The 55,510-nt window shown below is 43.1% G+C and carries 50 protein-coding genes and 1 pseudogene; 41 read left to right on the top strand and 10 right to left on the bottom strand.

Features of this window, described 5'->3' with window-relative positions; genetic code table 11:
* Positions 1 to 265: 265 nt before the first annotated feature.
* Complete coding sequence (gene fucO / locus NXH67_RS05015) at positions 266 to 1,414, bottom strand: lactaldehyde reductase (RefSeq protein WP_272796652.1); 1,149 nt, start codon at positions 1,412 to 1,414, stop codon at positions 266 to 268.
* Between the two features lie 264 nt (positions 1,415 to 1,678).
* Here fucO and NXH67_RS05010 point away from each other — a divergent pair, with 264 nt between their 5' ends.
* Both NXH67_RS05010 and NXH67_RS05005 read left to right on the top strand, forming a co-directional pair.
* Entirely contained in the window at positions 1,679 to 2,398 is a 720-nt protein-coding gene (locus NXH67_RS05010) for a hypothetical protein (RefSeq protein WP_272796651.1), read from the top strand.
* 86 nt (positions 2,399 to 2,484) lie between these two features.
* Positions 2,485 to 3,006 carry a cysteine hydrolase family protein gene (locus NXH67_RS05005; protein ID WP_026668711.1) on the top strand — a complete coding sequence of 174 codons (522 nt, stop codon included), beginning with the start codon at positions 2,485 to 2,487 and terminating at the stop codon, positions 3,004 to 3,006.
* 17 nt (positions 3,007 to 3,023) lie between these two features.
* Here NXH67_RS05005 and NXH67_RS05000 read toward each other — a convergent pair whose 3' ends face one another.
* The 3 genes from NXH67_RS05000 to NXH67_RS04990 form a co-directional block, all read right to left on the bottom strand.
* Positions 3,024 to 3,893, bottom strand: coding sequence for a Uma2 family endonuclease (locus NXH67_RS05000; RefSeq protein WP_272796650.1), 870 nt, complete (start codon positions 3,891 to 3,893; stop codon positions 3,024 to 3,026).
* Between the two features lie 179 nt (positions 3,894 to 4,072).
* A complete protein-coding gene (locus NXH67_RS04995) occupies positions 4,073 to 5,413 on the bottom strand; it encodes a histidine-type phosphatase (RefSeq protein WP_272796649.1) in 1,341 nt (446 codons plus the stop codon).
* Positions 5,414 to 5,572: 159 nt separating this feature from the next.
* Positions 5,573 to 6,751: a hypothetical protein gene (locus NXH67_RS04990; RefSeq protein WP_272796648.1), complete on the bottom strand. Its 1,179-nt coding sequence runs from the start codon at positions 6,749 to 6,751 to the stop codon at positions 5,573 to 5,575.
* 185 nt (positions 6,752 to 6,936) lie between these two features.
* Between NXH67_RS04990 and NXH67_RS04985 the strand changes: the two genes are divergently transcribed.
* The 6 genes from NXH67_RS04985 to NXH67_RS04960 all read left to right on the top strand — a co-directional run bounded on the left by NXH67_RS04985 (position 6,937) and on the right by NXH67_RS04960 (position 13,876).
* A complete protein-coding gene (locus tag NXH67_RS04985; RefSeq protein WP_272796647.1) occupies positions 6,937 to 8,238 on the top strand; it encodes a hypothetical protein in 1,302 nt (433 codons plus the stop codon).
* Between the two features lie 229 nt (positions 8,239 to 8,467).
* Positions 8,468 to 8,995, top strand: coding sequence for a sugar transferase (locus tag NXH67_RS04980; RefSeq protein WP_272796646.1), 528 nt, complete (start codon positions 8,468 to 8,470; stop codon positions 8,993 to 8,995).
* Positions 8,996 to 9,173: 178 nt separating this feature from the next.
* Positions 9,174 to 11,645: a glycoside hydrolase family 2 TIM barrel-domain containing protein gene (locus NXH67_RS04975; RefSeq protein ID WP_272796645.1), complete on the top strand. Its 2,472-nt coding sequence runs from the start codon at positions 9,174 to 9,176 to the stop codon at positions 11,643 to 11,645.
* A 117-nt stretch (positions 11,646 to 11,762) separates the two neighbouring features.
* Positions 11,763 to 13,067 carry an ATP-binding protein gene (locus tag NXH67_RS04970; protein ID WP_272796644.1) on the top strand — a complete coding sequence of 435 codons (1,305 nt, stop codon included), beginning with the start codon at positions 11,763 to 11,765 and terminating at the stop codon, positions 13,065 to 13,067.
* A gap of 187 nt (positions 13,068 to 13,254) precedes the next feature.
* Entirely contained in the window at positions 13,255 to 13,575 is a 321-nt protein-coding gene (locus NXH67_RS04965) for a rhodanese-like domain-containing protein (RefSeq protein WP_022778684.1), read from the top strand.
* Between the two features lie 58 nt (positions 13,576 to 13,633).
* Positions 13,634 to 13,876, top strand: coding sequence for a phosphoribosyltransferase family protein (locus NXH67_RS04960; protein ID WP_272796643.1), 243 nt, complete (start codon positions 13,634 to 13,636; stop codon positions 13,874 to 13,876).
* A 247-nt stretch (positions 13,877 to 14,123) separates the two neighbouring features.
* Here NXH67_RS04960 and NXH67_RS04955 read toward each other — a convergent pair whose 3' ends face one another.
* On the bottom strand, positions 14,124 to 14,618 hold the full coding sequence (locus NXH67_RS04955) for a DUF6884 domain-containing protein (RefSeq protein ID WP_272796641.1): 495 nt from the start codon (positions 14,616 to 14,618) through the stop codon (positions 14,124 to 14,126).
* Between the two features lie 98 nt (positions 14,619 to 14,716).
* The gene (locus NXH67_RS04950; RefSeq protein ID WP_272796640.1) at positions 14,717 to 14,857 is read right to left on the bottom strand and encodes a hypothetical protein; all 141 of its coding nucleotides are present in this window, start codon (positions 14,855 to 14,857) and stop codon (positions 14,717 to 14,719) included.
* 539 nt (positions 14,858 to 15,396) lie between these two features.
* Here NXH67_RS04950 and NXH67_RS04945 point away from each other — a divergent pair.
* The 15 genes from NXH67_RS04945 (at position 15,397) to NXH67_RS04875 (ending at position 30,308) form a co-directional block, all read left to right on the top strand.
* Positions 15,397 to 16,137 carry a sugar transferase gene (locus tag NXH67_RS04945; protein ID WP_272796639.1) on the top strand — a complete coding sequence of 247 codons (741 nt, stop codon included), beginning with the start codon at positions 15,397 to 15,399 and terminating at the stop codon, positions 16,135 to 16,137.
* Positions 16,138 to 16,162: 25 nt separating this feature from the next.
* A complete protein-coding gene (locus NXH67_RS04940; RefSeq protein ID WP_272796638.1) occupies positions 16,163 to 17,098 on the top strand; it encodes a glycosyltransferase family 8 protein in 936 nt (311 codons plus the stop codon).
* A 44-nt stretch (positions 17,099 to 17,142) separates the two neighbouring features.
* Positions 17,143 to 18,258, top strand: a complete 1,116-nt coding sequence (locus NXH67_RS04935) for a glycosyltransferase (RefSeq protein ID WP_272796637.1) — start codon at positions 17,143 to 17,145, stop codon at positions 18,256 to 18,258.
* On the top strand, positions 18,252 to 19,274 hold the full coding sequence (locus NXH67_RS04930; RefSeq protein WP_272796636.1) for a glycosyltransferase family 8 protein: 1,023 nt from the start codon (positions 18,252 to 18,254) through the stop codon (positions 19,272 to 19,274). The genes NXH67_RS04935 and NXH67_RS04930 overlap by 7 nt, the downstream gene beginning before the upstream one ends.
* On the top strand, positions 19,271 to 20,227 hold the full coding sequence (locus tag NXH67_RS04925) for an alpha-1,2-fucosyltransferase (RefSeq protein WP_272796635.1): 957 nt from the start codon (positions 19,271 to 19,273) through the stop codon (positions 20,225 to 20,227). The genes NXH67_RS04930 and NXH67_RS04925 overlap by 4 nt, the downstream gene beginning before the upstream one ends.
* Positions 20,224 to 21,138: a class I SAM-dependent methyltransferase gene (locus NXH67_RS04920; RefSeq protein WP_272796634.1), complete on the top strand. Its 915-nt coding sequence runs from the start codon at positions 20,224 to 20,226 to the stop codon at positions 21,136 to 21,138. Before NXH67_RS04925 ends, NXH67_RS04920 begins: the two co-directional genes overlap by 4 nt.
* Before the next feature lie 29 nt (positions 21,139 to 21,167).
* Positions 21,168 to 21,830 carry a CatB-related O-acetyltransferase gene (locus NXH67_RS04915; protein WP_272796633.1) on the top strand — a complete coding sequence of 221 codons (663 nt, stop codon included), beginning with the start codon at positions 21,168 to 21,170 and terminating at the stop codon, positions 21,828 to 21,830.
* Positions 21,823 to 23,325 (top strand): hypothetical protein, encoded by a 1,503-nt coding sequence (locus tag NXH67_RS04910; protein WP_272796632.1) that lies wholly within the window; start codon positions 21,823 to 21,825, stop codon positions 23,323 to 23,325. The genes NXH67_RS04915 and NXH67_RS04910 overlap by 8 nt, the downstream gene beginning before the upstream one ends.
* Positions 23,282 to 24,724 carry a lipopolysaccharide biosynthesis protein gene (locus NXH67_RS04905; protein WP_272796631.1) on the top strand — a complete coding sequence of 481 codons (1,443 nt, stop codon included), beginning with the start codon at positions 23,282 to 23,284 and terminating at the stop codon, positions 24,722 to 24,724. The genes NXH67_RS04910 and NXH67_RS04905 overlap by 44 nt, the downstream gene beginning before the upstream one ends.
* Positions 24,724 to 25,956, top strand: coding sequence for an O-antigen ligase family protein (locus NXH67_RS04900; RefSeq protein WP_272796630.1), 1,233 nt, complete (start codon positions 24,724 to 24,726; stop codon positions 25,954 to 25,956). Before NXH67_RS04905 ends, NXH67_RS04900 begins: the two co-directional genes overlap by 1 nt.
* Positions 25,957 to 26,013: 57 nt before the next feature.
* A complete protein-coding gene (locus NXH67_RS04895; protein ID WP_272796629.1) occupies positions 26,014 to 26,961 on the top strand; it encodes a UDP-glucuronic acid decarboxylase family protein in 948 nt (315 codons plus the stop codon).
* Positions 26,962 to 27,495: 534 nt separating this feature from the next.
* Positions 27,496 to 28,863, top strand: a complete 1,368-nt coding sequence (locus NXH67_RS04890) for an MFS transporter (RefSeq protein ID WP_272796628.1) — start codon at positions 27,496 to 27,498, stop codon at positions 28,861 to 28,863.
* A 188-nt stretch (positions 28,864 to 29,051) separates the two neighbouring features.
* Positions 29,052 to 29,390: a HigA family addiction module antitoxin gene (locus NXH67_RS04885; RefSeq protein WP_272796627.1), complete on the top strand. Its 339-nt coding sequence runs from the start codon at positions 29,052 to 29,054 to the stop codon at positions 29,388 to 29,390.
* A 34-nt stretch (positions 29,391 to 29,424) separates the two neighbouring features.
* Positions 29,425 to 29,577, top strand: coding sequence for a hypothetical protein (locus NXH67_RS04880; RefSeq protein ID WP_022778699.1), 153 nt, complete (start codon positions 29,425 to 29,427; stop codon positions 29,575 to 29,577).
* Between the two features lie 2 nt (positions 29,578 to 29,579).
* Positions 29,580 to 30,308: a hypothetical protein gene (locus NXH67_RS04875; RefSeq protein ID WP_272796626.1), complete on the top strand. Its 729-nt coding sequence runs from the start codon at positions 29,580 to 29,582 to the stop codon at positions 30,306 to 30,308.
* 106 nt (positions 30,309 to 30,414) lie between these two features.
* Here NXH67_RS04875 and NXH67_RS04870 read toward each other — a convergent pair whose 3' ends face one another.
* Positions 30,415 to 34,302: a leucine-rich repeat protein gene (locus tag NXH67_RS04870; protein WP_272796625.1), complete on the bottom strand. Its 3,888-nt coding sequence runs from the start codon at positions 34,300 to 34,302 to the stop codon at positions 30,415 to 30,417.
* 146 nt (positions 34,303 to 34,448) lie between these two features.
* Here NXH67_RS04870 and NXH67_RS04865 point away from each other — a divergent pair, with 146 nt between their 5' ends.
* Positions 34,449 to 35,504 (top strand): N-acetylmuramoyl-L-alanine amidase family protein, encoded by a 1,056-nt coding sequence (locus NXH67_RS04865; RefSeq protein ID WP_272796624.1) that lies wholly within the window; start codon positions 34,449 to 34,451, stop codon positions 35,502 to 35,504.
* Between the two features lie 20 nt (positions 35,505 to 35,524).
* Positions 35,525 to 36,316: a DUF7402 domain-containing protein gene (locus tag NXH67_RS04860; protein WP_272796623.1), complete on the top strand. Its 792-nt coding sequence runs from the start codon at positions 35,525 to 35,527 to the stop codon at positions 36,314 to 36,316.
* Between the two features lie 20 nt (positions 36,317 to 36,336).
* Here the strand turns inward: NXH67_RS04860 and NXH67_RS04855 are convergent, their stop codons facing one another.
* Together NXH67_RS04855 and NXH67_RS04850 are read right to left on the bottom strand one after the other, a co-directional pair.
* Positions 36,337 to 37,134 carry a hypothetical protein gene (locus NXH67_RS04855; RefSeq protein WP_272796621.1) on the bottom strand — a complete coding sequence of 266 codons (798 nt, stop codon included), beginning with the start codon at positions 37,132 to 37,134 and terminating at the stop codon, positions 36,337 to 36,339.
* Positions 37,121 to 37,930 (bottom strand): hypothetical protein, encoded by an 810-nt coding sequence (locus NXH67_RS04850; RefSeq protein WP_272796620.1) that lies wholly within the window; start codon positions 37,928 to 37,930, stop codon positions 37,121 to 37,123. Before NXH67_RS04850 ends, NXH67_RS04855 begins: the two co-directional genes overlap by 14 nt.
* Positions 37,931 to 38,046: 116 nt before the next feature.
* On the opposite strand from NXH67_RS04850, the pseudogene NXH67_RS04845 reads away from it, so the two are divergent.
* From NXH67_RS04845 to NXH67_RS04825, 5 genes and pseudogenes are all read left to right on the top strand, one after another.
* A pseudogene (locus NXH67_RS04845) lies at positions 38,047 to 38,238 on the top strand (hypothetical protein); the annotation flags it as partial.
* A 111-nt stretch (positions 38,239 to 38,349) separates the two neighbouring features.
* Complete coding sequence (gene rbr, locus NXH67_RS04840) at positions 38,350 to 38,913, top strand: rubrerythrin (RefSeq protein ID WP_272796619.1); 564 nt, start codon at positions 38,350 to 38,352, stop codon at positions 38,911 to 38,913.
* Positions 38,914 to 38,954: 41 nt separating this feature from the next.
* Entirely contained in the window at positions 38,955 to 39,584 is a 630-nt protein-coding gene (locus NXH67_RS04835) for a flavin reductase (RefSeq protein WP_272796654.1), read from the top strand.
* Positions 39,585 to 39,682: 98 nt separating this feature from the next.
* Positions 39,683 to 39,859 (top strand): hypothetical protein, encoded by a 177-nt coding sequence (locus tag NXH67_RS04830; protein ID WP_022778710.1) that lies wholly within the window; start codon positions 39,683 to 39,685, stop codon positions 39,857 to 39,859.
* A 213-nt stretch (positions 39,860 to 40,072) separates the two neighbouring features.
* The gene (locus tag NXH67_RS04825) at positions 40,073 to 40,492 is read left to right on the top strand and encodes an HIT family protein (protein ID WP_022778711.1); all 420 of its coding nucleotides are present in this window, start codon (positions 40,073 to 40,075) and stop codon (positions 40,490 to 40,492) included.
* 3 nt (positions 40,493 to 40,495) lie between these two features.
* Here the strand turns inward: NXH67_RS04825 and NXH67_RS04820 are convergent, their stop codons facing one another.
* Positions 40,496 to 41,266, bottom strand: a complete 771-nt coding sequence (locus tag NXH67_RS04820) for an HD domain-containing protein (RefSeq protein WP_272796617.1) — start codon at positions 41,264 to 41,266, stop codon at positions 40,496 to 40,498.
* Between the two features lie 190 nt (positions 41,267 to 41,456).
* Between NXH67_RS04820 and NXH67_RS04815 the strand changes: the two genes are divergently transcribed.
* From NXH67_RS04815 to NXH67_RS04765, 11 genes are all read left to right on the top strand, one after another.
* Positions 41,457 to 42,929, top strand: coding sequence for a methyl-accepting chemotaxis protein (locus NXH67_RS04815; RefSeq protein ID WP_022778713.1), 1,473 nt, complete (start codon positions 41,457 to 41,459; stop codon positions 42,927 to 42,929).
* 157 nt (positions 42,930 to 43,086) lie between these two features.
* Entirely contained in the window at positions 43,087 to 44,532 is a 1,446-nt protein-coding gene (locus NXH67_RS04810) for an MATE family efflux transporter (protein ID WP_272796615.1), read from the top strand.
* A gap of 1 nt (position 44,533) precedes the next feature.
* A complete protein-coding gene (locus NXH67_RS04805; RefSeq protein WP_272796613.1) occupies positions 44,534 to 45,502 on the top strand; it encodes a TIGR01212 family radical SAM protein in 969 nt (322 codons plus the stop codon).
* Complete coding sequence (locus tag NXH67_RS04800) at positions 45,477 to 46,493, top strand: ComEC/Rec2 family competence protein (protein ID WP_272796653.1); 1,017 nt, start codon at positions 45,477 to 45,479, stop codon at positions 46,491 to 46,493. Before NXH67_RS04805 ends, NXH67_RS04800 begins: the two co-directional genes overlap by 26 nt.
* Positions 46,494 to 47,062: 569 nt before the next feature.
* Positions 47,063 to 48,403, top strand: coding sequence for a replication-associated recombination protein A (locus NXH67_RS04795; protein ID WP_022780039.1), 1,341 nt, complete (start codon positions 47,063 to 47,065; stop codon positions 48,401 to 48,403).
* Between the two features lie 95 nt (positions 48,404 to 48,498).
* The gene (locus NXH67_RS04790; protein ID WP_272796612.1) at positions 48,499 to 50,247 is read left to right on the top strand and encodes a DUF5722 domain-containing protein; all 1,749 of its coding nucleotides are present in this window, start codon (positions 48,499 to 48,501) and stop codon (positions 50,245 to 50,247) included.
* A gap of 15 nt (positions 50,248 to 50,262) precedes the next feature.
* Positions 50,263 to 51,423, top strand: a complete 1,161-nt coding sequence (locus NXH67_RS04785; protein WP_022780041.1) for an NAD(P)-dependent malic enzyme — start codon at positions 50,263 to 50,265, stop codon at positions 51,421 to 51,423.
* A gap of 68 nt (positions 51,424 to 51,491) precedes the next feature.
* Positions 51,492 to 52,010: a DUF4364 family protein gene (locus tag NXH67_RS04780; RefSeq protein WP_022780042.1), complete on the top strand. Its 519-nt coding sequence runs from the start codon at positions 51,492 to 51,494 to the stop codon at positions 52,008 to 52,010.
* 225 nt (positions 52,011 to 52,235) lie between these two features.
* Positions 52,236 to 53,333 (top strand): putative glycoside hydrolase, encoded by a 1,098-nt coding sequence (locus tag NXH67_RS04775; protein ID WP_272796611.1) that lies wholly within the window; start codon positions 52,236 to 52,238, stop codon positions 53,331 to 53,333.
* A 209-nt stretch (positions 53,334 to 53,542) separates the two neighbouring features.
* Positions 53,543 to 54,322, top strand: a complete 780-nt coding sequence (locus tag NXH67_RS04770) for a GNAT family N-acetyltransferase (protein WP_272796610.1) — start codon at positions 53,543 to 53,545, stop codon at positions 54,320 to 54,322.
* 153 nt (positions 54,323 to 54,475) lie between these two features.
* Entirely contained in the window at positions 54,476 to 55,180 is a 705-nt protein-coding gene (locus NXH67_RS04765) for an SGNH/GDSL hydrolase family protein (protein ID WP_022780045.1), read from the top strand.
* Positions 55,181 to 55,510: the final 330 nt, after the last annotated feature.

The raw sequence follows: 55,510 nt of genomic DNA, 5'->3' as shown, positions 1-55,510 counted from the left end.
TTCTCGCAATTCTACAAATATTCGGAAACCGCTAATTTACTGCGTAAATTGCTAATTCCTCATATTTGTTTGGGCCATAAAGTCAAAATGCTTAACATGCCAGCATGTACGCATTTATGACTTTTGGCACCTATATCATATCAATACTGATTATAGTTGAACTATGCTCCATGGTGCAAGTGTCATATATCTGCAAAAAACCGTCGGAAGCAGATACAATGTGCCTCCGACGGTCTATTGTTTCTTATGAAGTTCTATCTGGTCATCATGCCATCAGCATTCTGAACATCTCGATAACCTGCTCCTTGGTTGCTTCTCTCGGATTGCCGGGATAGCATGCATCGTTCAGGGCATCGGTTGCCAGCTGATCAAGATCCTCTTCCTTGATCTTCTCAAGGGTCTTCGGAATACCAACGTCCTCAGACAGCTTCTTGACTGCAGCGATGGCTGCGTCGCGGTACTCTTCCTGGGACATGTCGTCTACGCCCTTAACGCCCATTGCTCTTGCTACTTCGCGAAGTCTTTCGCCGGTGTACTCTCTGTTGAATTCCATGGAGATTGGAAGGAACATCGCACAAGCTACGCCGTGAGGAGTGTCATAGTGAGCTGAAAGAGTGTGAGCCATAGCGTGGTCAATTCCAAGTCCTACGTTGGAGAAGCCCATACCTGCGATGTACTGGCCAAGAGCCATTCCTTCGCGGCCTTCCTTTTTGTTGTCAACAGCCTCACGAAGATTCTGTGAGATAAGACGGATAGCCTCAAGATGGAACATATCTGTCATCTCCCAGGCAGCTCTTGTGGTGTAACCCTCAATGGCATGTGTAAGAGCATCCATACCTGTGGCGGCTGTGAGACCCTTTGGCATTGAAGCCATCATTTCGGGATCAACAACAGCAACGATAGGCATGTCGTGAGTATCTACGCACACGAACTTTCTCTCTTTTTCAACGTCGGTGATAACGTAGTTGATGGTAACCTCTGCAGCGGTTCCTGCTGTTGTGGGAACTGCAATGATTGGAACGCAGGGGTTCTTGGTGGGTGCAACGCCCTCAAGGGAGCGAACATCTGCAAATTCAGGATTGGTGATTATGATACCGATGGCCTTGGAGGTATCCATTGAGGATCCGCCGCCTACGGCTACGATGCAGTCAGCACCGGACTTTTTGAAGGCTTCTACGCCGTTTTTAACATTTTCGATTGTTGGATTGGGCTTGATGTCTGAGTAGATCTCAAAAGGAATGCCTGCCTTCTCCAGAAGATCTGTAACCTTCCCCGTTACGCCAAACTTGATAAGATCGGGATCTGAAGCCACGAAGGCCTTCTTGAAACCGCGAGACCAGATCTCATTTGTGATCTCATTGATAGCGCCAGCCCCATGATAAGATGTGCCGTTAAGTGAAATTCTGTTTGCCATATACCTGTCCTCCATAATACTTTTGCTGATGGATGTCCATCGTTAATACCTTCGGAATTAATTATATCATTAAAGAAAATGCCGGACAGTTAGATTTTGGCTGAATTCCGTGCAAAAACGACCGTGGAAAATCAACCTTGAAATATCATATAAAATTGGATAGTATCAATGTTACGAGGCAAAAAAGTCTTAATAGGATTACGAAGTAACGGATTTGGAAAGGAAGCGGAATTACAGATGAACAGCTCGCTTGACTTTTTGAATATGATAAAGAACGGGGACACGACAAGTAGGAAGGTGCCTGTAAGAGAGACTGCAACTAATGCAAGGAGTGTGCAACAGACAGCGAGTACATCACCGGTAAGGGAATCATCTCAGGGTAAGGACATCAAAGCAAGTTCCAAAAAGGCAGAGATGAAAAGCGTACATGGCGGAACAATCGCAGTCATCGACACCGAGACTAACTGGCGTGATGAGGTGATGTCCATTGGAATTGTTCTGGCGGATGAGAAGAGCTTTGAACTAAAGGATAAGAGATATTATATCTTCGAGCCGGAGGTTATGATCGGAGGTTATTTCAGCAGCGTTGTTCATATGAGGGGACTTCCCGAGATCGCGTGCTCAAGGCGTGAAGCTATGGAAGGGGTAAAAGAGTACCTTCATAGCAACAACGTCACCAGGATCCTGGCCTATAACGCCAAGTTCGACCTGGGGCATCTGCCGGAGCTGGCTGGTTTCGAGTGGTTCGATATCATGAGGCTGGCGGCTTATAAGCAGTATAATTCAGCGATTCCGGATTCACTTCCCTGCTGTAAGTCCGGAAGGCTCAAGACAGGCTACGGTGTGGAACCAATCATGAGGCTGTTAACCGGGGAGAGCGGCTACTGTGAAGTGCATAACGCAGTCATAGATGCCGTAGATGAGCTTAAGATAGCAAGGCTTCTTGGCCATGGCATGGAAGTATATGAATGTGCAAGGCTATAGAATGCCAGGCAAATAATATAGGTATCATACTCATATAATAATGAGAATATAACAGAATAATACATTCAGGAGGAATGAAAGAAGTTATGAGGAAATTACTTGTAGTAGTAGACATGCAGAAGGACTTTGTTGACGGAGCACTTGGAAGCGCAGAGGCAGTAGCCATCGTACCCGGCGTTGTTGCCAAGATAGCTGAATATGCTCCCGAGAACATTTTTGTGACAAGAGATACACATCAGCCCGATTACATGAACACTCAGGAGGGACATAACCTCCCCGTTGAGCACTGCATCGAAGGCACAGAGGGTTGGGAGCTGGACAAAAAAGTTGCCGAGGCGGTGAAGGGTGCAACCTTCGTAAATAAGCCCACCTTCGGCAGTACAGATCTTGTTAAGATAATCAGCGATATTGCAGCAAAAGAGGAGATTGAGATCGAACTCATCGGACTCTGCACAGATATCTGCGTAGTATCCAATGCACTTCTTTTAAAGGCCTTCATGCCTGAAGTTCCGATCAGTGTAGATTCTGCTTGCTGCGCAGGCGTAACTCCTAAGAAGCATGCAGCTGCTCTTGAGACCATGAGATCCTGCCAGATCGCAGTTAAGTAATATTATATGCGATAGAGTTATTCACCGAATTCATCTATGGATTCGGAGATCTCATCCAGGCTGATCTTAAGTTTACCATCGAATATTGCAACCGGTGCCTCTCCCTTAAGGGGGAGGATCACCGGAACAAAATCTTCATCCATGAAATTGTAGGTTATAAGTATTCTTTTCTTTGGATCTACGATCCAGTATTCTCTGACACCGGCCTCCAAATATTTGGAGAGCTTGATGGTCATGTCTTTTTTCCTTGTAGATACAGACAGAATCTCAACCAGAAAATCAGGAGCGCCATAGACGCCAAAACCCTTGATCTTGCTGCGGTCGCATATTACCAGAACGTCGGGTTGAACCATGGTCTTATCATCGCAGTCTATCTGTACATCCACCGGAGCAGAAAATGCTTTGCAGTTACCCTTGTTCTTTTTGATATAGTCAGCTATGGCTGAGTGAATTATATAGGATATGTCCTGATGAACTATCCTCGGGGCGGTCATGTCATAGAACACACCGTCTATAAGTTCAACACGCTGCTCATCCGGCAGGGCATAGTAATCCTCCAGGGTGAACTCCCCCTGACGTTTGGATGGATTGCCATACTTGATTCCATCTGGATTAGCAGATGCAGTGATAGAGCCTGTGTTATATTTAGGGGTATCTTCGCATACTAAGTTTTCACCAGTACCATATTCATAGGCCTTACCGCGGTAAGAATCCTCGTTTGCTCCAAGGACCTTTTCCAGGGCATTCAGAGTGGCCTTCCTAGGGGACTTGGTTACTCCTGTGAGAATCTTCTGTATTGTAATGGCCGGAACTCCGGTATATTCCGACAGCTGAGAATAGCTGTAGCCGCGGTTTTCTTTTACTTCACGCATCTGCTTGATGGTCATGGCAATTCCTCCGGGATTGTGTACGATGGCGTATGAATATATTATGGCATCGCATGATACAACGTGATCAATATATATTCACATCTTAATATATATAATTATATCTTATTACATCTTATTATATATAATTATATATTTCTGCCTCATCTCGTCAAGAGGAATTCCATATAATTCAGGAATCAGGCGGCTTTCTCAACATATTTCTGATACAGGCTCTCATAGGAGTCCATTGAATCAATAAAGAGCTTTTTCAGATCTTCGTCGAATAAGAGTCCATCTGCGTTCTGACTGATTCCATCAAAGCTCAGGTGGTATATGCTCGGTGAATTATTTATGTTAAGAAGGGGCATCTCCCGGAGCTGCTCAGGTGACTGATATACAAGATCCACAGACCAGAAGTCCTCACCGTTTTTACTCCAGCGGGAAAAGACAAGTTTGCAGCCGATGGGAGTCTTTTTTTCAACGGCATCGGGAAGGGCATAGTCCGAGACGCCAAGGGCAGCCAGTACGCTTCCTACGTTGGAATCGTGACCACACAGGAAGGAGAAGACTCTGCCATCTGTCTCCATCTCGGAGTAGAGCTCGTTTATAAGGGGATAGGCCACATTATCGGCCACCATGGGAGCGGTGAAGAGAACGTCGCCGTAGACGTCTTTGATCTCAGAGATTTTTTTCCAATCTTCCAATGATAGATCATTGCCAAAGCCAGCCTTAACGGGATCTTTCTCCTCATAATACTGCAGTACAAGGGCGTCGCTTACGGAGCAGGCGGTCTTAAGAGATCCGCTGACGGAGGGTTCGGCTCCTTCTTTAATGGAAAAAACTGCGTCGTTCGGAGTAAAGGCTGTCACCTCGCCATTTTGCCAAGCCGCTGAGTCTTCAAGGTCTATCACATCAGAGAGAAGCTCATAATTGTCTGCAAGGTCTGTCATGTCTTTTTCATAGCACTCGTAGATCTGCGCTATGGCGTCCTGTTCGTATTCATCGGTGCTGAAGGTGAGCTGCGGATTGAAAACGGGATCCATCTTGTCGAACTCCACGTGATGCTCAACTTCAAGGCCTGCTGTTGGGAACATGCCCGAGGTAAAATACTGGGCTGTTGCAATGGTCCTTTGCTTGGAATTGGCATAGATTCTGACAGCACCGTTTTCAGGATGATAGTTCTCCGGGATAAGCTCCTCGGATTCCAGCCATTTTCTGAAATACTGTCCCATTTCAGTCTCAAGAACGCCGCCGCGAAGGGATAACTCACTTGGTGCGGAGGACCACTCGAACCACTCATGGGGCGTGATCTTGCCAAGAAGGGAATCGCCGCCGCTTAAGGGCGAGCGGATGTTGTGACGGCTAAGGACTACAACCTGCTCAAGAGTGTAGCCGTCATAGGATATGTTATAGGAGGCAGTGGCCGCAGCAGGAGCAGATTCCGATTGAGGGAGCTCTGCCGCGGGACTGTTTAAGCTTGTTGCTGATGTGCCTGCGGTGAGGGCCAAAAGCAGCGCCATTGATATTATTCTTTTCATGATTGGTGAACCTCCGTTGGCTATTTTTGTTCCAGTTCAATTGTACTATAATGCGTTAATTGACAATCTTAAAATAGTATAAAGCTGTTGTGAATTAAAAAATCGAGTAAAAAAGTGACAGGCACTTTGCTCTACTAAAGTGCCTGTCACTTTATTGATTTACTCTACTACAGTGAATTCTATTGCTTTCTTGTTTTCTCTTTCGGCGAGGAGCTTGTCGAATTCTTCCTGGCCGCCTGTATAATCAGTGGTTGGAGCATCGAAAGTGTTTTCTTCTCTGGTAAATCCTGAGAACTCGTTTGTTCCGGTGTCTACACCGTCTGAAATGGAATCCTTCATCATGAGTCCGCCAAAATCAGCTGAGATGAAGTAGGTCTCATAGCTGTGGCTGGAGCCTGAATAGAGGATACCGTCCTCAACTCTTAAGGGATAGGATGAACCTGCTCCTGTAACAACTGAAAGCTGTGATACTTTGCCATCAAGGATACCATAAATAGAAGCTTCATAGGCTGTGTGGTCAGCTTCAAATACGAGATCGGTTACCGCAAGAAGCTTTTCCTCGCTTCCGTACAGCTCGATGTATGCATAGCCCTGACCGGGTGTTAATGCAGCGATGACATCATCATAGGAGTCAAAAGAGGTCTTGCCTGACTGTTCCTGAACAAAGTCGCTGGGCATATCTGCAAAAGCCTCATTTTCTTCGTTGTACATCTGCTCTGCAACGGCCTGGATATCGAAACCGTCAAGGTCGGCTGCTGCAACTGAAAGTGAATAAGCAATTCCAATCTCAATATCATACCAGGTGATCATGTCAACATATCCGGTTTCGTTGATTGCGCGATAGGTCTTGCCGGGCATATGTCCTTCGCCCCAGTTTGCAAGAGTAGCATCCTCAGGTCCCACTGTCCATTCAACATAATTGCCGGCGATATCAGCGTCCTCAGCAGCTCCCTGCTGTGCTCTTGCAGTGAACTCCCGGTCATCCAGCTTAAAGCTTAACTGAACAAGAGGTCCTACGCTTTTTTCGGGATCGCCGAGATCCTCGCACTTAAGCCATTCTACGTCAGTAGCTCCTTCAGGTGCCTTGAAGAGCCTTGTGCACAGTTCCTTCGCTTCATCCTCTGTGATGGTTACCCAGGGGTTAGCCAGTCCTACTTCCTGCTCTGTCTCTGCTGAATCTGCCGCAGCAGCGTTAGCATCTTCCGGTGCTGCTTCTTCCTGAGTAGCTTCGGACTCAGTAGCTTCCTGCAAGGCCGTACCATCACCTGCACCGCACCCTGCGATAACTCCTGCAGTAAGTGCCAGCGCAGTACATAAAACAACAATTCTCTTTTTCATAATTGATTCCTCCTCATAAATTATGAATTCCTTTTATGCCTCATCTAAAATGCTACTATATTTTGTGGTACGTAAATCTTAAATAACTATTAAATCGTTTAAGTTGTGGAGAGTTGCGAAAACATATATAATATCTTCCACTTGCATTTCAGTTTAACTGGAAATACCCAAAGGAGATTTACAAATTGAAAGCATACATGGATGCGCCGGAAGATAAAGAATCGGTAGAGTTTGAAGTCAGTGAAAAGGACGAGGTGGTCGCCTTCGAAGTTAAGGATGCGGAGGACGGCAGCCACGTAAGTGGCTTTGATACACACAGAGCGCTCAAAGAGCGATTCATCCTTGATGAAGAGAACGATAGTGTAAAAAAGGAATACATCGGTGAGGACCTCGATCCCGATATCAGAGAGGAGCTGGCAGAAGAAGAGGAAGCTGAGAAGATCGCAAGCATTCGGTCAGGCGATTTTTACGACGGCGTCCGCAAAAAATCTGTTGTCAGATATATTATGTATACGCTGATCGCTGCTTGTATGTCATTCATCTTCCTGGCGGGAATCTATTCGATACTGGATCTTACAGGCAAGGCGGATAGTACTCACAAATATACCGAAGTTTCTAAAGTTTTGGCGCCCTACGAAGTCAGCTACCACATCCTCAAAAGCGACGGCACTTCACCCAAACTCTCCGCTGAAGGCGGCGTTATCTATAATTCAGAGGGAAAAAGCGTAAGAGTCTGCGGCGAGGACGACACGGGAGTGCTCTTTATGCCCTACTCCTGGGACAATTACATGGCAGTTCTGAATGACGGCGTTTTATCAATCTACGGCCCTGAGCTCGACAGCTACGTTGTCGCTGAGGGAGTTGTCGATGCATATGAGGCAAACTGCGATATTTTTTACCTCAAGAAAGATGGAAGTCTCTACCTCTATGATCCCATGTTCGGGAAGGTATATCTGGCGGATGAAAACATAACTCAGCTGTATTGTAACAGAGACTTCAGAAATACCAATTATATCTATGCCAAAAAGGTCGAAGGCAGCAAAACCAAGCTTGTTCGCCTGGACACTCTGTATAAAGAATATGCAACCATAGCAAAGGGCAATGTCTATCCTCAGTTTGTTTCCGCCGGCAATGACCGTATCTTTTTCAGTACCAAAGAAAATGGCGGCATGCTCTACGTTTACGGCAGATATTCCGAGAGTAAGCAAAGAGCCTGCGGTTTTCTCGACGCTTCCATAGTGGTTTCAAGCAAAAAAGGTGATGTCATCCTGATTCGGGACAATTCCACCGGAGATGTGTACCTGTGGAAGGACAGCAATTATTATCATGGCTATGAAGATATGCGGCTTGTGTGCAAAGGCGGAAGTGATGTGAAGGTTATTTTTGCAACTGATTCTTCGGTGGCAATTTCTTATGTGAATGATGCGGGGAAGCATAGGGTTACGATATCGCAGTATGAGTATGATGATAGGCTGGTGGAGGGGTGAGATTCTGTAAAATAAGTTATTTGTTTATCCTTTTTTAATTGGTTTAATGGTCGCATTATTGATAAAATATTATTGCGTACTTGTAATATAAAGGGGGATTGTACGCCTGGGGATGTTTCTTGATTTCAAGAAAATATAAACGTTATAACGACTAAAACTATAAATAAATTGCAAAATATGCCGATGTATTAATTAGATACGCAATCAGAGCCTATGAGGGGGTTATGATATGGCAAAAACTGCGACACTTAGAGCGGAATCGTTAAGCGGCACCTGGGGCCGTAAGATCATCGAACTCAATTATCAGGAGATCTTTGATCACAAACCAAATATTTACAAATGGACGAAAAGAGCATTTGATATCATAGCAGCCAGTATAGCCCTTGTGCTTCTTTCGCCGGTCTTTATTATTACAGCTCTGGCCATTATTCTTGAGGATGGCGGACCTGTATTTTTTACCCAGCAGAGAGCCGGACAGAATATGAAGAGCTTCAAGATCTACAAGTTCAGGAGCATGTACAAGAATGCAGAATCACAGTTTGAACGGATGCAGGCCCAGAATGAACAGACGGGACATGCTTTCAAGATCAAAAACGATCCGAGAATAACCAGGGTGGGGAGATTTATCAGGAGATATTCCATTGATGAGCTTCCACAGCTCCTTAATATCATCAAAGGTGACATGAGCATTTTAAAAGATCTGGAGCTGATCTTCAGAACCTTCCCCGCCGTGTTTGGCAAGGACGGAGCATATTGATAGTACTAACTAAGCCCTTGGTGATGATGCACCGAGGGCTTTAACTATGCCCCAAAGGTGCCATGGCGGTATTGAAATATGCATAAAAAAGTACTTTTCATATACTAAAAATGCATTGATAATTATAAGTATCGTAAACAAAACGGAAAAAAGTTTAAGGCAACAAGGGGGAAACAACATGAAAAGCATCTGTATTGACGACAAATGGTCCTTTAGAAGAGGTTTTGTGGATTCGCTGGGACTTCTTAAGGATATTCCGGGAAAAGAGGTGGACCTTCCCCACGATGGGATGATCGGAACCCCTGTCAGACCCGACGCGCCGGCAAAGTCCGACAGCGGATATTTTGTCGGCAATCTTTCAAGCTATACCAAGTACATAATGATCCCGAAGGAATGGGAGGGAGACTGCGTCGGACTTAAGCTTGACGGCGCCATGATGAATGTGACAGTTGATGTTAACGGCTGCAAGGTGGGAGGTCAGCACTACGGCTATGCCCCTTTTTATTTGGATCTGACCAAATATATCTCCTTCGGAGAGGAGAACCGGGTCACCATCAACTGCAATACCACCATGCAGGTCAATTCCCGCTGGTACACGGGCTCTGGTCTTTACAGAGGAGCGCAGCTCCTTCACGGCCCCAGAGTTCACATAGTTCCTGACGGGATCCTTCTTCATACAAGGGAGGTCCGGGACGGCTATGCATTTATCGAAGCCCGTATCGAGACCGAAAACACAACCCTTGAGGACAGGCTTGCCCGGGTGACAGTGTCCCTGGCAAAGGAGGCCACCGGCGAAGTTGTGACTGATGTAAACAGGGTCATCAGAATCGGCGCAGGGGAAACAGAGACTGCCATATTGGCGATCAATCTGAAGGACCCCCTTTTGTGGGACTGTGACGAGCCAAATCTGTATAACGTCACGGTATCCCTGCAGAACCTTGGCACCTACAGGACCCATTTTATCCCTGAGGAAAACAGTACCCTGGACGAGGCCCCGACCCTGTTCGGAGTCAGGACCATCACTGCGGATGCGGTTTACGGCCTCAGGATCAACGGAAAAACTGTGAAGCTGAAGGGCGGCTGTCTTCATCATGATAACGGTCTTCTCGGCACCGTATCTCTCTATGAGGCGGAAAAAAGAAAAATCGAAAAGCTAAAGGAAATCGGCTTTAATGCCGTAAGAACCGCCCACAACCCTCCCTCAGCTGCCCTCATCGAGGCCTGCGACAGGCTTGGAATGTACGTTTTTGACGAAGCCTTCGACGCCTGGGGAATTGCCAAGAGAAGCGGCGACTACAGCCAGTTTTTTGACAGCGACTGGAAAAAGGACATTTCCTCTTTTATAAAAAGAGACAGGAATCACCCCAGCGTCATCATCTGGTCCACTGGAAATGAAATACCGGAAAGGGGCGGCCTGAATAACGGATATTCCCTGGCTACCGACATTGCTCTTGAGATAAAAAAGTACGACCCCTACAGGCCTGTGAGCAACGGCATATGTACCCTCTGGAGCGGCTTGGATGATGCACTGATGGCCCATCAGAGCCAGAATCAGAACTCCTCCGAGGGCCTCTTTGATACCACCTGGGAGACGGTAACAGAGCCCTTTACCAATGGCCTTGACATAGTGGGCTACAACTACATGGAAGACATCTATGAGCGTGACCACGAGATGTTCCCGGAGAGGGTCATCCTGGGCTCCGAGAACTTCCCCAACCAGATAGGCTACAGATGGCCCCTGGTGGAGAAGCTTCCCTATGTGATAGGCGATTTTACCTGGACCGCCTGGGACTATTTGGGAGAAGCCGGAATAGGCAAGGCTGCCTATGTGGATGAAAATGATGAGGATAATGAGATAAAAAGGACTAACGGCTGGGCGCTCATGCCGCCCTCCGGATCCCCCTATCCCTGGAGATGCGCCAACGACGCGGACTTTGACATCACCGGAAACAGAACCCCTCAGGGCGCCTACAGAAGCGTTGTCTGGGGTAGCGGCAGCACCCACCTCTTTTCTAAGGACCCTTCGAACTTTGGGAAAAAAGAAATCACCACCATGTGGGGGTTCCCTGAGCTTTTCTCAAGCTGGAACTACGAGGGATATGAAGGCCGGGACATAAGTCTGGCAGTATTTTCCAATGCCGATGAAGTCGAGCTTGTCCAAAACGGGAGATCCCTTGGAAAAAAAGCTGTGACCATGGACAGGCCCATGCCCTGCAGCGCAGTATTTGATACCAAATATGAGCCGGGAACAGTTGAAGCCATAAGCTACCGGGCAGGTAAAGAGGTGAGCAGGGATAAGCTTGTCACCACAGGAAAACCCGCCGCTTTAAAGCTCCTTCCGGAAAAGAGCAGCGCCGCCGCAGACGGACATGACCTCATATATGTTGGAATAGAAGTGGTGGACAGCGAGGGCTGTATTGTTCCCAATGCCGCCATAGTCATAACAGGCGAGAGCAGTGGCTCTATGAGCCTTGCCGGCTTTGGATCGGCCAATCCCATAACGGAGGATGACTACACAGACGGCGAGACCATCACCTACAGGGGCCGCGCTCTGGCGATACTCCGCTCCGGATATGAGCCCGGAAAGTTCAGGCTGACTATCACAGGTGAAGGCCTTGGAGAGGCTGTTTTTGAAGGAAATATAGGTTGATAAAGTAACCTTCATATGCCGTAAAATTCTAAAATGTTGATGACAAGTGCATTATTGTATTCTAAAATGTTGATATAAGCTACATAATTGTATTCTAAAATGTTGACAGGAGTAGCAATGAGAAGAAAGATATCAGCAGAACTAAAGGACTGGAGCGCATCCAAAGATAAGAAGTGCCTTATCGTACAGGGGGCCAGACAGGTCGGCAAAACTTATTCTGTGGAGAGGTTTGCGGAAGCAAACTACGAAGAAGTAGTAGAAATAAACTTTAAGGAAATTCCATCTGCAGCAGACATTTTTGCCGGAGATTTATCGGTTGATACAATGGTAATGGCGATGAGGTTCCGTTTTCCCGAAAAGAAGATACTTCCCGGAAAGAGTCTTATCTTTTTGGATGAAATTCAGGAATGTCAGGAAGCTATCACTTCTCTGAAGTTCTGGGCAATAGATAATAGATATGATGTTATAGCGTCAGGATCACTTCTGGGTATTGATTATAAAAGAGCATCCTCATATCCTGTTGGATACGTAGATTACATTAAGATGAATGGGCTGGATTTTGAAGAGTTTTTATGGGGGCTTGGAGTCACCGATGATATGATTGATTCTCTTCGTGGTTACTTTGAAAGGAGAGAGGTGGTTCCGGAAGCGATCAATACGCAGATGATGAACTATTACAGACATTATATTGCGACCGGGGGTATGCCTGAAGCTGTAAAGGAATACCTTGAATCCAGGGATTATAGAGCGGTGGACAAGATCCAACGTAGCCTGTTACAGGGCTATCAGTATGACATTGCCCATTATGCTCATGCGGAAGAGAAGGTTAAGGCTGAGAAGTGTTACTTATCACTTGCAAAGCAGCTCCTTGAAAAGGAAAATCATAAATTTCAATATAAAGAAGTAGAGCATGGCGGAAGAGCGCAGAAATATTTTTCAAGCATTGAATGGCTCCTGCGAGCGGATATCATCAGTCTATGCAAGTATGTGACGGATGTAAAATATGATCTTGAGGATTATGCCAGGGATGATTTTTTCAGGGCATATACTACAGACCTATCCTTGCTCATTGCCATGAAAGACTTCACATTAAAGCAGCATATCGTTGAAAATACTCTTTCAGGGAATACGAAAGGCGGTATTTATGAATGCGCAGTAGCAGATGCTCTGTATAAGAACGGATATTCTCTGTTTTTCTATAAGAATGAGACCACCAAGAGAGAGCTTGACTTTATTATCCAGAAAGAGGGAAGAGTTGTCCCGATAGAGGTAAAAAGCGGCAATACGCGAGCTACTTCTCTTAAAGCTTTTGTAAAGAACAAAGACAACATCGAATATGGGTATAAGTTTATTGATGGAAATATTGGTGTTGACGAGGAAGGAATAATTACATTGCCATTATATATGGCTGCTTTTATGTAATAGATCAGTTTAAAGATAAAGTGCTGAAAGCGTAGATTTGATACAAAATCTACGCTTTTTTATGTAAAAAGAACAATATATGGGTTATAATTAATCTATATAATATTGCATTGTTGACGAGAAAACGTGTTCGCGGAATTGACTTGGGGAGTGCCCACTGTTGCGGTAAGCGGATATGGAGGAATTGATGGGACTTAAAGATCTTATAAAAAGAACTGACATTAATTCTGAAATAGAAAAGTACAAAGCCACGGCAGGTGCTGTTCTCCTGGATGTAAGGACCGAGGAAGAGTATAAAAACGGCCATATACCCGGGAGCATCAATCTGCCCGTGGAGGAAATCCAGAAAATCGAGGATGTCATCACCGATAAGAATGTTCCCGTTTTCGTATACTGCCTTAGAGGCGGAAGAGCCGGCCGTGCAGTGAAAATCATGCAGACCTTCGGATACAAGGATGTGAAGAATATTGGCGGGATCATGGCATATAAAGGACTGATAGTGAAGTGATAATATTATTTGCAAATTGTATTATAGAAAATTTAGTCGTAATTAATGTGGGGCTGGCATGAAAATTGACGCATTTTTTATGAATGAGAATGAAATAAAGCAGGATTGTATTGCATGGGCGGAAGAAATCGCCCAAAGCTACAAGCCTGATTTGATCATTTTCGTTGCTAAAAGTGGATTTTTGTTTGCAGAATCAATTGCTGATTATTTTAGTTGCCCTATGGCGTATGTTATTGCCAGCAGACCTGACAACAAAAAGAAAGATTTAAAAAAAAATTATACCAGTATTACCAAAAATTAGTGACAGGCACTTTAGTTAAGCAAAGTGCCTGTCACTTTTATTAGAAATCTGTCATAGGTGAGGCTTGTTTAGCCAGATATTCCTGAAGAAATGATATTCTATCGCCAAGGGGTCGATTTCCGAGGGGGAGGGTTACGTGGGGCAGGTAATTAAGTAAGTACTGATAGTAGTTTTTTCCCGCCAAGATGATGAAGTCGGTGTTTTGAACATCACAGACCGAATTAAGCTGATCAAATACCATTTGCGATCAGCGTTGTATCTCTGCCGGCGATTTATCTTTAAGCGTTTCATCGTAGGGAGCTAAGACTTCATTCTCCCCAACAAGTCCGTACTTGGAGGAAAGGATATAGATACGGTCTGAATTTCTTTTTGCATATTCATAGGATAGGGAAAAAAGAGTGCTTGCGGAATAGAGCTCTTTTGCTTTGCAGGCATAGTCTTTTTTGAGCTTTGAGCATGAGATAAGGGCTATACGTTCGTGGGAACGCATAGCAGCGGTGTAAAAACGAACTGTTTTACCTCTTCTGTTTACCTGAGCTGTATAGCCGGCTTTTGTCCAGGCAGCTGCCTGGCTGTGCACGGATTTGGCATTTTCATCCGGATTGTCCCACCACATATCATACTTACTTGCAGACGCCGGCAATGCTCTGCCGAGGATTGATTCTATCTCCGCAAACGTGAGGGTTATTTCGTTCTGCCTGCATTTCTTAAGAAAATTATGCAAAGGATCATAGACGCCCATTTGAGTTACTCCTTTCAGAATCCGTATAAATACAAAGGGGATGCACACGGCATCCCCATAGATTATTATATCACTTTTTCGGTGTGGAATAGTGATTGTTATTTCCAGGAAAGTTCTAATTTCTTGCGGGAATCAGCGCAGTCCCACCTTAACGCAGCGACTACCGGGAAAGCAGCTGTGCCTGGCACCAACGCTACATCGTAATGCCCCATGGCTCCGGTAAAGGTTGTGATGGTCATATATGTTGACAGTGCCTGGCACGGTATAAATCAAGAAAGTATCATATACTGCGGCGATTGTATTTTGTGATGCAATTTACTGCGGTGCGCTGGCACCATCATCATATTGCAATCTGTTATGACTACCGTTAGGCTGAGAATGCTTTATCTGCTTATGATTCCTGTAAGTGGAGCCAGGCACCGCTTCGTTTCCCGAATGCGAAAATAAAGCCAATGGGGACGGTTCTCGATGGTGCAGTTTCTCATGCATCAGCAAGAACCGTCCCTAGTGGCGACCGGGTGGTGATAGATCATTGAATTAGTGATAGGAATTGAAAATTGTTTAGCATGAAAGGTGTAGGTTTCGGAATTGGCACGAAATCTACGCTTTTTCTATGACAAATATCAATATTTAGACTATAATAATACTATGAATAAAACATTAGTGAGATAAATTTCTTATAAATCTCAATCTCATTTACTAAAATTAGTATAAAATATGCCGATATACAATTAAAGACATGGAGTTTTATGCTAGAATTAGCTTGTGAGGGCGAGATATGCTAGTTGAATACAATAATACAGAAGTTGTTAATGGTCAGGCTATAGCGTTAGAGCGTGAAGCTAATATCAATAACCCGGATTTTCAGTCAGAAGCAGACGTTATCAGTTCTGTGACAGCTAATGTTAAAGGAAAAATTGTATATAGGATGATAAAAAGAGCGTTTGACGTGGTTGCGTCATTGCTGGGATTGATAATCTTAGCTCCGCTTTTTTTGGTTGTGGCTATTCTAATCAAAAAGGAAGATGGAGGCCCTGTCTTTTTTGTTCAGGAAAGAACCGGATTAAATAATAAGCCGTTTAAAATGTATAAATTCCGAACAATGTGTGAGAATGCAGCTGAGATGCATAAGTTTCTCTTAGAGCAGAATGAGCTTGACGGACCTGCTTTTAAAATGAAGCATGATCCAAGAATCACACATATAGGTAAAGTTCTAAGAAAGACCAGTATAGATGAGCTTCCGCAGCTCCTTAACATTTTGAAGGGTGAAATGTCCGTAGTTGGACCAAGACCGCTTCCTGTATACGAGACAGATCAGATGACTCCATTCCAGATGACAAGGCATCTTGTTAAGCCCGGTCTCACATGCTATTGGCAGGTTATGGGCCGCACTGAAGTCCCATTTGAAGAGTGGATGGAACTTGATCAGAAGTATTTGCAAAAGAGAAGTGTGGCAACTGATATAGGACTTATAGTAATGACATTTAGAGCGCTGAGTGCAGGGGATGGCGCATATTAAATTATAACTTGGTGGGGGCACAAATTTGAATATCGCTTATGCTTCAGACAACAATTTTGTAGATGTAATGTGTGTTTCGATTATGTCATTTAATGACCATAATTCTGATGCGACTATTTACGTACTTGATTGTGGTATTGAGGAGCATAATAAGCAAAAGATACTAGAACTGTGTTCCGGAAAGAATACAGTTCTTTTTGTTGATGCAAAAAAGACTTTAGATAAGCTTGACTATAATTTGAATTTGGATAGAGGATCTATAGCTTCATATGCAAGATTGTTTATAGGTTCCTTTCTTCCTGCCGAAGTAAAAAAAGTATTGTATTTGGATTCTGACACCTTGGTAAGGGAGCCACTTAATGAGTTATATGATTCGGATTTATCACCTTATGTGATTGGAGGAATTAGAGATTCTTTTAGTGCCCTAAATAAAAAAGTTTTTGGAATAAAGAAAGGAGAATTACTTGTAAATGCCGGAGTATTGTTGATTGATTTGATTTGCTGGAGACAGCAACGAATAGAGGACAGAATCTACGAGGTTATAAAAAAGCACAATAAGATATTTCAGGGAGATCAAGGTGTGATCAATACAGCGTTTTGTGGGAAGGCTAAGGAGCTTCCGCTAAGATATGATGTTATGACCTATTTATATGATTTTTCATATGATGAAATGATTTTATATAGAAAACCTGATGCATATTTTGGTGAAGAAGACGTTCAAAAAAGTGTCAGGAATCCGGCAATAGTTCATTTTTCGTCTAGTTTCAAATCGGATAGACCTTGGAATTTTTCAGTTAGATGCAAGCATCCTTTTTTAGATGAGTGGATGTACTATTATCAAGTTACAGGCGGGAAAATGGGGCCTGGCAAAAAAAAAGATTTCAAATATAACAGATTTTTTTTGTTATTAATAGGACTTTTGCACGCTTATATCAGACCGGTAAAAAATCTTTTATTTTAGTTGCTACTTCTCATACAGTATCATTGATCCGTGGAGCGAGAATTTTGAAAACAATTTTAATTAATTATTTGGGCAGAAATAATTCAGCACCTTTTTTTTCTTACAGTGTTGGTAAAGCGCTTAAGGAAAATGGATATGATGTAATTGCTGTCGTTTCTAAACATGCAACTAATATTTCTGATTGGAGAAATTATGGATTTAGGGAAATATATGAAGTAGATACATATACTTCTGGCAAAAATCTGATATTTAAGAGCATATGTTTTTTACTTGTAGGAAAAAGAAAGTTAAAGAAGAAGTTTGACTCTGAGAATATCGATTATATTATAAATACTTTTTTTCACCCATGGTCAAATATAGTCTCTGACTTATGGAAGGAAGCTGTGAAAATAACGTTTTGTCATGATCCTATATTACATGATGGTGTTAATAGGATTATGAGAGTTATGTATCCTCTTTTTATACGGAGAGGGGATCATGTTGTTGTGTTGACGAAGAAATTTGTTGATATAGTTGAAAAAGATTATGGGATAGATAGAAAAAGAATTCACTACTGTCCACATGGAAGGATGGATTTATATAAGAATAATATTTCTTCATGCAGACCTATGGATTTTCCAGAGTATAAAAATGAATATATAAATTTTGTCTTTTTTGGACGTATTGAGAAGTATAAGGGGTTAGACGTTTTAGGAAAAGCCTATGAGATTATCAAAAGCAAGCACTCTAATGTGAGTCTCTCAATTTATGGTGCAGGCGATTTGGGTGCATATACTGATTTAATTCAACACCAAGATGTTCGAATAGTAAATAAATATATATCTGATGAGGATATTGGATGGATATTTAACGGTGCAAATATTGTTTTAGTTTTACCATATGAAAATGCTACTCAATCTGGGGTGATTCCTATAGCTTTTGAGTATGGAACACCTGTGATTTGCAGTGATCTGACAGGGTTGAGAGAGCAGTTAGATGATGGAAATGCAGGAATATATTTTGATGCTGGTAATGAAAAAAGCCTGGCTGATGCTATGGAGTTATTCATTTCAGACAAAAAGGTATATAACGGGCAAAGCGAAAAAATGCTCAATTTAAGCGATAAAATTGAGTGGTATAGTATCATAGGTAATCTTATGAAAGAGATAGATAAATGCTAAATGTTGTTTACTGTACAGACAATGGATATGTCATTCCCACGGCGATTTCGATAAAATCGTTAACTAGTAGCAATCCATGTACTAGTTTTTTTGTTTATGTCTTGACTAGTGGCATAGATAAGGCTGGAGAGCAATTGCTTAGCGGCCTTGGAAAAGAGCAGAATTGTCAAGTTTTTTTGATACCTGTAAATAATCATTTGAATGATTATATGAAGGTATTTAACAAAAATACTAATATTACAACCTATGCAAGACTATTATGTGAGGAATTGCTGCCAAAGACGATAGATAAAGTGCTTTATGTAGACGGAGATACACTTTTTACAGATAGTATTAAATATCTAGAAAACTACTCTTTTGACGACGAATTATTATGTGGAGTATACGATTATTCTCTTTCTGACTATAGAGTAAAAACAAATATAGGGTATAAGAATAGTGATATATATGTTAATGCCGGCGTTTTGTTGATAAATCTAAAGGCATGGAGGCAAAACAAAGTTTCTGAGAAATGCCAAAAAATGTTATTGAGTAATAAAATATTTATGCTTGGGGATCAGGATGTAATAAATTTGGTTTGCAAAGATAGAATTAAACTATTGCCTATAAATTTCAATATGACAGGTTTATCCGCAGTAATACCGTATCGCTACTATAGATTTATTATGGATAAGGGGGTTTTTAGATATTATTCTAAAGAACAATTATCGTTAAAACAGAAGAAACCTGTAATTATACATTATGCTTCAGAAGTTTTTGGAAAACCATGGCTAAGTAATTCTGATCCTGTTTATGAGCATGTATGGCATGAATACAGGAAAACTCTTGGAATCGATTTAAAAGAAAAGAAAAGGATATATTCAACAAATAAGCATTTGGCAAAGTATAAGAAATGTGTAGAGCAAATTATTTATCCATTCTATAAAGCAAAGATTTATGGAGCTGTTGCTATATTGTATTGGGGCTTTTATATAGTTCCACATGGCTTTCAGTATTTGTTGTGGAGAATAAAATGATTGTAGTTAGATTCGGAGGCGGACTGGGGAATCAACTGTTTCAGTATGCATTGGCATTGATACTTAAAGAAAAATATCAGGATGTGTCAGTAAAATGCGACATAGCTTCTTACGAATTATTTGATGAACATGAGGGGTTTGAAATCCCGAATATTTTCGAATTTGATCTTGAAATAGCAGATTATACGATAATTAAGAGGTTTTGCCCTGCGCAAATGCTTGCTCAGAAATTGGGATTTAAGGCATTAATATGTAATCGAATAAATAGATATACTCCTATATGGAATATAGATAAACTTTATAGAGTAATACAAGATAAGCGGAAGAGATTTAGAAGAATTACAGATAATCATATTGGAAGATTTAATCCGGAAATAATGTTTCTAACAGAATCTCGGACTAAGGATTACTATTTGGAGGGGGCATGGCAGAATTTAGGGTATTTTACAGGCTATAGAGACTGGTTAAAAAATAAAATGCGTATTTCACGTACTATCTGTGATGAAGAAATGTTGGAGGTAATCAAAGAACAAGAGGCAGTTGGAATACATATCAGGGGGGGAGACTTTTGCAATAATAAGCGCCTGAATATATGTGGTATTAGCTATTATGAGAAAGCAATCAGGCAATTGGAAACGTTAAGAAAAGATTTGACTTTTTATGTATTTACTGACGATAAAGAAAAAGCGCAAAGAGTGATTGAGAATCTGGAACTATGTAATGCTTATATTATCAGTGGTAATGCATACGCTGATTTTATTTTACTCAATGCGTGTAAATACAAGATTATATCCAATAGCACGTTCTCATTTTGGGCAGCCTATTTATCTGATAGACAAAATGAGAGTGCCTTGACAATAGCGCCGATGTTTATAGTAAAGGAAAAAAAGAATTATATTCCGAATTCTGTACCGGATGATTGGATACTGGTAGATAACAGAAACGATAAGTGAAGGAGCAAAGAGTGGAGCTACCAAAACACATAGAATTGGATAAAACCCCTATAGATATTTTGGATTCTATAGAAAAAGTAGAGTATGAGCCCGAAATGAGCGAATATGACCTGAGCTTTATTTGTGGGATAATAAAAAAATATAGACCACAAAAATGTGTTGAAGTAGGAATAGCTGGTGGAGGAACCAGTGCTATTATTCTTAATGCAATGTATAACTATTGTGAAAATAGTGAGTTTCATGTTGTTGATAAATCTAAAGAATATTATCACGATAGAAGAAAACATAGTGGATTTCTTGGTCGCCAGGCTTATGATTTTTTATCTCCCAAAAAGGACTTCAAAATTAAATATGTTGAGCATCTGGGAAATGTCCTTCCAAGTTATTTGGATGAAATAGGGAACAATATAGATTTTGTTTTATTAGATACTGTACATATATTGCCAGGAGAAGTACTTGATTTTCTTGCTGTTTTACCTTATTTGCATGTTGGGACAATTGTAGTTTTACATGATGTAACATTAAACAGTATAAGCTATGGCAAAAAAAATGATGTAGCGACCGGAGTATTGTTTAACTCGGTTGTTGCTGAAAAATACTATGAGATTAATAGTCATGATGCTATGCCAAATATTGCTGCCTTCAAAGTTACAGAAGATACTATGAAATATATCATGAATGTTTTTGGAGCATTGTGTCAAACGTGGAGCTATTTACCTTCTAAGAAGGAATTGGATGCGTATAATGCTGTTATAAATAAGTACTATGGTAAGTTATATGATTATTATGCAAAGATATGTGATACAAATGCAAAAAACTTAAATAATATTTCTCTTAGAGATAAGGCTACATTAATAGGAAAACTATTATTAAATAGGGCTTCTTCGCAGTATAGGATTAGAAATAACTGATAGGAAATAAGATGATGAAAGTGAAAACTATGGCGAAAAGTGTATATTCTGTTATCATGTGCCTTTTTCGTGGCCTTCCTTTGAATTGCAAGTTGGAAAGAGGAGTTACGCTTAGAAAGAGCGTTTTAAGAGGAAGAAATATGGTTTTACTTAATTCTCATATTGAGAAATGCGATGTTGGATTCGGAACATTTATCGGTAGAAATTGTGAATTATACAAGACAAAAATAGGTGCTTATTGCTCGATTGGTGAAGACGTTAAACTAATTTTTGGAAACCATCCAACACATGGGATAGTATCAACTCATCCGGCTTTTTACTCTAAGGAAGGACAATATGGCTTTTCATATGTAAAAGAAAACCTGATAGATGAATACACTTATTGTTCGGATAGTAGTCTTTTGGAAATTGGAAATGACGTATGGATAGGCTCTGGTGCAAGAATTATGTCAGGAGTAAAAATTGGAGATGGGGCAATAATAGGTGCAGGAGCTTTAGTAACAAAAGAGGTTGATCCTTATAGCGTAGTTGCTGGCGTTCCTGCCAGAACACTGTATAAGAGATTTTCTGAAACTCAAATCCATAAGCTTTTATGTATTAAGTGGTGGGACAAGGATGAAGATTGGCTAAAAGAGCATAGTAGTCTTTTTGCAGATATAGAAACACTTATAGATGGATTAAGTAATGAATAATGCCATGTACGAAGATGAAATTAAGATACTCAAAAACATATTTAGAAGAAGGATACGTCATTATCAACGTAGTAAAAATCGGATAATTATTGGAAATCATAGCAAATATAAAGACTTGAAACAAAGGAAAGATTATTATTGTTCGATAAAAAATGAGTTGATAGATGCTATCAATTGCTTTCGGGCTAATAATGAGATCATCATTGATAAACCCTTTATGCACATAGACAATATCTCTTTTTTAAGTAATAACGGTGATTGGTTAGGAAAAGTTTTTATTTATAATGGACAAATTCTAAGGGGTATTAATGCTGAAAGTGTTGATAAATTTTTTGAACTGTGGAAAACAGGAATAATACAGACCTTAGGCAACTATGGTTTTTTCCCGCAAACTACGATATCAGATTATTACACGGATAATTATCCAATTGTATTGCAGCACAAAGCGATTAGTAAAAACACATCAAAGACATGGTGCTTTGAAATGATAAAAGATGCATGCATACAAGCATGTTTATTGCGTGATGTGTTAGAGGTATTTGGCTACACATTATATGATGGTCATTTGAACAATATGGTATTTAATAGAAATACACCGGTGTTTATAGATATCGGCTCAGTCGTTAAGAATGATAGTGATAGGGATGGATTTTCGTGGGAATTGGCATTTTCTGGACTTTATAGAATGATTTTCTATTTGTTTGGAAATAATATGTTGAAGCATATCCAGGTTTATGATGAAGCGAACAACTCCATTTGGATAAAACCATGGAATTATGATAATGCGTTGGAAGAACACTATTATTTTCTAAAAAAGTATAAAGCATATGGGATTATTCATAATTCAATATTGGTTAATTATTTGATATTTAAGGTGTTCGATTGTTATGATCTTAGACCTGAATATATTGATTTATTGTTTACCTATAAGCAAACACATATAGATTTATACGTAGGAGATGTGGAAAATAGTGACATCGTTTTGGCGTTAAAAGACGTTCAAGATGTTCTGGGGATAAATATAGATAGTTATTATTTAATTAAAAAATTAGCTGAAATAAAAGATTGTAATTATAGATTGATAGTTGATGATGACTATATAGCAAATACTGTTTATAAAAGAGAAAAAGAATGTAAAGGGACGATAGGAGTCTTTTTGCATAATATTATGTATTCAGCTGATGATGTCAGCATTCAAAATATTAGATCAGATTTGGTGATTGTTGAAAATGTAACCAGCAATGTAACTGGCTTTCATAGTTTTAAATATGATGCTTTAGTTTCAAATTTGGCAATGATATCTAAAAAATATTTATACGTTTCGATAGAAGGAGAAGATAAAGAATTTCTAAGAGAGTTAACTGATCGATTTGTTATTAAAGAAGAACGTTACAATAATGTAGGAAGTATTAATAAGAAATATATATTTTGTATTTTAAAAGAGCGTGAGAATGAAAAAAGAAACACTGATAAAAAAATATGGAAATCTACCTGACAGTGTTAAGGCTTCAGCTTGGAATACGTTTAGTTCCATTATACAAAAGGGTATATCTATTTTAACAATTCCAATTTTTACAAGGATGATGAGCACACAAGAATATGGTGAAGTGTCGCTATATTCGTCTTGGTATGCGATAATAGCTATTTTTGGATCTTTGAATTTGTATCATAGTACGACGTTTAATGGACTTACCAAATTTGAAAATGATAAAAACGGAGTTATATCAAGTTTTCAAAGTCTGACATTTGTATTGTCTGCTGCTATTTTTTTATTATCTTTGATATTTAAAGATTATTGGTTTAGACTTACCGGATTATCTGAAATATATATTTTGATGATATGTGTAAGTGTTGCTTCATTTTCTGCTTTTAATTATTGGACAGCAAAAGAAAGATATGATTATAGATATAAGAGCGTAGTAGTGTATTCGCTGATTATTAGTATTTTATCGCCAATTCTGGCAATAGTACTGATTAATACTTCTAAATATAAAGCTCTGGCAAGGGCTATTGCATATACTATTGTTCAAGTAATAGTAGGTGTCATCTTCCTGGTATACAATTCGAAAAATGACAGGAAATATATCAATACAAAGTACTGGAAATATGCTCTTTTTATGAACATACCGCTTCTACCGCACTATTTGTCAAGTATAGTGCTTAGTGAATCAGATAGAATCATAGTTGGACGCATTTGTGGAAAAGATAGTGTGGCTTTGTATTCATTGGCATATAACATAGGTATGATGATGATTGTAGTTATTACTGCAATTAATAATTCAATTACGCCATATATTTTTAAGACTTTAAAAAAAGACAATGTGAATAACCTGAAAAAAATATCTTTACTAATAGCTGTTTTTATAATGTGTATGTGTATGCTATCTATGACTATTGGCCCGGAAATAGTATCGACTTTGGGAACAAAGGAGTATAACGATTCTATTTGGATTGTACCGCCAATAGCATGTTCTGTTTATTTTTGTTTTCTATATCCCTTGTTTAGTACTATTGAGTTATTCTTTGAAAAAACATTTTTTGTTTCTGTGTCATCGCTTATTGCAGCAATTATCAATGTTGCTCTTAACTATATGTTTATACCAAAATATGGATTTTACGCGGCGGCATATACTACGTTATTTAGTTATATTGTATATGCACTGATGCATTTCTTTTTCTCAGAAGTTATTTTGAAAAAGAAAAATAGAGCAGGAAAGTTTTTTGATGGTTTCCTGTTATTTGGAATTGGTGTACTTGGAATAGTTATGATGTTTATTACCTTGTTTTCCTACTACAATACGATGTTTCGAATCATGCTGCTTTTGATAGAACTTGCAGTTGTTACTATATTGGCAGTGAGAATTCGTCCTTTGATTAGGGAGATTAGTAAATAATGGGGAAAAAGATTACTATTTCATATTCTGAATTAGTGCTGTTTGTGTTTTTTTTGCTATACTTTCAGCCTGTTATAATAGAGAGAATATCCGGCCAACTTGATTTTGTCTCTAGAATGCTTAATGTAGTGATGTTCGTTTCTATTGCCTTTGTTAGGACGATTCGGAATAAAAGACTGGTAATAGGCTCTAGATTCAATTCAATGTTTATAGTGTTTAATATATGGAATATTATCTGTATTCTCTTTATGGCTCCGGGAATAATTTTTGATTATTTTAAAGAGCTAATATATATTGTTGAGTTTTGGACTATATTAAATCTTTATTCGGATGAAATAGACTGCGTTTGGAATTCACTATCGATTGTTTCCGCCACATACATTATTATTAATTCCCTTTCTCTATTGATGTGGCCAAACGGCCTGTTTTACTCACATATGGGATCGAGTATAGAAAGAGCGCAGTGGATTTTAGGATCGAAGAATAATATTGCGTTATACACCATTATTTTTCTTATGTTCATACATATAAAAGAATATAAGACACATAAATCAACTATTATGCTGATTGATATTATTGCATTTATGACCGTTGCCTGTTCCGGTAGTAATGGTTTTCAAATTGTGGGAGGATCGTCTACAGGTATAGCTGCATGTGCAATATGTATTATGCTATTGTCTTTAAATGTAAAGAATAGACTAGGCAATTTTAGAATGACTTCGTCTCTTACAAATTGTCTTGTATTGTTGTCGGTGTTTAATGCTGTTTTCTTATTTGGGTCAATGACATTTGGAAACTATATTTCTGGTTTGTTCAATAAAAAACTAATATATGGAGGACGTATTCCGATTTGGCAAACAAGCTTGAAATATATCAGTAAATCTCCATTATTCGGATACGGTTATAATAGGTTTGGCTATCGTTTTTTTAATGGATCAAGAACTCTTCTGACAACATATACTTATAATACAGTATTGGGAATACTTATCAGATATGGATTGATTTCAGCTATTCTTTTAGCATTGGTTATTATCTCTGTGAAAAAAAGCAATACGTATATTACTCGCATAGTAATATGCATTTTCTTTTCATTAGGAATATGGGGGATAATGAATGAATTGGATTTTAGATATATTTTTATTCCTCTTATATGTATTGAATCTTCAAAGGAGGAATATAACGATAATACATCAGATAATGAATTAAAGCAGCATCTTTTTTTAGGAGCATAGATACAAGATATCAGTGAAATATTAGTGCGAATAGTATTCGTTCAGAGGGGGACGATTATGCAACGCAAACGTATTCTTGTTACTGGTGGAGCAGGCTTTTTGGGCTCACACCTGTGTGAAAAGCTTTTGGATCAGGGAAATGATGTTATCTGTGTGGATAATCTTTTTACGGGAAGTAAGGATAACATCAGGCACCTTATGGACAACAATTACTTTGAATTTATCAGACATGATGTGACTCAGCCTCTTTATGTTGAGGTTGATCAGATCTATAATTTGGCTTGCCCAGCTAGCCCTATCCATTATCAGCACGATCCGATTGCGACGGGGAAGACGTCAATAATGGGAGCACTAAATACGCTTGGTCTAGCCAAAAGATGTAACGCAAGAATCTTACAGGCCAGTACAAGCGAGGTATATGGCGATCCTGAGGTTCATCCGCAACCTGAGACTTACAGAGGATGCGTTAATCCAATAGGGCCTCGTTCTTGCTACGATGAAGGCAAGAGAATGGCAGAAACGCTGTTTTTTGATTACAATAGGCAGCATGGTGTGGATATCAAGGTTATCCGCATATTCAATACCTATGGGCCTAGAATGAGTGCTCATGACGGAAGAGTAGTGTCTAACTTCATTGTTCAGGCACTTAACAACGAAGACATCACGATTTACGGTGATGGCAAGCAGACCAGAAGCTTTTGTTATGTTGATGATCTTATTGATGGAATGATCAAGATGATGAACAGCAGGGATGGTTTCACCGGGCCTGTTAACATTGGAAATCCAGGTGAGTTTACTATGTTGGAACTTGCTGAGCTTGTGATAAAACTTGCAGGATCGGATTCAAAGATTGTGTATAAGCCTCTTCCGCAAGACGATCCATTGCAGAGGCAACCTGTAATAGATTTAGCCAAAAAAGAACTTGGCTGGGAGCCGACGATTAGTCTGGAAGAGGGACTTGCCAGGACTATTGAGTACTTTAGGATATTGCTTGGAATCTATTGAGGTTGTTTTGGGGAGATTCGGGACAGTCCCCAAGTAGATTTTGGAACACTAAACATCGTTCAATGTGCCACGAAATAAGAATCATTGTCAAAGCGAACATATATTCGGCATAATAATTGCATGGTGCTACCTAAACGGTGGCGGTTAGTCCTCTATCAGGGAGTACAAGCCCTGTGTACATAGAACCCATATGGGAATATCTATAGGAGGAAAGGCTCTATGCTAACAAGGGAAGGCATGATTGCAATTATTGCGCTTAGTGCAACGATGTTCGGTCTTGGCTATTCCATTGGCAGGAATAGCAGACATTAAAATAACCGCCCCAGTCTGCAAACTTAGGCGGTTATTCAAACCAAATAATTTCAGGCTAACCGTTGCTGTACGGGTAGCACCTTTTTTATAACTATATGATAGCATAACCGGTCGCAATTGCAAGTTTGCGGGAGGATGATTTGAAATCCAGGGTTACTGTTCAGACAGAAATGCGCACTCTGCTGCGCATTTCGTGAGAAAGTGATTCAGGAGTGAGAGAATATGCAGACTACAAAAGGGGAACGAATCAGCTACTATCTCTATTTCTTTGGTCAGAATATGTTTTACATCATAATCGCAAGCTTCACTTCGATTTTTCTTCTTAATCACGGAGTGAGCGAAACTGTGGCGGCATCGGTAATCTTTGCGCCTCAGATCTGGGATGTTATCAATGACGTGATCTTTGGCAGGATAGTGGACAAGTGCCGTTTTAAGAGTAGCAAGTTCCTGCCTTGGGTAAGGGTGTCCTGGCTGTTGATACCGCTGACAACCATATTTATCTACAGTATGCCGGACAGCATCAGTGTTTCAGCCAAGTGCGCCTGGGTTGTGGTGGGATACTGTCTGTGGTCGGTGGCCTATACCATGTGCGATACGCCGATTTATGCCCTTTCCACCGCCATGACTGACAACGTTACTGAGCGCAATACGATTTTGTCCATATCCCGAGTATCCGGAACGGCAGCAGCTGTCATCGCAACTCTGGCTATTGAGGGGCTATACACCGGCCTTGGCTGGCGGCTTCTGGCAATCCTTTTGTCTATAGTTTCCATGGCAATGATGTTTCCGATTCTTATTTTGGGAAAAGAGAGAAATGCCGGCAAGTCAGAAGGCGCCGCAACCTTCGGGGACATGATAAGAGCCCTTGCGGGAAACAAGTATCTGATATTATTCTACGTGGCTTTTTTCCTGGTGGGTGTAACTAATACGGCTCAGACCGTGATCCCTACCTTTGCCCAGTACGTTTTGGGCGACACGGAAAAAGGCACTGTTCTGCTGGCTATGGCGATTCTACCAGCAATAGTTGTCGCAGCTTTTATCCCTGCTTTGTGCAAAAAAATCGATAAATTCTGGCTGTACATCGGCTGCCTTGTGATATTTGTTGTGGCCTCTGTCGTACAGTTTTTTACCGGATATGAAAATGATATTCCGCTGTATGTGACCATGGCGCTAAGGGGCGTGGGACTTGTTGGCTACAACGTTCTGGTTTACATGTTTACTCCTGACTGCGTTGAGTATGGCCAGTACAAGACGGGCGTAAGGCAGGAGGGAATCACTTTTTCCATCCAGACCTGTGTTACCAAGCTCTCGGGTGCGCTTATGAGCAGTATGTCGCTGCTACTTCTGGCGCTCTTTGGCTTCAGCGCTGCCAATGCGGATGCCGTGACAGGTGTGGTTGATGCCAAGGGAGCCTATGGCTGCTGGAATGTCCTGACCTGGATAAGTGCCATCGGGCCGGTTATTGCCATTATAATCCTTGTTACCGGCTATAAGCTTCGCGACGGCATAGTCGATAAGATGGCTAGATGCAATGCAGGGGAGATAACAAGAAAAGAGTGCGAGGAGGAACTGAAGGGAGCAGAGCTGTAATGTTGGCCGTTGAGAGGGAAAACAGCTAAATCATGCGATTTGAATATGACTGATTGACGTGTATATGCGTTGCATGTATAATTGCATTATGATCAAAACATTTGCTGACAAAGAAACTGAGAAGATATTTAATCAAACATATTCAAAGGCACTTTAGAGATAGTTGATTATCATTAGGGAGACAGATGATGACTAAGAGAATTGAGACTCCAACCGTAGGAGAAATATTAAAAGAAGAGTTTATGGATCCATATGGAATATCTGCGTACAAACTCGCTCAGGATATTAAGGTTCCTACATCAAGAATACAGGATATTATTCATGGTCGCAGGAAGATTACTGTAGATACATCACTTAGACTTGCCAAGTATTTTGATGTTTCAGACAGATATTTTCTGGATATTCAGGATGATATTGATATACGTAATGCCAAGCTGGAACTTAGAGTTGAGATTATGGGGATTTCTAAATGTGAGTATCTATGCGAAATTGAGGTACCAAAGAAGCCTGGAGTGGTAAGTGAGTAACTAATTACGAGCTTAGACGATAAGAGGATTGTCTATGGAACGAAAAAAGGAGCTTCCGAAAGAGCAGAAGAAGCAAGAAATAAAGATAAAAGAGAACCCCAAAGCTGCAGCTCTTAAGAGAGCCCCTGACGAGGTTATCGCCAAGGCTATTCATGAGGCGCTTTCCAAGGGGAAGGTGGATCATTGATCATGAAAAAAGGATTAGCATATCTGTTAATTACATCTATACTGGTAATCATTTCCGGTTGCGGTAGGCAGGAAAACAATGAGGCTACTGAGATGTGGTCAGAACCATTGATCGAAAGCATAGTTGAAGAACCGCCGGAAGATTCGACAGAGACAGAAGATTCGGCGGAAGCAGAAGACCGGGCAATAACACAGGAACAGAGCCAAACAACAGACCAACCGGAAGTCGAAGACCAGACAAAAACTCCGACAGAACAGCAAACAGAATCCGCGCCGTCCGGCCTTCTAACCACCACCGCCGACCTACAGCTCACCGATACAGACGGCAGCGGCAAAAACTATACTTTCACATATGACGGCGAGGAATTTCGAGCTAAGTACACCACCGATAACTGGAGAATCTTTGATTCCTACAGAATCAACAATGAAAGTGACATGACCATAATCTGTCAGGCCCTGATCGATGAGCACCCTGTTCATGGCAGCGACATGGAATCCTACAGAACTGCTGATGACATGGTGGATGAGTGGGTCATCCATAACATGGCCTACGCACTTTTGCAGGAGGATGATCCACTGAAATCCCATGCTAAGGACGTAGATTTTGATCCCAAGGATCAGAACAAAAGCTTCGAGGAGTTCTATAAGGACAGAACCGGCAAGGATTTCAATATGAATGATTTGTTTGAACGTATGGCATCTCAGTCAGAAACTCAGAATAACGATAATTAGGATATGGGGGAGAACTAACAATGTCAGAAGATATTTTGGGTAAAGTTATGGATGGTATGACAAAATAACGGCTACGCAGCAATTTGCGCAGCCGTTTTGCTTTAGCTTAATCAGTTATCGTGAAATTGATGTTTATAGTTCCGGTGAAGTTACCCTTTCCGATAACCTGAACTATAGCGTTGCCTTTCTTCGTGTTGCTTTTGTACTTAAGAGTGTAGTCGGTGCCTTTGGCCAGGGTAACAGTTTTTCCTGATGCGAGTTTCATGGTAACTGTCGGCTCAGGCTTAACCCCGCCTTTGACATATTTATAGGATGTGGTCTTAAGTCCTGCAGTAACCTTGCTACTTTCCTGACTGATGTTATAAGCCTTGATCGTGAAGGACTTGGTGAGGCTTCCTGTATATCCTGATACACCCTGGATATACAACTTCGCCTTTCCCTTGCCTGTGTTACCGGCAAAGTAATAGGTGCAATCGTAATTTCTCTGCTGCTTTCTGGTAAGCATGGCATAATCCGACAGCGGGATCTTCCTAAGGGTTACAGGCGTATCGCCTTTCCCAGCGGTGTAGGTCAAGTCAAAGTCCTTGGTGATCTGCGCTCCTGTATATATTTCGGGAGACAAGGATCCGGTAAACCTGGTCTTGGAAAGAGCAGTTCCTGTAATTGTAAATGGAACACGAACAGTACTAAAGAAGTCTCCCTTTCCTGTAATTACCGCATATCCTTTTCCAACATCAATGTTGTCTTCATAAGATATTTCGTAATCAGTGCCCTTAACAAGAGGCTTTTTCTTGTATGTTACTGTTACTTCCGGCTTGATCTCTTTACCTGTATAGGCCTGCTTGCCGATCTTTGCCGATGCTTTGGAGATGAGTATCTTCTTCTGAATATTTACAGATACCTTAATCGCACTGAAGGAATAGTTCTCAGTAGGTCTTATGTAGAAGAAGCTATCACCTTCCGATACGAAGTCGCCATTTTCACCGGTGCCGTAATCATATACGAAGTGCTTGCCTGCCTTAAGAGTTACAAGCTTTCCATCGATATAAGCCTTCATTACTGGCTTTGGCTTATGAGCTTTTTTGTCATAACTATAGTCGTAAGCAGTCTTAGAAACTGCATAACTTGTTATAACCTTAGGCGCGATCTTGAATTCATAAGTCTTCTTCTCTGTCTTGGAATAGGCTCCCTTGAAGGTGACCGTAACTGCTGCAGTACCTGCATTTATGTTTTTGGAGTATTTAAGAGAATACTCTTTGCCTGCATTAAGACTCTTATTGCCATCAAAAACAAGGAGGCTGGAGAGCTTCAAGGCTTTTCCCATATATTCCAAACGCTGATTCTTATATCTGTCACTTCCGATGATCCAGATGCCTTTCGGGATATCATCACCTGTTTCAAATTTCATATAGGATCTGACTTCCTCAGGAATATCACCCCATACTGAAGGATCAACCGGTTCCGGTTCGGGCTCGGGCTCAGGTTCGGGAGTCTTCTCCCATACCGCATAAACGGTAGTATCTTCTACAATCTCTGTCTTATTCGAAAGAGTAGTAGTACCGTTTTTATCATATGACCAGCCAAGGAAGGTGTAGCCTTCTCTTTTTGGGTTACTATACCAAAAAGAATTATACGCATACTCAAGAGTGGTACCCTTAACAACACTATAGGGATATACTTTATCTCCATTCTGGAAATCAAAGGCAATACTAACTGAAGGGGTTCTGCAGCTTAAAAAGATCGTGATATTATCAGTTACCGCAGTCTTGGCAAAATCAAAGTCCCAATACTCATACATAGGATTATTTTCACTGTAACGATAACGCCAGGAAACCACGTCATAGTCTTTAAGGAAACCTGAGATGTCAGGTTCCTTGGCAAGCTGGCCGCATTTAACCTTCTGTGAGGGGATGCTGTGCTTTTCGTCATTTCGAATGTTTATGGTCTGGAAAGTTACAGTACATTCCTTGTCAGGGTAGAAGGGGCAAAAGACGGGCTCGTTATCCGACATTCCGATCGCTCCGGGGTATGGATTTCTCCAGGAACGTTTGCTTCCATCGTATTCAACAATGATATTTTTGGGAGCTTTATAAAAAGCATCATTCCTAAAGCTGCCGTTTTTCGGGTATTCACACAGGAATCTTACCTTCTTGAGAGATGCGCAATCGCCGCAGAACCAGTGGCCAATCGAGGTGACGTTTTTACCAATGGTGACGCTGGTAATACCTGTCTCACAAAAAGTAGTGCCGCTAATCTCTGTAATTCCATCAGGAATAACTATGTCGCCTGTAATGTTCTTACAACCATAGAAGGTACCTGCTCCAAGGTGCAGGAGGCCTTTTGGAAGGGAGATTTTTCCCTCAACATTTGTTGATGTAAAAACGCTCTCTCCTATATATGTAAGAGTCTCAGGAAAAGTGATTTTACCGGTTACGTATGGGCGATTGCCGCCGGTAACCTGAAAAGCATTGTCACCAAGGTATTTGAGCTTATTAAAGCCATTTATTCTGATTCCGCCTCTTTTACCATTACTGTCAGTGCTAAAGGATACCTCACGGAATGCATAATCGCCGATGTATTCGATATCCTGAGGTATCTCGACGGTGTTTTTTATACAGTAAATGTTACTGAAAGCGTATTTACCGATAACCTTAACTTTGGTCGGAAGGACCAGAGTTTCCATAATTCCGGCGTCGTAAAAGGCGTAGTCACCGATCTCGGTAACAGACTGAGGGATCCTGGAATATGTCGCATGATTGCCGGATGCTTTGTAAAAAGCATAGGCGCCGATTTTGGTCAGGTCTTCGCTCATAGACACATATTTGTAGCTGGCTGAATACCAGGGCGGGAGCATAGTTTCGGAATAGTCCCACATCGCTCCGGTTCCCTTAATATATAAGGTTTTATCTTTGATCTCCCAGGTTAATTTATCTCCGCATTGGGTAGACTTGGGTTCTCCAAGGCAATACCAGGTAACAGAGCAGAAGGCCTTTGACATTTCGGCTCTTGCGCTGTCAGACCAGGTGGCGTCATTTCTTGGATAATAGGCTTCTACTGATGTGCGGGAAAATGCGTTATCGGCAAGTTTAGGTGCATTACCGGTAAATTCTACGGTTCTGAGGGCATGGCAGTGATCAAATGCTCTTGAGCCGATTTTTTTCAGATTCTTAGGAAAAACAAGCGACTTTACAATACTCAGACCGTACATGCCGCTTTCCTCAATCTCAGTCAGCGTCTCCGGAAAACTAAAGGACGTAAAGGCGGCACATGCAAAAACACCTTTTTCTAAAACAGATATCCTGGCTTTTAATATAACGCTGCCTGTTATAGAGGCGTTACAAAATGCATAGGGCTCTATCCTCTTTACCGATTCAGGTATGACAAGATCTCCGGAAAGAAGGAACGAGTCAAAAGCACTTGTGCCGATTTCCTGTAAGGTTGAAGGCAATTTGAGAGTAACAAAGTTGCTTGCTCCGCTATCGCCGGATTCATACATAAGATCACAAAGGCAATAGCTGCCGACTCTTGTGATGCCTTCACTGATTATGACGGTCCTGATCATATTTCGATAGCTGTACCAGGGAGCACTTTTCTTATCGGAATAATCAGCTATTGCGCCGCCTCCTGAAAATGTAAGTGTTTTGGCGGATTCGTCATAACTCCAGCTTACCGAGCGGCTGTCAGGATAACCGCAATATCCGCTGCTTACTGAAAGTAATTGATAATCAGTGACTTCCTCGATAGCGTCTTCATTAGCTTCCTCAGAGGCTTCTTCGACTGCTTCCTCAGTATCTTCCTCAGTGATTTCATAATAGATCTTTGAGTCCTCCGATGAGTTTTCATCAGCTTCTTCGATGAACTCTTCTTCAAGTATTTCCTCTGTTTCTGTGGAATTATCATAGGCATAAGAAACTACAGACGAAGAAAGAACTGTCTGCGTCAAAATGATCGCACACAGCGTAGGAATTAAAAATCCCCGAAATGCTTTTTTCATACTTAAAATCCCCTTTTTATTCAATAAATACCCCGAAATGATAACATTATTCTGAAGAGCATGCAAGAATGCGGGAATGGAAAAAGCCCGTATGTTCAGCTATAATGTGTAGATATAGGTGATGATTAGAAGAAGGGGAGGATATCATGAAAAAAGTATTGTCGATAATTATTACAGTGTTAATGGTATGTGCAGCATATTTCAGCGCACAGCCAATGAAAGTGTCAGCAGCGACCAAAAACGTGATAGTTGTCATAGATCCGGGCCATGGAGGTACGGGAGAGCGTAATCTTGGAGCACAGTACGGCAGTTTTTCCGAGAAGGATATGACCTTGAAGCTTGGCAACGCCCTTAAGGCGGAGCTTGAGAAATATGATGGCATCACTGTTTACACTACTCGTACCACGGACACTGTGATCTCACTAGAGGACAGGGCAGCATATGCTAAGAGCGTAGGAGCAGACTTCGTGTTCAGCCTTCATTTCAACGCATCCTCAGACCATGAATTCTATGGCTCGGAGGTATGGACTTCAGCTTTTGGCGATTATTACGTGGCAGGTGCAAATTTCGGTAGGCTCGTGACCGCAGAGTGGAATGTCCTTGGCCTTTATCAGAAGGGGGTTAAGACAAGGCTTGGCGCATCAGGAGCTGACTACTACGGAATCATAAGGCAGAGCGTTGCAAGAAATATGCCCTGCGCCATTTTGGAGCATGCGTACCTTGATCATGGCTATGACACGGCGCTTCTTAGCGGCAGTGATTTTATAAACAAACTGGCAGTAGCTGATGCAACAGCTATCGCCAAGTATTTTGGGCTTAGCTCCGCCAAGACGGGAGCTGACTTCTCGAACTTTTCATATACCAGCGTAAAAAAGCCTGCCAGAGTTCCCCGCCAGGACGAGACTGCGCCGGAGACCTGCAGTATCAAGGTTCTTGGCTATGACAAAACAAACGGCAATATCCTTGTAGAGATGACCACCAGGGACAGCCAGAGTCCTGTTATCTACTTTAGCTACAGCTATGACGGCGGCAAGACCTATAGCCTTCTCCAGATGTGGGACAGAACCAAAGACACCCAGTCCTTCAATGTCAAGGTTCCCAGCGGCAGCGTCAACCCCACAATCGTCTGCAGAGCCTACAACAGCTACGAGAAATGTGCTCAGAGCATAGAAGTGCCGGTGGCTGAGGTGTTCAGGTATTAAAAAAGATGCGAGGATGAATCATGAAAATTTCAGTTTATAACGATTGGGACCATATCCCCAAGGCAGAGGCAGCAGGCGCAGAAGAAGCAGTCCTTGCCTGGGACGGAGAATACAGAAAAGGCGACATCATCGAATTTTCGGGGCTGACACCTGATGCTTTCTATGTGGTCAAGGTGGACGGCGCAGTGGATGAGGCCTTCGTATATATCACGCAGGAGACGGTTCTGTTCACAGTGCCTTTTTATGAGAAAAAAACGAGCTACAACCCGCTGGCATTCTTCGGTAACCGCCACGTTGTCACCATCAGGAAGGCCCGTGACTTCGAGATAAATTCATACAGAAATCTGGCGCTCAATCCCTTCGACCAGCACGAAGTAAGCGGAGTATATCCACATGCCAGCGCCAATGTGGAGACCAGAGGAGAAGCGGTCTTTGCTGCCAGAAATGCCATCGACGGCTGCATCGCAACCCTTTCCCACGGCGAGTGGCCCTATGAGTCCTGGGGCATCAACAGGCAGGACGATGCGGAGTTTACTTTGGACTTCGGAAGACCCGTGAGCTTTGATGAGATCAGGCTGTACACCAGAGCGGATTTTCCGCATGACAATTGGTGGGTAGAGGCTACCTTCACTTTCTCCGATGGCACGAGCGAAACTGTCCATATGGATAAAAAGGTCGCTGAGCCGCACGTGTTCAAGATTTCCAGAGAGAACATAACCCGGCTGAAACTGGGGAATCTCATTAAAGCAGATGATCCAAGCCCGTTCCCTGCACTGACTCAGATAGAAGTGTACGGACAAAACAGCATCTAATAGTCGTCCTTATACCGGGCTTACCATTTGTTTTTTAGTACATCGCCCTTTAGATAGAGGCTTCCCTTAACATTTTCCTGTATCGGAGTAATAAGGTGCTGTTCCTTTAGATAGGCCAGGTTCTGACGTGAGCATTGAAGCTCTTCGCAGCATGCGGCGGTGTCCAGGAGGTTTTTCCGAGAGAAGGTAAGAAGCTCCTTAAAGCTAATTGGCAGCGTTTTTCCGTGCTTGTACAGAACATGCGCGGGTATGTCGATGGAGTCATTGAAGGTGGCACTGTAGCCTCCGCATCCAACTTTTCCGGATTCGAAGAGAAGACTGTTTCGCATTATTTTGGCAATATCTCTTTCGGGAGGGCATTTTGCCAAGTCCACCAGTTTCATGGTTTCATCTGCAAAGATGCAGAGCAGACGATTATTATTAAGGACCACCAGATCTTTTAGATTCCGGTGGCTTCTTTTTTCTACAAAAGCCGGAAGCATATCCGTCTTTCGGATATGGTAGTTGTCTTGAGAACAGCGTCCTTCCGAAATCTCCAGCATTTTCATTTCATCATATTCCTTTAGTCTGTGTGTGGACAGAATTGAATTGATGTTTTGTCTACCGGTAGGGATCAATCTTTCATGGACCCAGAGGAGGCTGATATCTTTTGGAATGGTGAAGATCCCTTTTTTGACATAAGAAGTCAGAAGAAGAGGAGCATTCCATTCATCGAGCCCTTCGCACAGCTCAATAATAAAACTTTTTTCTTTCTCATAATATAGGAGAGCACCTATCAACAACTCCAGGGATTCATCAATTATTTCAAAGACTTTCATATACCTTCATCCTTTCGGTGATCATTTCCCAGATCTTATCAATAAAAATCTCTGACAGAATATTCTCAAGACCGGAAAAGAGTACATCCTTATCCGATGTTTTCAGCTTCTTTTTTATTAACTTTTGAGAATTCTTGATCAGAGCAAGGTTTTCGTAGCAGGAATGACTTCCGATGAAATTGTTGCAGGGCAAGTCCTTCATGATATCAAAGGCATGGGCTTCATCATCGTCTCTGCAGGAGTACATAAGTGACAGGCCGTGATCGAATAACGGAGCTATTCTGAGGGTGCGGGCACGGGAATTTCTGAGGATTTCTATGTTAGCGCCATGTCTGTCTCTGTTTAAGAGTAAATAATCAACCAGGATCATTTCGTCAATGTATTTCTGCCAGCCCTGTCTTACGCAGAAATCATAGTGGGACTCTCCGGGAAAAGAGTTGGTTCGATAGTAGTCATCAAGTGCAACCTTGCTTTCTCCCGGCTTTTTGAAATCTTCAGAGGAACACAGCCATGTGTTAAAAACATTGCCTTCTATTTCTATATCTGCATTGATCAACTCATACTCAAGATGTTCGATGCCAAGGATTGTAAGGAGTCTATCTGCAATTATCTCATTGACGCATTCATGACCAACAACACCTTTTACAGGGTCAAAATTCGATAGCTTATAGTATTTTTTTCTGCCCTCAATAGAAGAGGTTGCCTTTAAAAAGTTCCCGGCAGTACCGCCGGAACTGCGTATGTGAGACCAATTAAGGTAGGTAAGATCCTGCTTGCTTTGTATTATTTTAGCCATTGCTGCATCTCTCTTTCTGGATTTGATTTGACGTGCGTCAAATATATTACAATATAATTATAAATAAATATTTGACGTGCGTCAAATTGAATTAGGATGATTGCTGAGTTAACGCAGATGTTGCCATGCAGGTAGTTGGCGTAGGCTTCATCATCGGCGTTGTACAGGATTCAGTTGAGACAGCACTTAACTCTTCAGGCGATGTAATGTTCGCTGCAACTGCAGAATATGCCAAGTGGAAAAAAGAAGGAAAGTCCCTTCCCACCTTCCTTGGCGGCACCACCAAGACCGACATCCAATTCGGTTGATTAATATATCAATTAACGCTACAATGTGTATAAATATACATGTTGCGGCGTTTTTTTATAAGGTAAAAAGCGTGAAAATGAAGAAGAAAACGAATATAAGGAGGCAGGACTATGGCAGACAACAAATGGAGATGCAGAGCAGAAGACTTAAAAGGTACCGAGACCGAGAAGAACCTTCTGGCAGCCTTTGCCGGAGAATCTGAGGCGAGAAACAAGTATACCTTTTTCGCATCCAAGGCAAAGAAAGAAGGCTATGTTCAGATTTCTAACATTTTTGCCGAGACAGCGGCCAACGAGAAGGAACATGCCGAGATCTGGTACAAGATCCTGACAGGGATCGGAACCACAGTGGACTGCCTCAAGGACGCAGCTGACGGCGAGGCCTATGAGTGGAAGGAAATGTATCCCTCTTTTGCCAAAAAGGCCAGAGAAGAGGGCTTTGATGAGATCGCAGAGCTCTTTGAGGGCGTAGCTGCAATAGAAAAAGAGCATGAGGAGCGTTATCGTAAGCTCCTTAAGAATGTAGAGGACAAGCTGGTATTCTCCCGTGACGGTGACTGCGTATGGCAGTGCAGCAACTGCGGACACATCGTTATCGGCAAGGAAGCTCCTGATGTGTGCCCGGTCTGCAACCATCCGAGGGACTACTTCCAGCTTAAGGCTGAGAATTACTGAGTAAATATTCATTTTATAAAGGAGGAACCTGAATGTCAGAGATGAACCCAAAAGCAATGTACAAATTGTCCTATGGTCTCTTCGTATGCACCGCCGTTGTGGGTGATAAGAAGAACGGTTGCATAATAAATACTGCGATCCAGGTGGCATCGGACCCTAACCGCATTTCCATCGCAGTGAACAAGGCCAATTACACCCATGACATGATAAAAGAGTCCCACCGCTGCAATATCTCTGTTATCAGCCAGAAAGCAACCTTTGACATGTTTAAACATTTCGGATTCCAGTCAGGACGAGATGTGAATAAATTCGCAGACACCTCCGCCTTTACCTATAACACCTCAGAGGACGGTGTGCCCTATATCACCAGCGGCACCAACGCTGCGTTTGCCCTTAAGGTGGAGCAGGAGGTAGATCTTGGTTCTCACACTCTTTTCATCTGCGAGCCGCTGGCCATGAGACTTCTGGACGATGCTCCCTCCTGCACCTACGAGTATTATCAGAACAATATCAAGCCCAAGCCCCAGGCAGTCGGTACAACTCCCAAGGGCGAGACCGTATGGCGCTGTACAGTATGCGGCTATGAGTACGTGGGAGAGGAGCTTCCCGATGATTTCGTATGTCCTATCTGCAAACACGGCAAGGACGACTTTGAAAAGATAGTCAGATAGTAAGATGATCAGCTTATATGTCACCTCTTCTTATATGTGATATACTTGAAAAGTAGTCAATAAATAGACTGCATAACAAATATGAGAGAGGTGATTTTATGAGCAGAGTATCAGAGGTAACCAACTTACAGCAGCAGAGAATCAAAGAAATGCAGGAGCGCATGAAGGATGCGAACATGACCGATGACAAGAGAATGCAGCTCATGATTCAGAATATGACACAGACTCTTAACGATATATCCCAGACACTGGCTATTATCGCTGACAAGAAGTGATGATGCAGATAGGGACGGTTTTTATACCAATGGGGACGGTTCTGTTTGGTAAATTTTGCTCGCAAAATTTACCAAACAGAACCGTCCCCATTGGTATAAAAACCGGCCCGTGGTGTAATTTTTTCCACATAATGTTCGTCAATCCGGCTTGAACAAAAACTAAAATGAGTGTTACGCTATTTAATATTAACAATCTAAGGAGAAGTATTTATTATGAAAGACAACAATTGCGGATATTGCGTAGGCGGTGAGCCCCTCGCAAAATTTGGCATCAAGATCTGCGACCTCACTGTAAGCCAGCTCATTCTTTTCAAGGAGCAGAGCCACAAGGGCAGATGCATCGTGGCCTACAAGGATCACGTAAGCGAGATCGTCGATATATCAGATGAGGAGAGAAATGCATTTTTTGCCGATGTGAACAGAGCTGCCAAGGCTATTCACAAGGCATTTAACCCCGACAAGGTTAACTATGGTGCCTATGGCGACACCGGCTGCCACCTCCACATGCACCTTTGTCCCAAGTACAAGGACGAGTTTGAGTGGGGCGGCGTATTCGAGATGAATCCTCAGAAGGTGTTCCTTACTGATGAGGAATATGCTGAGATGATCGAGAAGATCAAAGCTAATCTTTAATTATTAGCTATGAAGAGAATGGAAGGCTTCCAGTTCTTTTCTGGTTTCAATAAGAGCATCTAAGGTAGTGGGATTTTTTGAGGGAAAATTAAACATTTCCTCAAGAAATCCCTGTTCTTTTGCAATCTCCCAGCTCATGGGGTAAACCAGCTCGAAGGTAAGAGCGATGTGACCGATAAGGTGGTCTGCGGGAGTCTTCATAATGTCCCTGAACACGGCAATGTGCTGTCTCACCTGTTCCATTACCGCGCTAGTCACACCGCAGCCTACCATTTCCTCTTTTGACACGTTGTAGATCTCCTCCATGGGTGTTTCCACGTTGACCCTGAGGATATCCACCTTGTCAGCGTCTCTTAGGATATTGCAAAAAACAAGTTCTTTTCCCGTAATATCTTCGCGGATGCGGTATTTGTTGTGCTGCCTTATAACAGTCTCCAGCACCTCATCAAGCGATCTGTCATCGCAGAACCTCTCGATCAACCTCTCTTTTCCGAAAAGAAGATCTGCCCCAAACTCAGCGTGATCCACGGACTTGGAATCAATGAAGGTATTGTATTTGCGAACCTGTTCAAATCGTCCGATGTCATGCAGCATTCCCGATAGCCAGGCAAAATCCGCCTCTTCCTCGGTCAGATGAATGGATCCCGCAATCTTTTCGCAGAAATCAGCAACTCTGTAGGTGTGGGCAATCTTAAGGGCAATCTTTGGGTCCTTGGGATCGTAATTTCTTGTATATTCAGCAAACTGCGTAAGTACTCTTTTTCTATCAATCATAGTTTTTGTTAATCAAAAAATCTCTTTTGAATCTCCTTTGTAAGCTTACTCTATGATAACAGAAAATCGGTTCAAGGACATAATTTACGATTTTACGTTTTTTTAATTGGAATTAGACGCGGCAGTGGTTCATAATTAACATAGCATAATAAGCAAATTGTCGTTTTTTCATTGATACGAAGGAGTTTTTATGAATCTTGCGGAAAAACACATATATGAGAGAAATAAGCTTGCACTTAAATATGCCCTGGTTATCCAGGCTTTTATAATTGCATCCACTGTGGTCTATGCTGCGGAAAGAGTAGGCTTTATGACCACCACAACGATGCTGATCCCTCAGATCATCGCACTGATGGGCTCCATCTACAGCTATGTAAGATACAGCAAGAGGACCAGAGGCAAATATATCATGATGGCCTGCCTGTGCTTTAGCTATCTTATCGTTATGCTGGGAAATATTCACGTGCCCTACCTGTGGGCCTTTGCTCCGGGCCTTGTTATCATGAGCCTTCTGTACGCGGATAACAAGCTTACGATCATTGTAGGCGCAGTTGTAACCACCATAAATGTAGTTTACCTTCCGCTTTTTTTTACCTATTCGGTAGAAGCTGCGGACAGAAAAAACATGGTGCTTACCGATGCGGTATTTTCCCTGCTGGCAGCTATCATGGGCGCTTTTTATGCAAGGCTCAGCAGCAGGCACAATACAGAGACCGTGGAAGAGATCCAGGCTGCGGCGGACCAGCAGCAAAAGGATGCTGAGGTCATGCTGTCCGTAGGACAACAGATTGCAGCTAAGCTTGAGGATGCCAACGATGCCATGGAGGCCCTTGCGGATAAGGTTACTTCCAGCGCCGAGGCCTCTGAGCAGATATCCCAGTCGGTTACCCTCACTGCAGAGTCCATACAGACCCAGACCGAGATGAATTCCAGCATCACTGAGGCTCTGGATGAGATTGCCCGCCAGGCCGGTGCCATGAGAGAAAATGCCACTGAAGTTACCGATAATATCAACGACGGCAACAAGCTTGTTAAGGATCTTCGGGCTAAATCCGACGAAGCCTCAACTATTAATGCCGAGACCGCGGAGATGACCACCAACCTCCAGCAGTCTGCAGGTACTGTAAAAGAGATTGTTAATACGATCCTGAGTATTTCCGGCCAGACCAACCTCCTTGCCCTCAACGCATCCATCGAGGCCGCAAGAGCCGGAGAAGCAGGTAAAGGCTTCGCTGTTGTTGCGGATGAGATCCGTGCCCTCTCAGAGCATACCAAGGAATCCGCAGAGCAGATAGCCTCCACAATTGATGACCTTATAGGCAAAGTAGATACTGCCTCCAATAATATGCAAAAATCCGTAGAATCCGCCAATCAGCAAGGCGAGCTGATCGCAGAGACGGGTGAGAAGTTTGAAGAAATCCTCACCAAGGTGACAGAGCTTACAGACCGTGCTTCCAGAATCTCCGAAAGTGTTGATGACTGCGTAAATGCCAACACCAAGGTTATGGACGCCATCAGTAACCTCTCCGCAACTTCAGAGGAGGTTGCAGCTTCCGCCCAGTCCAGCATTGAGATAAGTCAGGACTGCGAAAAGGATATGAAGACCACAGAGGACATCCTTCGCAAGATCCTTGAAATCAGCCGCAGCACAAGCAAAAAGTAGGTGGCAGCTGAAATGCAGATGGATACTGATTTAGAGCCAAATTGGGGTCAGACCCCAATTTTGGCTCTTTATTTTGGCATTTTTAATTAAGCTATCTATGGCAGTAGAATCTAAGATATAATCAAAATAGACTTTAATAGAGAATAGGAAAAAGGAAATGAATACGACAACAATAGAGACAGGTAACCGTGATGAGGCAGTTAAGGTCAGACTGACCCTTAAGGAGTGCCTCATTGGCGAGCCTCAGTTTTATAAAAGAGTAGCAATGGTGGTACTTCCCATGATCGTCCAGAACACCTTGAGTAACATAGTGGGACTTCTGGACAACATCATGGTGGGACAGGTGGGAACCCTCTCCATGTCTGCAGTTGCCATCGTCAATCAGATACTATTCATATTTTACCTGTGCATTTGGGGATCCCTTGCAGGCGCAGGTATATTCAGCACGCAGTTTTTTGGAAAAGGAGATTATGAAGGAGTCCGCTATGCCATAAGATTCAAGCTGATAACGGCCCTTACGATCCTGTCTATGGCATTGCTGGTGCTGTACTTCAACTCACAGCGCCTGGTGGGGCTGTATATCTCCAGTGATACTCCGCCTGCTGATGCTGCAACTACGCTTAGCTACGGCATTTCTTACATGAATATCATGCTGATAGGCCTGATCCCATTTAGCCTTACCCAGGTCTACGCCAGCGCCATGAGAGAGTCCGGCAAGACAATTCTTCCCATGCTGGCTGGTATGACAGCTATGCTGGTGAACTTTGTCTTCAACGCGCTTCTGATCTTCGGTCTCTTCGGATTTCCAAAGCTGGGAGTTCTGGGAGCTGCCGTTGCTACGGTAATCTCAAGATTCGTGGAGTTTAGCATTGTAGTGACAGGAGCACACAAAAAGAATACGAAATACAGCTTTTTCAAGGGCCTCTACAAAAACTTCAGAATACCCACGCACCTTATCTGGCCCATCATGTCCAGGTCTCTGCCACTTCTTTGCAACGAATTTTTGTGGAGCCTTGGCCAGGCCTTTTTGCTGCAGGCCTATTCTGTAAGAGGAATTGCGGTAATAGCAGCCATGAACATCAGCGGAACTATATCCCAGATCTTCAATGAGGTCTTTTTGTCCATCGGAAACTCAGCGGGAATCATTGTTGGCCAGGAGCTTGGCGCTGACAGGCTCGTTTCCGCAAGGCGCACAGCCTGGAGAATGGCTGCCCTTAGCTTTCTTAGCACTATTATAATGGGAGGACTTCTTGCCATTTGCTCGCCTATCATTCCTCAGTTTTACAATATTGAGCCCGACATCAGACAGCTGGCCTCAAGGTATATTCTGGTGGTGGCCTTCGTTATGCCGATCCACTCCTTTGCCCACGTTTCCTATTTCACCTTAAGATCCGGCGGCAAAACCCTTGTGACCTTCCTGTTCGACAGCTGCTTCACCTGGGCAGTTAGCGTTCCTGCGGCATACATCCTCAGCAGATATACCAATATCTACGTGGTCAACGTATTTATGACCGTATGTCTCCTTGACCTTATCAAATGTACCATCGGCTTCATCCTCGTTAAGAGCGGAGTCTGGGTAAGAAACATAGTAAAGGCGGCCTGACATGCCTGTTCGTTTATCAGCTTATTTGAAAAAAACATATGGCGAAAAAATATACCGTCTCTCCCTGTCCTCGGGCTGTTCCTGCCCAAACCGGGACGGCACCGTCAAAGGCGCTGACGGAGCACCTTCCTATAGGGGCTGCACTTTCTGCTCAGAGGGCGGCTCCGGGGAATTTGCGGAGGTGGTATACAGCCCTGAAGCAATCTCGCAGCAGCTTGACCGGGCTAAAGAGCGCATTGCGGCAAAGACGGATGCCAGGCGCTTCATCGCCTATTTCCAGTCCTATACCAACACCTACGGTGACCCTGACAGGCTTTTTGCCCTGTACAAAGAGGTAATAGAGCGTGAAGATATCGAGATCCTGTCCATCGGAACAAGGCCCGACTGCCTTGGAACGGAGATTATGGATATGCTGGTAGGACTTAATGCCATTAAGCCTGTCTGGGTTGAACTGGGACTTCAGACCATTCACGAAAGCACCGCAAAGCATATAAACAGAGGATATGAACTGTCTGTTTTTGAAGATGCTTACAAAAGGCTCAAGGAGGCAGGAATAACAGTTATCGTTCACATAATTCTCGGCCTTCCCGGGGAATCAGAGAATGACATGTTGGAAACCGTGCGCTATCTTGCAGCGCTCACACCAACTCTTGATGGCATCAAGCTCCAGAACCTGAACATTCTAAAAGGAACCGTGGTGGCAGAAGAATACGATAGCTACTTGCAAGCTCCCAAGGAGTCTGAGTACCCCTTCCATATCATGTCCATGGAGGAATACACAGACCTTATCGCTAAGTGCCTGAGGCTACTGCCAAAGAGCACCGTTGTCCACAGAATGACCGGAGACGGCCCCAGAAGCATTCTGGTGGAACCACTGTGGGTTACGGATAAGAAACGGGTAATAAACATGCTTTCAAAAAAGTGCGGAGAGATATTTGAGAAAGATGAAGAAGAGATGGGAAATCACTAACTTCATAAGGCTGGTTATCACATTGACTCTTGTAGCTGTTCTCGGAATGACACTTGTGTCATGCGGTAAAGAAGGCAATGCCACCGGCGAAACAGCAGCTGACGGGGAAAACTTAGAGTCAGTAGCAGCATCCTCAGAAAGCTTATCTCAAGAAACTTCACCTGAGACCCTCAAATCGGAATCAGATAAAAAGAATGGCTCATCCGATTCTATTCCTGACATAACTGTCTCGGATAAAGTACTGACCTTCACAGCCCTCAAAGTCGGAGCAGCAGATGCATTTGTTCTTCGAAGCGCAGATCACGTCACCGTAATAGATACTGCGACAGATAAAAAAGCTGACATACTTGTCAATTTCTTAAACAAGCAGGGCATTACCGGAATCGATGAACTGATAATCACCCATTTTGACAAGGATCACGTCGGTGGAGCAGATCAGATCATCAATTCTTTTGATATCGGAACAATCTACACCACCTACCGCAGTAAAGACTCAGACCAGATTGATGAGTACGATGCTGCCATGAAATTACATAGCCTCACTGAGAATGTGGTAACCTCTGAGTTTAGTTACCAGGTCGGTGACGTGTCCTATACTATCTATCCGCCCCAGTCACCTTCATATCCCGATAAGGAGAGCAACAACTCATCCCTGGTGGTCAAAGTAACTTTCGGAGATAACAGCATCCTCTTTGCCGGCGACGCAGAATCCGCCCGTCTTTCAGAACTTCTTGCTAATTCCGACCTCTCTGCCACAATACTCAAGGTCCCTCACCACGGCCGATATTGTGACAAGACAGAGGCCTTCATTAAGCGCGTATCACCCACCTATGCTGTCATCACTTCCAGCAAAGGCGAACCCGAGGATCAGCAGACAGTTAATACCCTTGCAGCAAATGGTGCCACCACCTTCCTCACCCGCGACGGCTCCATAACCTTCACTATCACCAAAGACTCCATCGATTACCTCCAATGGCGCAGCCTGGACTGACCCGCGATTGCAGGTAGTAGGCGCAATTCTACTATGCCCCAACGGCAATATCACAACATACGAATTATCTTCATCTTTAACCCGAATAGTACTTGCAACCGTACGCCACTTCCCTCTGCTTTAATCACCTTGCCCCCGCGATTGCAGATAGTAGGCGCAATTCTACTATGCCCCCACCCCTAACATCCGACAGTGATTGGATTTTCACGAAGCACAACGGTTAGGTTCAAAGAGCAGAGGACAACAGGCAAGCCCGGGAAGGTAGGGAAGACGGATTGCAGCAGTAAAAAATTTGGTCTTATAACGCTGAGGTGAATTTAAGAGCGCCACAGACGGACAGGCGGGTGACTGTTCTGAACAGGGTGAAAGGAGACCGCCTGGCTGGATGGGGTGCCTTAAATTCCCGATGGGTTATGACAAAATTTTTTGCTGTTGTAAGCCGTTTTTCCTGCCTTCCCGGGCTTGCCTGTTGTCCTCGGGGCTATGGGATATATACGGGTGTTCGGGAAACCAATTAATGTCGGATTGCACTTTCAATTTGGGGGCAAAAATAGTAGAATAAGAATACTATGGATTTATTTGAGTATATGAGAGAAAACAATAAAGAAAAGGAATCTCCGCTTGCCGCCAGGATGCGTCCCAGGACCCTCGACGAGGTCGTTGGGCAGCAGCACATCATCGCCCGGGACAAGCTTCTTTATCGTGCAATCTCAGCCGACAAGCTTAGTTCCATCATATTCTACGGCCCTCCGGGAACAGGAAAGACCACTCTGGCAAAAGTCATCGCCAATTCCACCAAGGCCGAATTTACCCAGATCAATGCCACAATAGCAGGCAAAAAAGATATGGAAGAAGTCGTCAAGAAGGCCAAGGATGACCTTGGTATGTATGGCAAGAGAACCATTCTTTTCATAGATGAGATACACAGATTCAACAAGGGTCAGCAGGACTATCTCCTTCCCTTTGTTGAGGACGGAACTATAATCCTTATCGGCGCTACCACAGAGAATCCTTACTTCGAGGTCAACGGAGCTCTTATTTCCAGGTCAGTCATCTTTGAGCTCAAACCCCTTACTTCAGACGATATCAAGGAACTGCTAAACAGAGCGGTTACAGACAAGGAAAGAGGCATGGGAGCCTACAATGCTGTCCTTGAGGAGGACGCTGCGGATTTCCTGGCAGATCTTGCGGACGGCGATGCAAGGCATGCCCTTAATGCCATAGAACTTGGCATTATGACCACAGAACGAAGCAGTGACGGCCTTATCCATATCACTAAGGAAGTCGCTGAAGAATGCATACAGAAGAAGGTTGCCCGCTATGACAAGGACGGCGACAACCATTACGATACAATATCCGCTTTTATCAAGAGTATGAGAGGTTCCGATCCCGATGCAGCGGTCTACTATCTTGCCCGTATGCTGAATGCCGGCGAGGACCCCAAGTTCATCGTAAGACGAATGATGGTCTGCGCCTCCGAAGATGTCGGCAACGCAGATCCGCAGGCCCTTCAGGTGGCTGTTGCAGCGTCACTTGCTGTTGAGCGCCTCGGTATGCCCGAAGCCAGGATAACTCTTTCACAGGCAGCCAGCTACATAGCTTCTGCGCCCAAGAGTAATGCGGCCATTATTGCCATTGACGAGGCTATGGCAACAGTCAGGGAGACCGGGAATCTCCCGATACCGACTCATCTTCAGGACGCACACTACAAGTCAGCAGCTAAGCTCGGTCATGGCATCGGCTACAAGTATGCCCATGATTATCCTGATCACTACGTGGAGCAGCAGTACCTGCCCTATGAGCTTAACGGCAAGGAATTCTACAGCCCCACCGGCAACGGTTATGAGCTCAAGATCAGGGACCATATGAAGAAACTTAGAAGCCGTCACATTGATGGGGAAGGTAAGTGACGCAGCTTTACTAATATAGCAAGGAACGTTTAAGGTAAATGAAAAAAAAGAAACGCGTATACAGTGGGGGCAGAACCCGTAGAAATAAAAGAACAATGATAATCACAGGCATAGCCGGCGGCGCCGCAGTTGCCTTTGTCCTGGCAATGATCCTGTGGGTGATATTCGGACAAAACACAGGGACAGAGATAGCACAGGAGGACTCATCTCTTTTTGAAGCATCGGTGGAACCATACGTTCCGGAAACCGTTTCGGAGTACATCAATGAAGATATCATAAATCATATAGTAAGCGGAGGAACCGCCGTATCCAAGGCACTTTCAGAGAGACCCGCAACGGTGGAGATGACTGCGGAGAACAGATCCACCTTTGCCAAGATAAATGACTGCCTCATCGTGGATTCCTCCAAGGTCAAGGTTGATGTGACCAGCGACGGTATTCCCAAGAGTGATGACAAGTATTATTACCTTTTCCAGCAGGCAACCTACGAGGATAATCTCACTGAGGACGCTGAGCCCATCGCCAAGATCTACAAGGGAGACGATACCTCTTTTACCATTAACCTTAATAAGGGTGGATCCGATTCCAGGCTCTTCTCCAAATTTACGGTGGGAGTTAAGCTTGACGGCAAGTACACTGCCATCAGCCACCCCAGATACATCACCAATCCCGGGGCCTGCGCGGGCTACAGCTACGGTGGTATGTCCCACAAGTCCATCAAGGGGCTTCTTCCCGATCCTCTGAGAATCGGAGAGCTTGCTGATCTGGGAGTTGAATATGCAACCTACAACATTCCTTTGTCACATATTCTGACTACTTCAGGCGGAATTGCTTACAGCTACGGCGGAGTAACCTACCATTTCAATGCAGGCATCATTAATAACTACGATGACCTTTTCAGACGTCTTAACAACATGGGAATTGACGTTGCCGCTATCATCCTGAACGATGCCAGCGTATCCGCTTTTCCTGAGATAACACATCCCGACGCAAGGGGCGGTTCTTCGGCGCCTTATAGAATGTTCAACGCCACCAGCGAGAGCGGAGTCAAGGCTCTTGCGGCAGTTGGAAGCTTTCTGGCCAACCGCTATTCAGGATCGGGCCACGGCAATGTCAGCATGTGGATCATTGCTAATGAGGTCAACGCAAGGAAAGAGTACAACTACATGCCCTTCGTTGACGTTAATACCTACACAGCCGCTTTTACCAGGTCCTTCAGAGTTTTCTACAACGCTATAAAAAGTCAGAACTCTGCAGCCAAGGTCTATATTCCAATTGACCAGCGCTGGACCTACAACACTTCCAAAACCGGCGACTATGACGCCAAGGACGTGCTGGACATTTTTGCCGCCCAGCTCAAGGAATACGGCGATATCAACTGGGGCCTTGCTGCTCACCCCTATTCCTTCCCCAATGGCAACACTGCTTTCTGGAATGCGTCCAAGTACGTTACACACGATTATTCAACACCCGTCATTACCATGGACAATATAGAGGTTCTGACCAATTATATGCAGACCGACGCCATGAGGACCGCTGAGGGTAATATGAGATCAATCATCCTGAGCGAGATCGGTTATTCCTCATCCTCCGGTGAAGCGGTTCAGGCAGCGGCTTTTGCCTACGCCTACACTAAGATGGTCAATAACGGACACATCGATGCTCTAATGCTTTCAAGACAGACCGATGCCGGCGACGAGATCGCAGCCCTGGGACTTGCTCTGGGCCTTCAGACTACCGGCGGTCATAAAAAATATATCTGGAATGTCTTTAAATATATTGATACCGACAGACGTGGTGAGGTAGTATCATTTGCGTATGATATTGTAGGTAAAAAATTCTAAAGTGAGGAGCACATTATGACAAACGCAGAAAAAGCACTGAAGTTACACGAAGAGTGGCAGGGTAAGCTGGAGATCAGGTCCAAGGCAGAGGTCAAGTCCAAAGAGGACCTTGCCCTGGCCTATACTCCTGGAGTTGCGGAGCCCTGCAAGCTTATAGCAGAGGATAAGAGCCTTGCTTACAAGTACACCATCAAGCAGAACACCATCGCTGTAGTTTCCGACGGCAGCGCAGTTCTGGGACTTGGAAACATCGGACCCTACGCAGCCATGCCCGTCATGGAGGGTAAGGCCGTTCTCTTCAAGGAATTCGGCGGTGTTAACGCAGTGCCCATCTGCCTTGATACTCAGGATACAGAGGAGATCATCAAAGCCGTAACATATCTTGCTCCCGGCTTTGGCGGCATCAATCTTGAGGATATCTCAGCTCCAAGATGTTTTGAAATAGAGGAAAGACTTAAGGAGAAGCTCGATATTCCCGTTTTCCACGACGACCAGCACGGAACAGCAATCATCGTTCTTGCCGGCGTTATCAACGGCCTCAAAGTGGTTGGCAAAAAGAAAGAGGATTGCAAGGTTATAGTTAACGGCGCAGGCTCAGCCGGAATCGCCATCACAAGGCTCCTTCTCAGATATGGCTTCAAGAATGTAACCCTCTGCGACAAGGTTGGAATCCTTAACAAGAAGACAGAAGGCCTCAACTGGATGCAGGAGAAGATGATGGAAGTTACCAATCCCGACCAGCTCTCAGGAAGCCTGTCCGATGCTCTTAAGGGTGCCGATGTATTTGTCGGCGTATCCGCTCCCGGCATCGTATCTGAGGAGATGGCAGCTTCCATGAACAAGGACGCTATAATGTTTGCAATGGCCAATCCTGTTCCCGAGATCATGCCCGATCTTGCCAGGAAGGCCGGTGTTCGCGTTATCGGAACCGGAAGATCCGACTTCCCTAACCAGGTTAACAACGTTCTTGTATTCCCCGGAATCTTCAAGGGAGCCCTCGAGTGCGGTGCAACCCAGATCACCGAGGAGATGAAGCTCTCCGCTGCAACAGCAGTTGCTTCCCTCGTTCCGGACGAAGAGCTTAATGACGAGAATATCCTTCCCGCAGCCTTCGATCCAAGAGTTGCAGATGTTGTTTCAGCTGCAGTAAAAGAGTGCTATAAGAAGGGCTGCTGATGCCGCCTGTATCAGGAATCTTTTTGATCTGAATGTAGTTATGTTTTAAATGATTTGGAGGCTCTTTTGTGAGTTCACAGTATCTTACGTTATATAAAATGATAGTTCTGTACATGTTAAAACGCTGCGAGGTGTCCCTTAGCAAGTCTCAGATCTACGATTTTATTCTTGAAAAAGAATATACCAATTTCCTGACTCTTCAGGAGGTTTTTGCGGAGTTGGCTTCTTCTGAGCTTATCGTAGAGAAGACCATGGCCAACAGAACTTACCTGGAGCTTACAGCCGAGGGAGAAGAGACCCTGAAGTTTTTCGGGAACAGGATCAATCCTTCCATCAAGCATGAAATTGATGAGTACCTTCGCTCCAACAGCATGAAGCTTCGAAATGAATCCTCTATTCTGGGGGATTATCACAAGACCGGTGACAACGAATACACCGTCAGCCTCATTGCCAAGGAGAACGGCCAGAACCTGATGGATCTTCGGCTCTTAGTTCCTACGGAGGAGATTGCCCAGAGCATCTGCGATAACTGGCAGACCAAGAATCAGGAAGTATATCAGTTCATAATTCAACAACTAATGATGTAAAAAAGCAAGTCTAAAAAACGAATAAAAAAACTAAAAACATCGTTATATCGCCACGCAAATACTTCTATTAGAAAAGTTCCCTTTTTTATTTGAACTTAAGGGAACTTTTTTGGTAACAGGATAAACCCTTCCATCAAGCAGCAGATAGATGCGTATCTGAAGTCCAACAGCATGAAGCTGCGCAACTGTCCCCACTATCACATCCAGGCGAAGGAAAAGATTGTAATGAAAAACACTTTATGTCTAAAAAGATGCATTCTGGCTGCAACAATATCTGTTGCAACTTTTTTTATGATAACAATTCCGGCTTATGCTGAAGAAGAGAAAGAAGACCCTTCTCCCATTCACGGAATTTACGTCAGTGCCTATGTGGCAGGAACCCAAAATATGATGGACGATATCATCACCCACATAGATGAAACAGGCATAAATGCAGTGGTTATCGATGTTAAGAGCGATGAAGGCAAAATTGTATTTGACATGGACAGCAAACTGATCGATGACCTGGGGACAGAGGATATTCTGGTAAAAGATATGCCGGGCCTTATCAAGACTCTTCATGACCACGATATCTATGTCATCGCCAGATGCGTTGCCTTTAGAGATCCCTTTATAGATGAAGTTAAGCCGGAGTGGATGCTTAAGACTGCAGCAGGGGATATCTATGAGGACAACAAAGGCTTTAACTGGATCAATCCTCAGAACGCAGAGGCCAAAGAGTATCTTATAGAGGTTGCCCGTGGCTGCCACGCCGCCGGTTTTGACGAAGTTCAGTACGACTATGTGAGATTTCCCACCGGCATCAAAGAGGAAGATATCGGAATGAACGGCTACGGAAGGCGCCATGCCATCGTAAGATTTGTAATGGAAGCCCATAATGCTCTTATGAGAGAGAACATGCCACTTTCCCTGGACGTATTCGGAACGGCCATTAATTCCAAAGTTGACCGAAATATCGTAGGACAGGACTATGCGTGGCTCTCCATGTACTGCGAATACCTATCACCCATGATATACCCTTCACACTATTATGAAGGCTCCATGGGCCTTGATTACCCCGACCTGTACCCCTACGAAGCAATCGACGGAGCAATGAAATACTCCGAGTCAGAATTAAAGACCGTCAATCCCCGGGGAGACAGAACCCAGGCCGGTGTGCGCCCCTGGCTTCAGGGCTTTACCGCCTCCTATCTCAAGAACTACCGCACCTACGGCGTAGAAGAGGTGAAGGCCCAGATCAAAGCAGTAAATGACAATGGCTCTGATTCCTGGATCATCTGGAATCCAAGCTGCAAGTATCAATGGGATGCATTTAGGGAGTGAAGGTCGCAAAGTAGAATACTTCGTAATGAGTTTAAAAAAGTGTGGAGGATAATGTATTGCTTGAGCTGGAAACAGAAGCTGATGCAATGGACGAGTTTAAAAAGATTGCTTTTTATAATCATCTGATCTTTGAAAAGAAATAGTTGAAAAGTTGAAAGAGTTGCAGATTGCGTTACTTTGGATGATGCAATTGGAATGATGGAGAGAGTATGAATAAGCAAGAGATCATTAGTATACTGGATGATTTTCCATATAGCCGCGATGAATATTGGATAATAACCGGAAGTGCCATGGTTCTATACGGAATCCGAGAACAAACCCATGATATAGATATGGGATGCATGTCTAAGATGGCAGATCAACTTGAGGCAGATGGCTATCCTTTTTCTTTAACGGAAAGCGGTAATAGGACGTTCAAAATTGGGGAAAATATAGAGGTATTTGAGAACTGGATCAAAGATACAATTAATGTGGTTGATGACGTTCCGGTAATCTCTATCAAGGGTCTTGTCCTGATGAAACAAGAAATTGGGCGAGACAAGGACAAAAAAGATATCGCACTGATCAAGGAATATCTGGGCACTAAGATTGAACTTGTTGAGAATGTTTTGAAACCGGAAGATTTTGTTAGGCTTAGGGCCGCTACAGGCTTTGCAGATATTCCGATTGAGCATGCAAGAAAGGCCCTCAAGAATGGGCTTATAAATGTCTCTGCCCTGAACAATGGAGAACTTATAGGAATGGGAAGACTTGTTGGTGATGGTGCGATGTACTGGTATCTGCAGGAAATAGTGGTTTTGCCTGAATACCAAGGTATGGGCATAGGAACCAAGATAGTTAACTACCTTGTTGAGTATGCTGTAAAGAATTCTTCAACAGGGAAATTTACCACTATCGGAGGTGTTTCTGCCAAAGGGAAGGAAGGCTTTTATCAGAAGCTTGGATTTGAAGTAATTCCTAATGGTATAAGAAAGATGGTAGAAATATAGGATCATGTTCCGGTATATTGTTCCACTTGCTTGGCACGAAAAGAGGTTATTAGAAGAAATCACTTTAAAAAGTCTCTTTTTTATATGCCTTTTTGCATAGTATCATTATAGCTATGACAGCAGTTTACTAGCTTCAAGTAACGGGAGGAGACAATGAAAGTTCTTTTTATTGGAAACAGTCATACATATATGAATGATATGCCCGAGCTAACAAGACGTATGCTCGAGGACTCCACAGGGCAGCCTTGCCTTGTTACTATGTTAGCCTATTCTGGCAGATCTCTTAAATGGCACATGGAAGAGGAGTACTTTTCAGAGCGTTTTAGCATACTTCACGGCGGTTACGACTACTGCGTGATCCAGGAACAAGCCCATCCAATGGGAGATGAGCCGGATACTATAGTAAATGCTGGCAGGATTATAGAATTGTGCAAAAAAGTAGGGACTAAACCGGTCATCTTCGAAACCTGGGCCGAGAAGAGAAAGCCTGAAAACCAGCAAGAAATGAATCGAAGATACAGAGAACTGGCCGCAAGTCAAAATGTACTCCTAGCTCCAATAGGAGAAGTGTGGAGCGCAGCAATGGAGGAACTTTCAGACCTTGGTACAGATCTGTACTTCCGTGATGGCGAGCATGCTTCAGCTGTAGGCGACTATCTTGTAGCAATGGTCCTTACTAGGACAATCACCGGCAAACTCCCATCAGAAAACTTTGTAGAGACATTTGATTTTGTTATTCCAGATAGCAATTATTTTATTCCTGTAAAAGAAAATGTTGAAGACGAGACAGTTACGTTACCTAATGACGTTGTTGAAATAATTAGAAAGTATATAATGGCGCAGTTGGGACGGAGTTAGTAGTCCATTTAATTATATCTCAGGATAACCAATCATCTATGTTGTGGACAAGGGACGCCACCCTTGACGGAACCTGCTGGAAACGCATGTCAGGTTTTGCCGACGGGGAAGATGATGGGAACAGCTAAATGGCACACCGTCGCGTAACAGCATTGTAGCGTTTCCACCAGAACCCGTAAAGGGCAAGCTCTGCTAAAGCAGGGTGGCTGGATACTAGCGCCTCTGGATCAGAATCCAGGAACAGCTGATGACACTCCTAAAGTCGCTCAATTGGATTATACGTGCCAATTGCAGTTGACTTTGTTGAAAAAACACTCGGTAACTCAATGA

It is taken from the genome of Butyrivibrio sp. DSM 10294 (genome assembly GCF_028539135.1).
In the GTDB taxonomy this organism is placed as follows: Bacteria; Bacillota; Clostridia; order Lachnospirales; family Lachnospiraceae; genus Butyrivibrio.
Note: the sequence above shows the minus strand (reverse complement) of the source record. Positions and strands in the feature narration are given on the sequence as shown.

Bases quoted from the DNA above. Each gene is read 5' to 3' on its own strand.
- NXH67_RS04910 (WP_272796632.1), top strand. From the start codon at position 21,823: ATGAATAATGCCATGTACGAAGATGAAATTAAGATACTCAAAAACATA.
- NXH67_RS04785 (WP_022780041.1), top strand. From the start codon at position 50,263: ATGACAAACGCAGAAAAAGCACTGAAGTTACACGAAGAGTGGCAGGGT.
- rbr (WP_272796619.1), top strand. From the start codon at position 38,350: ATGGCAGACAACAAATGGAGATGCAGAGCAGAAGACTTAAAAGGTACC.
- NXH67_RS04855 (WP_272796621.1), bottom strand. From the start codon at position 37,134: ATGAAAGTCTTTGAAATAATTGATGAATCCCTGGAGTTGTTGATAGGT.
- NXH67_RS04955 (WP_272796641.1), bottom strand. From the start codon at position 14,618: ATGGGCGTCTATGATCCTTTGCATAATTTTCTTAAGAAATGCAGGCAG.
- NXH67_RS05005 (WP_026668711.1), top strand. From the start codon at position 2,485: ATGAGGAAATTACTTGTAGTAGTAGACATGCAGAAGGACTTTGTTGAC.
- NXH67_RS04870 (WP_272796625.1), bottom strand. From the start codon at position 34,302: ATGAAAAAAGCATTTCGGGGATTTTTAATTCCTACGCTGTGTGCGATC.
- NXH67_RS04830 (WP_022778710.1), top strand. From the start codon at position 39,683: ATGAGCAGAGTATCAGAGGTAACCAACTTACAGCAGCAGAGAATCAAA.
- NXH67_RS04890 (WP_272796628.1), top strand. From the start codon at position 27,496: ATGCAGACTACAAAAGGGGAACGAATCAGCTACTATCTCTATTTCTTT.
- NXH67_RS04975 (WP_272796645.1), top strand. From the start codon at position 9,174: ATGAAAAGCATCTGTATTGACGACAAATGGTCCTTTAGAAGAGGTTTT.
- NXH67_RS05000 (WP_272796650.1), bottom strand. From the start codon at position 3,893: ATGACCATCAAGCAGATGCGTGAAGTAAAAGAAAACCGCGGCTACAGC.
- NXH67_RS04875 (WP_272796626.1), top strand. From the start codon at position 29,580: ATGAAAAAAGGATTAGCATATCTGTTAATTACATCTATACTGGTAATC.
- NXH67_RS04895 (WP_272796629.1), top strand. From the start codon at position 26,014: ATGCAACGCAAACGTATTCTTGTTACTGGTGGAGCAGGCTTTTTGGGC.
- NXH67_RS04900 (WP_272796630.1), top strand. From the start codon at position 24,724: ATGGGGAAAAAGATTACTATTTCATATTCTGAATTAGTGCTGTTTGTG.
- NXH67_RS04790 (WP_272796612.1), top strand. From the start codon at position 48,499: ATGATAATCACAGGCATAGCCGGCGGCGCCGCAGTTGCCTTTGTCCTG.
- NXH67_RS04770 (WP_272796610.1), top strand. From the start codon at position 53,543: ATGAATAAGCAAGAGATCATTAGTATACTGGATGATTTTCCATATAGC.
- NXH67_RS04995 (WP_272796649.1), bottom strand. From the start codon at position 5,413: ATGAAAAGAATAATATCAATGGCGCTGCTTTTGGCCCTCACCGCAGGC.
- NXH67_RS04915 (WP_272796633.1), top strand. From the start codon at position 21,168: ATGGCGAAAAGTGTATATTCTGTTATCATGTGCCTTTTTCGTGGCCTT.
- NXH67_RS04885 (WP_272796627.1), top strand. From the start codon at position 29,052: ATGACTAAGAGAATTGAGACTCCAACCGTAGGAGAAATATTAAAAGAA.
- NXH67_RS04800 (WP_272796653.1), top strand. From the start codon at position 45,477: ATGAAGAAGAGATGGGAAATCACTAACTTCATAAGGCTGGTTATCACA.
- NXH67_RS04815 (WP_022778713.1), top strand. From the start codon at position 41,457: ATGAATCTTGCGGAAAAACACATATATGAGAGAAATAAGCTTGCACTT.
- NXH67_RS05010 (WP_272796651.1), top strand. From the start codon at position 1,679: ATGATAAAGAACGGGGACACGACAAGTAGGAAGGTGCCTGTAAGAGAG.
- NXH67_RS04880 (WP_022778699.1), top strand. From the start codon at position 29,425: ATGGAACGAAAAAAGGAGCTTCCGAAAGAGCAGAAGAAGCAAGAAATA.
- NXH67_RS04820 (WP_272796617.1), bottom strand. From the start codon at position 41,266: ATGATTGATAGAAAAAGAGTACTTACGCAGTTTGCTGAATATACAAGA.
- NXH67_RS04980 (WP_272796646.1), top strand. From the start codon at position 8,468: ATGGCAAAAACTGCGACACTTAGAGCGGAATCGTTAAGCGGCACCTGG.
- NXH67_RS04775 (WP_272796611.1), top strand. From the start codon at position 52,236: ATGAAAAACACTTTATGTCTAAAAAGATGCATTCTGGCTGCAACAATA.
- NXH67_RS04810 (WP_272796615.1), top strand. From the start codon at position 43,087: ATGAATACGACAACAATAGAGACAGGTAACCGTGATGAGGCAGTTAAG.
- NXH67_RS04795 (WP_022780039.1), top strand. From the start codon at position 47,063: ATGGATTTATTTGAGTATATGAGAGAAAACAATAAAGAAAAGGAATCT.
- NXH67_RS04905 (WP_272796631.1), top strand. From the start codon at position 23,282: ATGAAAAAAGAAACACTGATAAAAAAATATGGAAATCTACCTGACAGT.
- NXH67_RS04865 (WP_272796624.1), top strand. From the start codon at position 34,449: ATGAAAAAAGTATTGTCGATAATTATTACAGTGTTAATGGTATGTGCA.
- NXH67_RS04950 (WP_272796640.1), bottom strand. From the start codon at position 14,857: ATGACCATCACAACCTTTACCGGAGCCATGGGGCATTACGATGTAGCG.
- NXH67_RS04930 (WP_272796636.1), top strand. From the start codon at position 18,252: ATGCTAAATGTTGTTTACTGTACAGACAATGGATATGTCATTCCCACG.
- NXH67_RS04835 (WP_272796654.1), top strand. From the start codon at position 38,955: ATGAACCCAAAAGCAATGTACAAATTGTCCTATGGTCTCTTCGTATGC.
- NXH67_RS04860 (WP_272796623.1), top strand. From the start codon at position 35,525: ATGAAAATTTCAGTTTATAACGATTGGGACCATATCCCCAAGGCAGAG.
- NXH67_RS04925 (WP_272796635.1), top strand. From the start codon at position 19,271: ATGATTGTAGTTAGATTCGGAGGCGGACTGGGGAATCAACTGTTTCAG.
- NXH67_RS04825 (WP_022778711.1), top strand. From the start codon at position 40,073: ATGAAAGACAACAATTGCGGATATTGCGTAGGCGGTGAGCCCCTCGCA.
- NXH67_RS04960 (WP_272796643.1), top strand. From the start codon at position 13,634: ATGAAAATTGACGCATTTTTTATGAATGAGAATGAAATAAAGCAGGAT.
- fucO (WP_272796652.1), bottom strand. From the start codon at position 1,414: ATGGCAAACAGAATTTCACTTAACGGCACATCTTATCATGGGGCTGGC.
- NXH67_RS04850 (WP_272796620.1), bottom strand. From the start codon at position 37,930: ATGGCTAAAATAATACAAAGCAAGCAGGATCTTACCTACCTTAATTGG.
- NXH67_RS04805 (WP_272796613.1), top strand. From the start codon at position 44,534: ATGCCTGTTCGTTTATCAGCTTATTTGAAAAAAACATATGGCGAAAAA.
- NXH67_RS04765 (WP_022780045.1), top strand. From the start codon at position 54,476: ATGAAAGTTCTTTTTATTGGAAACAGTCATACATATATGAATGATATG.
- NXH67_RS04965 (WP_022778684.1), top strand. From the start codon at position 13,255: ATGGGACTTAAAGATCTTATAAAAAGAACTGACATTAATTCTGAAATA.
- NXH67_RS04990 (WP_272796648.1), bottom strand. From the start codon at position 6,751: ATGAAAAAGAGAATTGTTGTTTTATGTACTGCGCTGGCACTTACTGCA.
- NXH67_RS04945 (WP_272796639.1), top strand. From the start codon at position 15,397: ATGCTAGTTGAATACAATAATACAGAAGTTGTTAATGGTCAGGCTATA.
- NXH67_RS04970 (WP_272796644.1), top strand. From the start codon at position 11,763: ATGAGAAGAAAGATATCAGCAGAACTAAAGGACTGGAGCGCATCCAAA.